Origin of the sequence: Pseudoalteromonas sp. PAR1 (assembly GCF_947311895.1) — a bacterium.
GTDB lineage: Bacteria > Pseudomonadota > Gammaproteobacteria > Enterobacterales > Alteromonadaceae > Pseudoalteromonas > Pseudoalteromonas lipolytica_C.
The window spans coordinates 115344-173014 of record NZ_CAMZMY010000006.1 but is presented as its reverse complement, the minus strand read 5'-3'; the positions used below and the strand labels follow the sequence as shown (position 1 = coordinate 173014).

Here is a 57671-nt window from a genome sequence, read left to right as displayed (position 1 = left end):
TTTTTGTTCTTGATCAGTCATCTTCAGTTAACCACGCTTTCACCACTTGAGAAGACAGTTCTGGTTCATTAGCAACCAATGCACGAACTGCTTTGAGTAAATCTTCATCGCCATGTAAATCTGGCAACTGTAGTGTACCATCACTTGAGAATCCTACAGCAGCAGAGTCAAAGTCTTTATTTAGCATATCTAGCGTGCTATCACCAATATCTACACCCGCACTTAACGCATCTTCATCATACTCTTCAAGTGTATCGTCTGGGTAGATTAAGCGTTTCAGCATTGGTTTAACAACAGCCAAGATAAGTACGATAATAACCAAGGCACCTAACGCTAAGCGAAGCATTTTCATGAACCAGTCTTGTTCCCACAGCGGCACTTCAATCGCCATTTCTGTGTTTTCACGAACAAACGGAACTGTGACCACTTCAAGTGCATCACCACGTTGCATATCAAAGCCTACACCACCTTGTAGTAAACGACGAATATTTGACAATGCTTCGACAGAACGAGGCACCATAGTCGTTTCACCGTTTTCACCAACTTCTGGTACGTAATCAACAGCGACTGATACGCTAATACGACGAATAACACCTGTTTGCTGACGCTTATGAGAAATCGTGGTATCTAACTCGTAGTTGCGTGTTGCTTCTTTGTGAGAACGGCTAGGGTTAGTCGCTGAGCCTGCACTGCCTTGACCTGCAATTTCAGGAATATTCGAGTTTGCAGGTGGCTGATTTGTAAGCGCACCAGGAATACCTACAGCAAGACCGCCGATGTTATTTTCTTCGAAAGTCGTTTCGCTTCGCACTGCTGGTAAATCAGGGTTATAGCGTTTTTGAGTTTCTTCTACTGCACTAAAGTCCATATTTAAATCAACTTGCGCAGTGTAGTTACCTAAACCAACCACTGGAATGAGAATGCTGTCGATTTTATTTAAGTACTCTTCTTCACGTTTGCGCTCTATTTCATACTCTTTACGAGAGCGTGCAGCGAGTGAATTTTGTGAGCCTGAGTTTAGTAAGCGACCATTTTGATCGGTAACAGTAACACGCTCTGGCGATAAACCTTGTACCGCTGAGGCAACAATATCAACAACTGAGTCAACTTCTTCACCATCAAGCGTACGGCCGCGTTTAAGTGTTAAAACCACTGTAGCTGAAGGTTGTTTTTCGCGACGAGCAAATACGTTTTCTTTTGGAATAGCTAAAAGTACTTTGGCGCGAGTAACATTTTTTAGCTCTTCGATAGTGCGAGCAAGTTGTTGCTCACGACCATGTTTTAAACGTTCACGTTCTAGGCGTTGGCTTACACCAAATCCCATATCTTGCATGATGATGTCAGTACCTGAGCTTGGCGCTTGCTCAAGGCCTTCACGAGCCATCAATAACTTAATGTTTTGGTACTCACCTTCTTCAACAGAGATGACATTACCATCGAGTTCGTAATCAATCTTTTGCGCGTCTAAAAAGTCTAGCGTTTGAATAAGCTCTTCCGTTGGCATTTTACCAAGCGGACGCATATCTGGCTGACGTGCCCAAATGATAATAAAAATTGCGATAGCCAAACAAATTGCCAAAGCAATCACTAAAGTAACCTGGCGTAAAACATCTACACCGTTTAAGGCACTTAAGTAGCCTGACTTTTGCTCTTGTTGATCATCAGTATCGGTAGAATCGATACCGCCGCCTGCTAGGGCTAGATCAGTTGATTGATTAGATTGCGCCACGATAATTCTCCACTACCTAGTTACACAGGCATGTTCATGATTTCTTTATATGCTTCAACAAGTTTATTACGAACCTGTACCGTTGCTTCGAATGCAACTGATGATTTTTGTGAAGCAATCATCACATCTGCAAGCGATACACTGCGATCACCCATTTCAAGAGCCGTCACTTTTTGCTTGGCTTCTTGTTGCAAGCCATTCACTGTATCTAATGCATTGGTAAGTAGATCACCAAATTGTGCCGTTGATGTAGGCTGTGTCTGAGTTGGTAAATTTGTAATTGAGTTACTACGGCTAGCTTCAAGGGCCATAGATTGCATTTCTTGAAATAATGCGCTGTTTTGAACTTTCATAATACTCTCTGACAATACAGTTTACTTATAAACTGATAAAGCATAAACCGTGCCACAAAATAAAACCAATATTTTCAATGGCTTACACCATTTATTTTGCTTGTCAGAGTTTTGACAGCAAACAAGCCCACATGCTGTGAGCTTGTTTGACACTGTTTTGGAAGGAGAATTAGGCTGGCAGTGCAATCCCAAGATCGCGCATCTGCGCTAGCTTATATCGCAAGGTGCGGGGGCTAATGCCTAAGGTCTCAGCCACCTCTTTTCGCTTACCATTACAGCGTGCGAGGGTTTCTAAAATAATACGATGCTCTTTGTCTTTAAGCTCGTCTTTGTAATTACCTTGCTCACTCACCTGTGGCACTGTATCTAAATTAACTTCAACGGGTTGCTCTTGATACACCGGTGCATTGTACGGTGGCGTAGCAACTGACTTTATCTCCACCGTTAGTAACTCTTCAATGAAGACATCATCTTCATGAATGCTGTTACCATCACATAATATCAGCGCACGTTGAATAACATTATCAAGCTCTCGCACATTACCCGGCCAAGCATGTGTTAGCAGCTTTTGCTTAGCTGACTCGGTCAACATAGCAATGGGTTCTTTACTTTTCAGGCAATGGCGCTCAATTAAATGCTCTGCCAATACAACAATGTCGCCCGGGCGTTCTGCTAATGGTTTCCACATCAGCGGGAACACATTTAAGCGATAATATAAATCTTCTCTAAATAGATTTTCACTAACCGCTTCTTTTAAATCACGGTTACTCGTAGCTAAGACACGAACATCAAGCTCAATCGTTTTACGGCCGCCTAAGCGCTCTACTTCACGCTCTTGTAGTACACGCAGTAATTTTGCTTGCAGACCTAAATCCATCTCGGTGATCTCATCAAGTAAGATGGTACCGCCTTGTGCTTGTTCAAATTTACCAGGGCAGGCCTGAATGGCACCGGTAAACGCGCCTTTTTCGTAACCAAATAAGGTTGCTTCAAGCATATTTTCAGGAATAGCGGCACAGTTAATGGCAACAAAGGGAGCATCTGCACGATTCGATTTATCATGAATATAGCGGGCTAACACTTCTTTACCTGAGCCACTTGGGCCAAGTACCATAACACTGGCATCTGAACGCGCTACTTTGCTCGCAAGTTCGAGTAACTTAATACTCGATGGATCAGCAACAATTGGCCCGTCTGTTTCTTTTTCCTTTTCGGGTAAATATCGACTGACCATATTAAGCAATACTTCTGGGGCAAATGGTTTTGCCATGTAATCAATCGCACCTAAACGCATCGCTTCAACTGCATCATCAATGGTGGCATAAGCTGTCATCATAAGTACAGGTAGTTCAGGGTAGTTGAGCTTAATACTGCGAAGTAAATCAAGGCCACTCATCGCGCCCATTTGTACATCGCTGACCACTAATGAATACGTGCCTTGTTTTAACAGCACCATTGCTTGCTCAGCACTATCTGCTGCGATGCAATCAATTCCTGACATTTCGAGTGTATCAATCAAAGCTTCTCGTAAGCCTGCGTCGTCTTCAACGACTAAAATTGCGTTCGTATTCATTTTGCCTCCGCTGACGTAAATTCTGCACTTATTGGCAGGATCAAGCTAAAACATGCCCCCCCATGGGCATTATTAGTCACTTCAACCCGTCCTTGGTGCGCATTAGCGACTGAACTCACAACAGCAAGTCCAAGCCCTGTGCCTTGGCTTTTTGTAGTAAAGAAAGGTTCAAATAATTTCTCGGCCTGACTCATATCTACGCCTGGACCGTTGTCACTTACACTGATGCGAACACTATTATCATTTGCGGTGTCGCGCTCAGCACTAAGCGATACTTCTGCATGTTTGCCAATTATTTGAATACTGTTATGAATTAAGTTTTGAATCGCACTGGCAAGTGCGGTTTTATTACCCACAATCTCAATGTCTGGTTCTGGCAAGTTAACGGCTAAGGTACTTTGGTTTTGTGCAACCATTGCATCCGCCCCCGCTTTTACTTCATTGAGTAACTGTTGCATTGAAACGCTTTCGACCACTTGTTGCTCACCACTTTTGGCAAATAACAGCATATCGTTCACTTGGGTTTCTAAATCTTTTAAACGCGACATTAATTTTGTATGAAAGTTACCACGCGAACTTTCTGGCAATCGCTTTGAGCCTAAATTTGCGGCATAAAGCATGGCAGCTGATAACGGTGTTCTGACCTGATGAGCAAGTGAAGCAACCATTTTGCCAAGCGCACTTAGGCGCTGCATATGTGCAACTCGCTTTTGTAAACGTCTGGTTTCAGTTAAATCTGTCATTAGAATTAACTGCCCTGGCTCTGGAGCAAGCGCAGTGATATCAAGCTTAATTAATCGGCCATCTTTAAGTGATACTTCATGTCCATCGTCTTGCTTTGGTCGAAATGAGCGTTGAATAACGCTAAACCACTTTTCACCTTCAAGGGGTTCACCTAGCATATCAATGGCAATTTGATTGGCTTTTGCGATCATGCCTCGGCCATCTAAAACCACCACACCCGCAGGCATGGTATCAACCAAGTGGCCTAACCAACTGGCTTGTTGGCGCAGCTCACTCAATTCACCCACATACTCTTCTTGCTGTAAGCATGGGTTATATTGTTTGGCTGTGATAAATTGTGGTTTTAGGACATTTGCTAAGGCCATAATCGATACTCAAAAAATCGTGTCTACCTAGCTAAATGCACAATCCGTACCAAATTTATTTTTGTTTTATTTCAATAAATTAAAGACAAAAACAACACTGACAAAAAAATGACAATCGCGAGGGAATAATGCAAAAAGAACACCATTGTCGTTGCCCATGGCTCGATACCAGCAAAGAAGATTATGTGGCCTATCATGACCAAGAATGGGGGGTGCCATTATATGATGATCACCGCTTATTTGAGTTTATAACCTTAGAGTCAGCACAAGCGGGACTGAGTTGGTATACCATACTTAAAAAGCGTGATGGCTATCGCAGTGCCTTCAAAAACTTTGTTGTTGAAGAAGTTGCCAAAATGACCGAAGACGACGTCGAACGGTTAATGCTGTTTGAAGGCATTATTCGTAATCGCGCTAAAATCGCTGCCACTATCAATAACGCGCAGCGTTTTATTGAAATTCAAAAAGAGTTTGGCAGTTTCTCAAACTATCAATGGCAGTTTGTTGGTGGCAAGCCTTTGGTAAACGACCTCGATAAATTAGCAGACTATCCGGCTATTACTGAAGCCTCAACAACATTTGCCAAAGATTTAAAAAAGCGTGGCTTTAAATTTTTAGGCCCAACGACTGTGTATGCGCATATGCAAGCCTGCGGTATGGTAAATGACCATAGCAATGATTGCTTTAGAAAAGCTGAGATAATCAGTGAATACGAATAGATAAAACCGAGCAAGACACCTAACGCGGCTAGTCGCGCGTTAGGTTGTATTTCTTCATTTTTTCGACCAGTGTGGTGCGTCTTACACCTAAAATTTCTGCAGCACGTGCAACAACATAATCGTAGCGCTCTAATGCTTGGCTTATTAAGCTGATTTCAAGCTCAGCAAGATACTCTTTCAGCTCAATTCCTTCATCAGGTAATAAACCTGAGTCTACCGTTGTTGCTGGGGTATCAAGTTCTTCCTCATCGTAATCACTAAAGCCAGTACTGAAAATATCGTTGAAAGCATCTCGCTCCATCAATTCTTCAGGGTACTCAGGCTCATAAGCCTCAACTTCAATATAACGATATTTAGCTGGTAGGTCTGGCACATCAACTACTTTATCAGGGAACATGATCACCATGCGCTCAACTAAGTTAGCAAGCTCACGAATATTCCCCGGCCATGCATGCTCTTTTAAGCTTTGAATTGCCCGTTCGGTGAATTTTGCTGTTGTGCCACTTTGCTCATTCACACGGCGCATTAACTCTTTTAAAAGTAGAGGAATGTCGTCAGCACGCTCACTTAGCGAAGGGTTTTCAATTGGAAACACGTTTAAGCGATAAAAAAGGTCTTCGCGGAAGTCGCCCTTTTCAATCATTTCTTCAAGATTACGATGGGTAGCAGCAATAATTCGTACATCAGCTTGAATAGGCTTTGTCCCACCTACTCGTTCATAACTGCGCTCTTGTAATACTCGTAAAAGCTTAACCTGCATTTGCAGTGGCATGTCACCAATTTCATCTAAAAACAGTGTACCGCCTTGTGCTAATTCAAAACGCCCTTTTCGCGCTGAAATTGCCCCAGTAAACGCCCCTTTTTCGTGACCAAATAACTCACTTTCAAGTAACTCACCAGGAATAGCACCGCAGTTTACTGGCACAAATGGCCCGCTATTTCGTTTAGATAGTAGGTGAACGTTTCGTGCTACCACCTCTTTACCTGTGCCAGACTCACCTAAAATAAGTACATTGGCATCGGTTTTAGCCACCTGCTCAATTAAAAAACGCACATCTTTTACAGCATCAGTTTCACCAACAAGTCCATCAAACGATTTTTGCGACTTAGACTGTTTATGAGCACCGGGCAGCATACGCTGATATTGCTGACAGTCATGCAATAACTGAGTGGTTACGTCATGATTGAAAGGCTCACATATCAAGCCTACAACATTAGCAATACTAAGAAGGGGTTTGAGGGTTTCACCTATTAACAAAAATGGAATAGCTGGAAACTGTTTGATCACAGCCTCGTGATTTAGCTGCTGTAAAGCACCAAGAATGACCATACATTCTTGCTGTTGATGTTTTTCACAAAAAGACTGTAACGAAGTCTCATCAACTAATTGTGCAGTTTCACCAATGAAGGTAAGTGCTGCATGTAAACCTATCGCACGATTATTATTATTGTCTAAAATTAAGATCATTATTGGCGAACCACAGTTACCACGAGGTTAGTTAATTTCTAAATTGTAAGCGAGTTTAGGAGGGATGCAAGCGCTAAGCGGCAATTTATTGACATCAACGCCAAAAAATAGTCACTTAGCACTAAAATTTAATACTAAAGAATTAACTTACAAATTTAGCCTGTTTGAATTTTAAAATATTCTATACTCGTTGCTATAATCTCTATAGAAATGCACAAAGAAAGATAATATCAATGGCATTAATATTGCTTATCTACTTTTATGAATCAGTGTTTTTAATATAGGATTTTCTCATGGCACACATATCGATAAAAAAGTACAGTCAAGTTAGCGTTAGCAACATTAATGAAATGTCTCCTTATGAGCAGATCAATTTGATTTTCAGTAACATTATCGGACGTTTAGCAGCAACTAAAGGCTTTATTGAGCGTAAAGAATTTGAAAAAAAAGGTGAAAACATTTCTACCTGCATTTTATTATTCGGTGCTCTACAAGATGCACTCAATTTTGAGCATGGAGGGGATATCTCTAGCAACCTACTATCGCTGTACGACTTTTGCCAACGCAGGTTAACTGAAGCAAATGTAAACAACGACATTGCAGCAGTAGATGATGTTATCCGTATCGTTAAAGAAATAAAAGAAGGGTGGGATTCTATTCCGCTCGAAGAGCGCATACCTAAAGCTGAGCAATAATGCCGAATTTTAACGCTCTGAATGCATTACTCATTGCATTGTCAGAGCACATAGATAAAACAGATATTGAGCTGGCAAGCCAAACGTTAATAGCTATTGACCAAGAGTTAAAGCATTGGTGTGAGAGTGAAACACCACCTCAAGAAAAAGAGTTATTAGCTATACAAGCCAAAATTTTAACTGCTACAGCTAAACTTAAAAACGCCAGAGACAAAACTCAGGCTGAGCTGATCAACCAGCGTAAATCACATAAAGCTATTTCAAAATATCAAGCAACTAAACGCTAATTAGCGTTTAGTTGCTTGATAAATTATTATTTCTACAAAAGGTAACACCCAAATACAGGCAAGAAAACATACTAATTCAACTATTTATTTTGCTTAACAACCCCTGGCATATTATCAAGCTGCGCTTGCACATAGCTACTGGTTGAGTTCATCTGGGCGACAAGTAAATCCATGCTATTGTACTGTGCGTATAAACGAGACTCTAACGACTCCATTTTTCTTGCAAAATCAATGCGCTCATCATCTAAACCATCTAACTGAGTCTGTTTACTGTCGATTCTGTTTTGAACAATACCATCTGAATCCGTATAAAAACTCATTAGCTCATCAAAAGATTGCGCAAAGCCGCCTTCATCGCCCTCACCCAAAAAGAACTCTTGAACTAAGTCTACATCGGCTTCTACTTGTTCGTTTAGGCGTTCGGTATCTAGGCTTAATTTGCCGTAACGGTCTGCTTCAACCCCAAGCTTAGATAACGACAAACTACTGCCATCACTCAAGCTAACTTCACTGGTTAATTGCTGACGAAGTTTTGACATTACGCCGCGAAGCATAGAGTCACCGGCCATCACACCTGCACCGCTTTCACCTGATTTACCTAAATTATTACTCAGTTCAAGTAATTCGTTATAGCTTTCTATAAAGCTATTTAAACCGGCTTTAATATTATTATTATTTTCTGTAATTTTAAGGGTACTATCGTCGTCATCAGTGCCATGGGCTTTTTTAGCGGTGATCGTTACACCATCAATAACATTTGCAAACTCGTTATCACTGCTTGTAACTGTTAAATTACCATCTATGGTAATTGAAGCGTCTGTTGCAGCAATCACCTCGTTAATGTTTGTAACCCCTGAACCGGTGTCATAGGCTAGAGCCGATAAACCTGCCGCGTCAGTATTATTGCCATCAGCATCAGTTGCTGTAACTTTTATTGCGTTTTCAACACCACTGTTTTTTGCTGATAAAACTAAATGCTGGCCATTATCGTCGGTGATAATCGTTGCTGTTACACTGTCGTTGTCTTTACTGTCGTTAATCGCATCACGAATTTCAGACAAAGTTGCAGTATCTGACACATCAATATCAAAACTATTCTCACCGGACGCTATAGTTAACGTACCTTCACCTACTGCTGCATCTTCTGCAAATGCACTTGACATCAATTTATGTTCAGTCGCAAGGTTGTTTACTTTTACATTGTAACCACCAGGCTCCGCATCTTTGTCAGAGCTTAGAGTTACAAAATCATCACTACCAGAAATACTGCGCTTTTGGTAGTTATCAACTTCGCCTAGTGCCTCCATCGAGGTTTGCAGTTTTTCAAGCGCTGACTTTAACGCGCCTGCAGCTGAGATATCTGTTGTAAGGGTTGCTTCTTTATTATTTAAACGCGATGTAAAAGGGGTGCGCTCAGCATTAACTAACGCATCAACAATATCTGATACTGCTAAACCTGAACCTAAACCATTAAATGAAATAGCCATAACACTTCCTCACATTACACATTTAACTTAACAAAAAACTTTAAACAGTTTGATCAATTAAAAAACCCGCAGTTTCAGAAAGCTTAGCCACTAAGCTCAACACTTCTTCAGATGGGTATTGCTTAATTAACTCACCACTGTTTTTATCAACCACTTTAATAACATCACGGCCCGATTCTTCATCTACTTGAAACTGCAAACTACGATTCATTTCGCCCATGAAGTCCTGCAATTGTTGCGCCATTTTCTCAAGCTGTTCGCGGCCTAGCTCGTCTTTTTCAGCACTTTCGTCCAATTTACGCTGCATTTGTTGATAATTTTGCTCTGTTTGCTGTTGTTGTGTATTTTCCGTTTTATTTGATTCATCAACCGCTGTTGCTGTCAGTTGCGGGCTCGCAGCTAGCTTATCATCCGCTTTTTGTGGAGCCACTGCAAAATCAGGGCTTTGGGTTATTGCACTCATAACGCCTCCTTAAACATTTTACCCTATAGCTAATGCAACAAAAGGAGATTAGCGTAAGCCAATCTCCTTTTTATTTTAGTTAACTAATGCTGACTTAACCATTAGTTGTTGTAACTAATCACACTATTAACCAATTAAGCTAAGCGCTGCTTGTGGTAACTGGTTCGCTTGCGACAAGATTGATGTACCCGCTTGTTGCAAGATTTGGTTTTTAGTCATTTGCGCAGTTTCTGTTGCAAAGTCAGTATCTTGAATACGACTACGTGAAGCAGATACGTTTTCAGAAATGTTTGCAAGGTTACTGATTGTGTGACCAAAACGGTTTTGTATCGCACCAAGGTCTGCACGCTGGCTATCTATTTGTGCTATGGCAGCATCAATAATCGCTAACGCATCTTGTGAGCCTGTTTGCGTTCTGATATCAACTTCATCCACACCAACTGATGTACTATTAATTGTATTATCAACATTCGCAGCTGCAACTAATGCATCATCATTACCTGTAACTGTAAATGATTTAGATGAATTTAGCTGTATAGCACCTAAAACACGAGTAGAGTCTGTTCCTGAACCATCATTTGCAGTATCAGCCGTTAATGTTACTGGCGCCGCAGCTTTTGTTCCATCAAAACCCATAGCAGTGATATCCGCTGTTAAAGCTGTACTTGGTGTACCATTGTCATCAACCGCATAGTCTTCAATTGTAATATCGTCACCATCTACATCCTCTAAAATAAGCTCATTATCTTCATTAAAAGATGCTGTAACACCTGTAGTAGCGCTTACCGCGTTAATACTGTCAGCAATACCAGTAAGACTTGCAGCAGCACTTATCGATGTTCCATTTAAGTCAAAAGTAACAGTGTCCTCTGTATCTGTGTAACCCGCACCTAATTCAAACTGAAGTTGGGTTTTAGCAAGTGCCTCCACACCCGTTTTATTAGAAATACCATTAATATCTGTAGCTGCTGTTTTTGCAGATGAGTTAGCTTGCATTGTAACAACTTCATCTTCACCATTTGCGCCCTTAATAGTGTAAGTCATAGTATTTGCAATTGGGTTTGCACCAGCTGTATCACCTGATGCAGTTAGTGCCTGACCAAAACCGTCAGCTGACTGAAGATTAATTTGCTTTGTGCCTATATCATCAGCTGCAACACTTGATAATGAAACACTAATTGTTTCGTTAGCATTAGCACCTACTTGAAAGGCTTTTGTCCCAAATGAACCATCTAGCAACTGCTGACCACCAAAGGATGTTGTCTCTGCAATACGCGTTAACTCAGTTTGCAGTGCTGTTACTTCTTTTTGTAGAGCAGTTCTGTCTTCGTATGAATTAGAACCATTCGCCGATTGCAATGCAAGCTCACGCATACGCTGTAAGATATTGGTAGACTCTTGCATCGCCCCTTCGGCGGTTTGCGCCATTGAAATACCATCGTTGGCATTACGCTGCGCTACGGCTAAGCCATTAACCTGTGAAGTTAAACGGTTTGAAATTTGTAGGCCTGCTGCATCGTCTTTTGCGCTGTTGATACGCATACCTGACGCAAGGCGCTCCATCGAGGTTGCTAGACCTTGACCTGAACGAGAAAGGTTACGCTGAGCGTTTAATGAAGATACATTTGTATTTACTGTTAAAGCCATGATAAAACTCCTGATTACTTTCGTAATATATCTGTTTTGATTTAACCAAGAACTTTCACAAATTGTATGTTCAAGCTCCGTACTGATTAAGTTAACGGCAGCTGAGAATTTTTCTTTAGGCTTTTTTTTAAAAAAATGGATTTTATTTGAGCTTTCCAGATTAACAAACTGATTTTACTCATTTTTTTATTTTAAAAAATTCTACTTTTTCCTCTTACGTCGTATCACCCCCTCATTTATTTCTCATTTTTTCTCTCTGTGTAAAAAGGTTTTAGGTGAATTAGTTACAAAGAGGTTAAGAGGCGCTATGCAATAAGAAAATAGCGATAAAAGAGCGCTGACCAAATTACCGCCCAGCTATTTTAATGTTACGCAACAAAAAAGCGCAACCTGTGCGCTTTTCGTATATAAGACTATAAATTTAATTAACCACCTAGCAAGCTGATAGCCGCTTGTGGTATTTGGTTTGCTTGCGACAAGATTGATGTACCCGCTTGTTGCAAGATTTGGTTTTTAGTCATATGTGCTGTTTCTGTTGCAAAGTCAGTATCTTGAATACGACTACGTGAAGCAGATACGTTTTCAGATATACTTGAAAGATTACTGATTGTGTGTCCAAACCTGTTTTGTACTGCCCCTAAGTCAGCTCGCTGGCTATCTATTTGTGCTATGGCAGCATCAATAATCGCTAACGCATCTTGTGAGCCGGTCTGAGTTTTGATATCAATTTCACTTACAGCAACCGTATTACTAATTAATTGATTATCAACATTCGCGGCTGCAACTAGTGCATCATCATTACCTGTAACTGTAAATGATTTAGATGAATTTAGCTGTATAGCACCTAAAACACGAGTAGAGTCTGTTCCTGAACCATCATTTGCAGTATCAGCCGTTAATGTTACTGGCGCCGCAGCTTTTGTTCCATCAAAACCCATAGCAGTGATATCCGCTGTTAAAGCTGTACTTGGTGTACCATTGTCATCAACCGCATAGTCTTCAATTGTAATATCGTCACCATCTACATCCTCTAAAATAAGCTCATTATCTTCATTAAAAGATGCTGTAACACCTGTAGTAGCGCTTACCGCGTTAATACTGTCAGCAATACCAGTAAGACTTGCAGCAGCACTTATCGATGTTCCATTTAAGTCAAAAGTAACAGTGTCCTCTGTATCTGTGTAACCCGCACCTAATTCAAACTGAAGTTGGGTTTTAGCAAGTGCCTCCACACCCGTTTTATTAGAAATACCATTAATATCTGTAGCTGCTGTTTTTGCAGATGAGTTAGCTTGCATTGTAACAACTTCATCTTCACCATTTGCGCCCTTAATAGTGTAAGTCATAGTATTTGCAATTGGGTTTGCACCAGCTGTATCACCTGATGCAGTTAGTGCCTGACCAAAACCGTCAGCTGACTGAAGATTAATTTGCTTTGTGCCTATATCATCAGCTGCAACACTTGATAATGAAACATTAATTATTTCATTAGCATTTGCACCCACTTGAAAAGCTTTTGTGCCATAAGAGCCGTCTAATAATTGCTGACCACCAAATGACGTTGTTTCTGCAATTCGTGTTAACTCAGTTTGCAGTGCTGTTACTTCTTTTTGTAGAGCAGTTCTGTCTTCGTATGAATTAGAACCATTCGCCGATTGCAATGCAAGCTCACGCATACGCTGTAAGATATTGGTAGACTCTTGCATCGCCCCTTCGGCGGTTTGCGCCATAGAAATACCATCATTCGCGTTACGCTGTGCCACCGCTAAACCATTTATTTGTGAGGTTAAACGGTTAGAAATTTGTAGGCCCGCTGCATCGTCTTTTGCGCTATTAATACGCATGCCTGATGCTAAACGCTCCATTGAGGTTGCAAGACCATCGCTCGATTTAGTTAAATTACGCTGTGCGTTAAGTGACGACACATTAGTATTGACTGTTAATGCCATTTTACCATCTCCTAGTTTTAATTAGGCTGTGGTCCAATGAACTAGTGAGGAACCACGCGCTTTGTGTAGAATTACTAGCAGGAAATATGCCAGCTCATCAAGGAATACCCAAAACACTGTTTTTAAAGGGTTTTTATATATCCCACTTTGTAAATGTAAAAAATAAAAAGGCCAGTGACAATTTTTTGCCACTGGCCTGATAGAAAGGCAAACCTTTACCGTATGAATTTAATTATAAATAATCAAAAAGCGTTAAATTTGCTAAACGACCAAAGGTTGCTTGCGAAGCCTGTAATGCGGTTTCATGTCTTGTTAAGTCACTAATTGCTTCAGCCATATCAACTTCAACCAAATTTGATTTACTCGATTTATTATTAATATCTATCGCGCTATTTGAATCTGTGACACTTTCAACCAAATTCATTCGAGCACCTAGGCTTGCTTGTGTAAATACCACTTGTTCGCTGGCGCTTTGTAATTGCTCTAAGCCGTCTGCCAGTGCATCATGAAGCTCATCACCTTCTAAACTGCTATTTAAACTGGTGATTAAGTTTTGCATAGTATTGAGTACATTTTCTTTGTGTGGAGCCTCTAATTCGAACTCGAATGTCCCTGGTGCTGTGCCTTCTAGCTTAAACTCCATGCCTGCATATTCAATAGGCTCCCCAGTAAATTCACCGGTGACAGCGGGTGTAATGGGATTACCATAACCATCATTAATAACATAGGTATCTGGATCACCCGGGTTAACGCCGGCGACAAGCTCAACTTGAAAAGAGTTATCTGCAGCAGTCGCTGTGGGATCTAAATCAAAATTTGCTTTGTGGAACTTATCAAAATCAGCTTGGTTTTTTACATACACAGTACTTTGTGCAGTAATACTTCCCGTCACAGTGCCTTCGTTGTCAACAACATTTAAACGCGCATTTACATTTTCAAAAGCACTAAAGCCATTATCGCTCGATTTAACATTCACCCCTTGTGCTATAGTGACTGAATGCTGGCCTTGGTCGCCTTGATAATCGTATTGACCTGTATTTGAGTTAAAGCTATAGGTTTGAGTTGTATCTTGATAGCCAGAAAATATATATTTACCGTCTTCTGACTGACTATTCATTAAGCTCACTAGGCTTTTTTGCAGCTCGCTTAATTCACCCGCAATAGATTTTAAATCATCATCACTCATGGCACCACTACCCGCTCTAATTGCCAGCTCTTGGGCTGCCTGAATGGTGGTGTTGATACTTTGTAAGATGCTTTCTTCTGTTTCTAGCCGTCCATTCAACTGATTAATATTTTTAGTATACTGCTCATTGGTTTGGATTTTATTGGTATATAAAGCCGCTTGTGAATAAGCCGACGGGCTTTCAGAGGTCGATAAATACTTTTTACCCGTTGTTACACGCTCTTGTGCATTAGCAACACCTTGCTGGCCTTCAAGAATTTTATTAACGCTATTTTGATACATTAAATTATTTGATAAACGCATAATTACCTCGCCGAATTAAGTAAGGTGTCGAATATTGAACGAGCAGTGGCAAGTACTTGCGCTGATGCTGCATACGACTGTTGAAAGCGCAGTAAGTTTGCCGCTTCTTCATCAAGGTTTACACCTGATAGTGACTCATACCAAGCCTCTGACTGCTCTGCTAATGCGGTGAATGCTTGTTGACTTGTTTGTGCCTGCGAAGTAACTACACCAATATCTGATACTAAACCTGTGTACGCTTGATTTAGAGTTTTATGATTATTCGTTGAATTACCTGAAACGTTTTGTCTTACAATATTATCATTTTGAATGTCAGCTAAAAACTGTCCGTTACGGTTATCATCAAAGCCTCCTTCGTTCGCTTCAATAGTGAACGTATCGCCAAGTGCTGGCGTTCCTTCAATGTTAAAGTCAAAACCATAATCTTGAAATCCACCGCCAGCAGCTTGAAGAACATTATTTAATGGTGGTGTGCCAGTAAAGCTTGAAGTATTAACCCCATCAGTAACTGTATATACATTAGGTTCGGCTGTTTTTTGAACGGTTATCTCACCATTTGGTAAATTGATAGGATCGGTTGAAAAGGCACCAACATCTAACACTGTTCCTGCTGAAATACTGGCAGTGCCAGTATTGTTAATATCGTTTGCAGTACGAATAGGTGAAGCGAGTGCGATATCTTCTGGACGATTTGTTGCAAGCTCTAAGCTTGTTGATGCTTGAGAGTTGAGTTTGACCATAAATTGATCATCAACACTTGGCGGGTTAGTCATATCGAGAGTTATTTCTAAGCCAAACAAATCTAAACCATCATTTGCAGGGCTATTATCGACTAAATTAACCTTACCTGTGGCTGGGTCAACGACAGCTGTAGTAAAAATATCATCGCCGTTGGCATCCTTAATCGTCTCACCTTTATTATCAACAGGGTAAATTTCAACTTCATTCGTATCACTGTATTTCACAATAAAATCACTGGCCGGCAAATTACTGCCTTGTCCAGGTTCAACCGTTGCCGTCATACTCGAATTACCAGTATTAGCTTGATAAGCAAATGCATCAACGGTTGGAATAGCAAAAATATCGCCACCAATTTCACCATTGGCGTCCATACCTAGGCGGTTTTGCTGATTGAATGCATCTGCCAGCGCTAAGCCCATTTGACCAAGTTGATTCTGGGCAGGGACTAAAATGTCATCACGAAAAGCAAGCAGCCCACCAATTTTGCCTTTTAATTTACTTACATCAACTTCAAGCGGCACGGCTTTGCCACCATTGACGTCGAGCTTTAACTCTTTAAAGTTTGGATCGGGGTCACCACTAAATGAAAACAGGTTAAATGTACCGCTTTGCATAACAAGTGCTTGACCTGAGCCTAAATACACTTGTTTTTCGCCGTTATTACCATCAAGTGTTTCAATATCTATCAACTCTGATAAATCACGAATTGCTTTATCACGCTCATTGTATAAACCACTAGAGACTGACTCACGATCAGTACCATGAACCGCCGCAATTTTAGTATTCAAATCACTAATATTTTGGATAAGGTTATTCGCCTCATCTGAGAAGATTTCTAATTGTTCATTCACAACCGCTTTTTGATCAACCACAATGCTCGATAACCTATCCATCTGATCAATCAAGTTCTGTGCGTCAGTCATTACTAGTGAACGAGCGACTCTTGACGAAGGCTGATTTAAGCTTTCTTGTACGTTGTTAAAAAACGAGTTGATACTGGTCGATAAACTGTTTGATTCTTCTGAAAACAGGCTATCTACTCGGCTTGCTTCAGTTACAAACTGATCAAAGAATGCCTTATTTGAGGTATCACGATTTAATTGCTTTTGGGCAAACTCATTTAACAAGCGATACGTTTCACCACGACCCACTTGGTTGTCGATCATGGTTGTGAACTCAGTGCGTTCACGCACATAGCCTTCAGTATTCACATTCGCTATGTTTTTACTGGTGGTTTGTAAAAGCTCAGAATTCGCTCTTACACCGGCATTAGCAATGTCATATAAGCTAAATGACATGGGGGTTTACTCCTTAACGTACCAATGAAGCAGCGACACTTTGAAGCTCAACACGCTTCAGCACCTGCTTTATTTTATCGGCATAATTTGGATCAGTTGCATAGCCTGCTTTTTGTAACGAATCTAAAAAGGCAGCAGGTTCTGCAGTGTTTTTTAGTGCTTCTTCGTAACGTGGGTTTTCATTTAAGAAGTCAACGAAGTCATTCACACTGTCTTTAATTGATTGATATGCGCGGAAACTTGCTTGTTTTTTAACAGGCACGCCTTGTTCAAACTCAAGGGTAAGCTTACTTGCTTTATCACCTTGCCAACGCTGATCTGATTTAATATTAAATAAGTTGTTACTGCTTGTACCATCCGCTTTGCTGATGATGTGTTTACCCCAACCCGTTTCAAGTGCGGCTTGAGCAACCATAACCGCCGGATTAAGGCCAATCTTTTGTGCAGCATTTTTGGCATGTTCCCAGATAGAACTAATAAACGATTCAGCATCGTCAAAACGATTATTAGCTTGCTCATTTAGCTCAGTATCTGTAACCGATTTAGTTTGAGCATTAGCATCATCTTGCCCTCTTGCTCGTTTATCACTATCAAACTCAGTCGTCGTTCTTAGTACTGAGCCTGGGGTAAACTGTTTACCGTCTGGTGATAACTGCTGAACGATTAAATCAGCTAAGCCTAGCGAGCCATTCGACGACAACTCGACTGAAAGCTGTTGGTCATGCATTTCTTCAAAGAACTTCACGCCACTTGAATTAAATGGGCTATCTTTATCTTCGAATGCCTCATTGGCTTTACGCATACTTTTAAGCAGCATTTGCGTAAAGATAGATTCGAATTGTGCCGCCGCTTTTTTCAGCGCCTCTTTTGACGCATCGCTAGAGGCATCACTTTTCAGGGCACTTTGACGTAGTGAGTCTAAATTACCTAAATCAAAAAAGTTTTGCTTGTCGAGATGATTAGTATCCATCAGCTTTTTGACACAATAGTTAATAATGCAAATTAAAATGCAAAAATTGCGCCAATAAAAATCTTTAGAAATGAATAGCTAATAAGTGATATTGGTTTTGACTAACTTTAAAACAATAGTTTTAGCTAATGCTTGAAGAGTGAAAGATATAAAAAGTGCTAAAAGATATGAAAACAAAAAACGCGCCCTAGAGCGCGTTTTAATTTAAATGATAACCAGTTGCCCGTTTATCGCCCCCGCTTCTTTTAAAGCTTCAAGTATTGCCATTAAGTCACCCGGTGCAGCCCCAACCTCATTGATTGCGCGTACGAGATCATCAAGATTAACACCTGGATTAAATACAAAAGCACGTGAGTCATCTTCATTCACATCAATAATGCTTTGATTGGTAACTGTGGTTTCACCCTCACTTAACACATTTGGCTGCGATACATTTTGCTGCTCAGCGATCGTCACCGTTAATCCACCATGCGTAATAGCCGCAGGCTGTAGCTTCACGTTTTTGCCAATCACAATGGTACCGGTACGAGAGTTAACAATAATTTTCGCTGCTGTGTCTGCAGGTTTAAACTCTAAGTTTTCAAGAGTAGACAAATAAGCAACACGTTGAGACGCATCTCGCGGTGCTAACACGCGTACTGAGGCTGCATCGATTGCCTGTGCACTATCAGGGCCCACTAAATCGTTAATGGTTTGCTCTAAGCGCTTTGCTGTTGTGAAATCTGGACGATTTAAATTAAAAGTAATGTAATCGCCTTGCATAAACGGGCTTTTAATAGCACGTTCTACAATTGCACCATTTGGAATACGACCTACTGTTGGTGTGTTAATAATAACTCGGCTACCATCAGCACCTTCAGCACCTAGACCGCCCACAACTAAGCTGCCTTGTGCAATCGCATAAGTATTGCCATCAACCCCTTTTAAGAAGGTTTGTAATAAAGTACCGCCACGTAAACTGCCCGCACTACCTATAGACGAAACCGTAACATCAATGGTTTGCCCAGGCTTTCTAAACGCTGGAAGCTCGGCGTGCACAGCCACCGCTGCGACATTCTTTATTTTGGGTTTTAAGCTATCAGGTAAAGTGATACCAAAGCCATTTAGCATGGCTTTAAAACTTTGTTGTGTGAACCGGCTTTGCTCACCTGTGCCTGGCAAACCAACAACAAGGCCATAGCCTACCAACTGGTTAGAGCGTACACCCTCAACCATAGACACATCTTTAACTCGCTCAGCTTGAGCAGAAAACTGCAGGCTGATTAAGCAAAGAGCAATAATGTATTTAAACCCATTCATGACTTTGTTCCTCTAAAATGGGAAAAGCGAACTGCTAAAGAATCGAGAAAGCCAGCCAGCACTTTGTGTTTCTTGCATTTGCCCTTTACCAGAATATTGTATACGTGCATTCGCTATACGGTTTGACGTGACTGTATTACTTGCTGAGACATCTTCTGGACGGACTAACCCTTCCAAACGAATAAACTCTTCACCGGTATTTAACGTGAGCCATTTTTCACCACGGATCACTAAGTTTCCATTAGGTAAAACGCGCATCACATTGACAGAGATATCACCAAATAGACTATTCGATTGATTCGACTTTGAGTCACCTTTAAATGATGACCCTGAACCAATGCCAAATTGAATGCTGTCACCACCAATGTTAACCGGATTTCCACCTAACCCAATTACAGGGTCTAAGTTAGCATCTGTTTCTTTATCGGTTTCGGTTTTTGCTGCTTTGGTTGCTTGCGTTGACTCTTGCAATTTAACAGTGATGATATCGCCAGCACGCAGTGCCTTTTTATCAGAGTACAAATCATTTGATGTATAGCTATCAAACAAAGACCCTGTTGGCACCATTTGTTCTGTTGTAGGCTCTGGGTACATAGGCGCATAGTAAGGGTCATCCTGAACCACATGATGATTTTGCGTTGTTATACAACCACCCAGCATAAAAGCTGCTGATGTGACTAAGATAAGATTACGCATGCTGCCTCCTACGACTTATAACTGTTGATTGATGTAACTAAGCATTTCATCCACTGCTGAAATCACTTTTGAATTCATTTCATAAATTCGTTGCGTTTCAATCAGATTAACCAGCTCTTCTGTTACATTTACATTTGACGTTTCAAGCGAACCTTGTACCACAGTACCTAAACCATCAATCCCCGGATTACCTTGCACTGGTGCGCCACTTACAGCTGTTTCTGTGTATAAGTTTTGCCCCATTGGCTCAAGACCCGATGGATTGATGAAGTCTGTTATAGTGAGCTGACCAATTACCACATTTTCTGCCTGACCTGCTACACGAACAGATACTTCGCCATCTTGTGACACCGTAATTGATTGCGCATCATTTGGCACATTCATTTCAGGTTGCAACGGGAAACCCGCACCTGAAGTTACGATACGACCGTCTTCATCTGTCGTAAATTGACCATTACGTGAGTAAGCAATATTGCCGTCAGGTAACTGTACTTCAAAAAAACCTGGGCCTGAAATCATCCAGTCCAGTGAGTTTTCGGTCGTTAACATATTACCTTGCGAAAAGTTCTTTTGGTTTGCTACAACCTTAGCACCGGCACCAAGCATTAGACCTGATGGCATTTCAGTATCTTGAGACGAACGACCACCTGGTTGATTAATGTTTTGATATAGTAAATCTTCAAATACGGCGCGGCTTTTTTTGTAACCGACCGTGCTGGCATTCGCGAGATTATTTGAGATCACCGAAATATCGGTTTGCTGGGCGTCAAGCCCGGTTTTACTGATCCACAATGCTGGATTCATAACTCTACCCTCTCAGTCATCTTAAACAATGCGTAACAGCTGATCTTGACGCTCATCAAGCTCTTCGGCTGTTTTCATCAATTTAACTTGTAATTCAAATTGGCGTTGGTTGCTGATCATGTCGACCATTTCATGGACTGGATTAACGTTCGACATTTCAAGCGTACCTGACAGTACTTTTACATTGGGTGAAATATCACAGAACCCACAAAGATCATTGACCAACATATCTTCTTTTGGTCTAAATAAACCGTCATTACCTTTTTCAAGCTGAGTGTTATCAGCTTCGATCACTTTTAAGCGGTCAACCACTTCTAAAAAGTTGGCAGGTGCACCTTGCGGGCGCACTTGGATCGCGCCATCTTCGCTAAACTCAACCTTCTCAATTGGCAAAGGTAAGATAATAGGCCCGCCCTCGCCAATAACTTGACGGCCATGGCTGGTGATCAATGCGCCGTCAGGTGTGATGTTTAGTGTGCCTGTTTTGGTATAAGCTTCGTTACCTGATGCATCTTGCACACTGAGCCAACCACGGTCGCTCATGGCAATATCAAGCTCTCGGCCTGTCTCAACGAATCCACCCGATTCCATATTTGAACCAGGACGCTCTTGCATCGCAAACACACGTGATGGCAAGCCTTCACCAAAAGCCTGCATGGAACGCGCTTGTGCAAAATCAGCTTTAAAGCCAGTGGTGTTAGCATTAGCAAGGTTGTTAGCCTTTAACTCAAGACCACGCAAGCTTTGCTTGGCACCAGACATGGCAATGTAGACCATTTTGTCCATAACATTGACTCACTAAAAATACGATAACTAAAGAAATGCAATAAAAGTGCCAAAGTAAAATTGACGCATAAATAGGATGGTAAAAATGAAAAAAGGCTGCCAATTGAGGGAGCAGCCTTCGTGTCGGATTAAGCTCAGAGCCGTTTAGATTAACGGATCTGTAGGATGTTTTGTTGTAGTGTTGAGTTAACTTCTAATGCACGTGAATTTGCTTGGAAATTACGTTGTGCACTGATCAAATCAACAAGTTCACTTGTTAAGTTAACGTTTGACTGCTCAAGGGCTGATGAGTTAATTGAACCTAATGTACCTGAACCTGGTTCACCGGCAATTGGCTCACCAGAGGTTAAGCTTTTCTTCCATGCCGTGTTACCCACTTGCTGTAAACCTTGTGAGTTAGAAAAGCGCACCATTGCCACTTGGCCTAAGAATGAAGTATCACCATTACTGTAAGAAGCAACGATTTTACCATCTGTACCAATATCAATACCTGATAGACGACCTACAGTCGCACCATCTTGCTCTAGCGCTTTCACTTCAAAGTTACTTGCATATTGAGTCGGTATTTTATTCGTTGTACCAGCTTCATCGCGCCAATTGATGTTTACATCATCAGGGAAACTCGCACCGTTAGATAATAAACCAGATATACCGCCTGAAGGTATTGTTAATGGATTAAACGTAGCATCTGTATTTGCAGTTCCATCAGTGCTTTGAGGTAAACCACTTGAGTCAAACTGAAAAGTTGAAATAGGCGTATATGGCGACGTAGTTTGCTCAGTACCATTAGCAGCAAACGGCTTTTCATCAAGTGTTGCAAACACTTGCCATTCATTGTCATTACCAGTCACTGCTGCGTCAGTTTTAACAAAGAAGAACTGTAAAATGTGTGGCTCACCTAAAGAATCATACACTGTTGTTGATGTTGAACTGTTATACGACGCACTTGTCTCAGGGTCAAATGGTGTAACTGCTGGCGTTAATGCACGCGAATCTAAGTTAAACGACGAATAAACATTGGTCGTAGCGCGTGGAGAACCTGATGCATCAGGAATTTGTAGCGCAGAAGATGTGCTTAAACTAACAGAAGTTGTATCACCCGTTGCTTCATCAACAGGGAAACCTTGTAAGTAGTTTCCGCTAGCATCCACAATAAAGTTGTCTTTATTAAGTTTGAACGCACCAGCACGAGTATATGTAAAATCTTGTGCACCTAGGTCATTTGCCATGGCAAAGTAGCCTTCACCAGTAATTGCTAAGTCCAGAGAGTTATTAGTGAAAGATAATGAACCTTGGTGAAATTGTTGTGCCACCATTGTAGTTCTTACGCCGTCACCATTTTTAGTTTTACCTGAGCTAAATACTGATGATGCGTACACATCAGCAAACTCAGCACGAGACTCTTTAAAGCCTGTGGTGTTAACGTTAGCAATATTGTTTGCTGTTACATCTAAGTCTTTTTGCGCGGCAGCAAGGCCGGTTAATGCAATATTGAAGCTCATAAGTCACCTCTAAAGTGTCAATCTGTAGCACTAGGCTAACTAGTTAATCTGTGTAATTAAGCGATTTCTGCAACATCAGTTAGCCTAACCGCGCCTTCTTTAGTATTAATAATAATGCCGCTAGATCCATTGATATTAACGCTTTCAATATTTTTGAAAGTCGCTAAAGGTAGACTGCTATAGTCACCATTTTGGAATCCTTCAGCTTTAACTTCGTATTCGCCTGGAGGCAAAAGCTCTCCATCGTCATTTTTACCATCCCACTCAAAACGAACTGCGCCAGCCGATTGAGCGCCCATGCTGATGGTACGTACAAGTTGACCTGACTCATCAGTAATGCGAAGCGTAAGATCTTCAACAGGCGTTTCTGCAATTGCCGATCCCTTAGCAACGTTACTACCATCAAAATCAATCGTATTTGATTCTAATAGTGCTTGTTTACCAACTAAGGTCGAAGCTTGTAATGCCGAGTTCGATGTCATTGACGCAGTAAGTGCATCAAATTTTGAGTTTAAATTCGAGATCCCTTCAGCCATGGTAAAGTTGGTCATCTGAGCAATCATTTGATCATTATCAGCCGGCTTGCTTGGGTCTTGAAACGACAACTGTTGTGTTAAAAGCGAGAAGAAGTCTTCTTGCGTTAAAGTGTCATCTTTCTCTTCTGGTTTGTTTTGATTGTCCTGCCAACGTAAATTATCTAAATACGTGGATGACGCACTGCTGATGTCGTTACTCATAACTTATCCTCGGTTACCGCTGCCCAAGCAACAGTGTTTTACTTAACATTTGCTTAGCTGCATCAGCAACTTGCACATTTGTTTGGTAAGAGCGAGAGGCAGAAATCATATTAGCCATTTCTTCTACGACATTAACGTTAGGTTTGTAGATATAACCGTTTTCATCCGCACTGGGGTGATTAGGGTTGTACTCTATTTGCAGAGGCTTATCGCTCTCAACAATACCCAACACTTTTACGCCAACAGAAGAGCCCTGAGGATTGCTTTGTGTTGCTGACGCTTTAGTCAACTCCGCAGCAAAAACAGGATGGCGCGCTCGGTATGTTTTGTCTTGACTAGAGCTAATCGTATTCGCATTCGAGATATTACTTGCTGTTGTATTAAGACGCACATTTTGCGCGCTCATACCAGTGCCTGAAATATCAAAAACATTATATAAACTCATGATTAAGCTCCTTGACTACCGAGGGCTTTTTTAAGGCCTTTAATTTTACTACTCATAAATTGCAGGCTTGCCTGATACTCTAATGAGTTCTGTACATACAAGTTTCGTTCCACTTGTATATCAACTGAGTTACCATCACCTGTATCTGCTTGATTTGGCGTACGAAACATTTCTGCGTTACCAACAAACCGACTGCCACCGGCAAGGTGTTTTGCGTCAGTTCGTACCATGTTATTGCCGCCTTGCTGGTTGCTTTTTGCCGCTTTTAGAGCCGCCGCAAAATCGATATCTTTTGCTTTGTAGCCCGGCGTATCAGCATTAGCGATGTTTGTCGCTAATAACTCAGCGCGTTGTGAACGGATCAACATTGCATGCGGGTGCACACCAAATGCTTTATCAAAACTGATAGCCATAACCATCTCCAAAAAATTGACTCTGCTAGTGCAGATGCAAAAGGCAAGCCAAAATTAACTAGATAGATAAAGCACGGTAAGCTTTTGAATAATAAATAATTTAGCAACCTAAGAGCTAGGTTGCTAAGAAGAGATTACTTTTTCTGGTAGATAATACCTGGGTTACAACGAACCATCTCGAAGCTATCACTTAAGCCAGCCATAGATTCAGATGCCCCTAAAAATAAATACCCTTTTGGATTAAGGGCCTGAGCAAATTGAGAAATAATCTTTGCTTTTACCTCTGGAGAGAAGTAGATCAGTACATTGCGGCAAAAAATGATATCAAACTTGCCCATTAAGGCGTAAGAATCTAATAAATTCAAATGCCTAAAGCTCACCATTTTTTTGATTGGATCAATCACCTGCGCCATACCATTGCCGCTGTCTTTAAAAAACTTTTGCCGTCTTTCAATTGATAAACCACGGGCCAGTGCCAACGAGTCATATTCAGCATTTTTACACATATCAAGCATGGTATTAGATATATCAGTGCCGATAATCTGCGCGCCCATTTTAAGTACGCCAGGGTTTTTCGCCTGAAACTCAGCAACCGACATAGCAATTGAATACGGCTCTTGGCCTGATGAACTTGCCGCTGACCAGATTTTTAGTGGCCTACGCACATCTTTCAACTCAGGAAACAGCTTTGTTTTAAGCAATTCAAATGGGTATTGATCACGAAACCATAAGGTTTCATTCGTCGTCATCGCATCCACAACAGCAGCACGAAGCTGTCTTTCATGTGGACTGAGCGTTTTACTAACTAATTGCGATAAAGACTCAACGTTAAAGCGCACCATTAATGGCGCAAGACGACTTTTCACTAGGTAAAGCTTATTGTCGCCTAACACAATGCCACACTGTTGCTCTAGAAAAGAGCGAAATTGATCGTATTCGCTTTGTTGTAAGTGCTTATTTTCCAAAGTAATACCACCTATAAATAATTAATCACAATGAACCCACTTTTTAACAGCCGTTGCTAATTCGTCAGGGTTAAATTTTGCAATAAAATCATCTGCACCTACTTTTTGGATCATTGCTTGGTTAAATACACCGCTTAAAGAAGTGTGTAAGATCACATGCAAAGGTGATAATTTTGGATCCGCTTTTATCTCTGCCGTAAGGGTATAACCATCCATTTCAGGCATTTCAACATCTGAAATTAATAACCCTACGCGTTCAGTAATATCGTTTTGGCAATCGAGTTTTGCAATCTCACGTAACCGTAATAAAGCCTCTTTACCATTTTTAGCGAGCTCAGTTTGTACACCTAATGGCTCAAGCGCTCGCTTAACTTGGTTTCGCGCAACAGCAGAGTCGTCTGCTATAAAGACAATACGTTCACCTAAGTCTCGCTGGATTTCACCATCACCCACTACTTCTGCACTTACTTCTGTATTTACAGGGCAAATTTCATTCAAGATTTTTTCTACGTCTAGAATTTCAACCAGCTCGTTTTCGATTTCGGTGACCGCAGTTAGGTAAGAATAACGACCCGCACCTGATGGTGGAGGCATTATTTTTTCCCAATTCATATTAACGATACGTTCAACACCGCCAACTAAAAACCCCTGCACAGAGCGGTTGTATTCAGCAATGATAATAAAGCTGTCTTTGATATTTTCGATAGCAGGACCGCCAACGGCCATTGATAAATCAATGACTGAAATAGTCTGACCGCGAATGTGAGCTACGCCTCGTATATAAGCATTAGATTTGGGCATGTTTGTGAGTGGTGGGCATTGCAAAACCTCTCTCACTTTAAACACATTGATACCAAAGCGTTGTCGCCCTCTGAGTTTGAATAATAGTAATTCAAGGCGGTTTTGCCCAACCAACTGCGTGCGCTGGTTCACTGAGTCTAAAATGCCTGCCATTTCAATCTCCTAAAGATAAACAATCAGAGCCGGAACAATAATTGCTTTCTTTGTGTTAAAGCTACATAAGGTTACAAAGCGTCTGTTTTTTGACGCAAAATATTTATACCTTGTTTTCAACCATAAGCATAGTCGAAACAATATGAGTTTGTTAAAAAAAAGCCGAAGATACAGTGTTTTTTATTTCCTTGCTAGCTTGTTGTCCATTACACAAGTGCATGCAGAAGTATATAAAAACGAGCAGCTTCAACAGATCGCTATCGATTTTGTTAGTGAGCAGCTTACTGATCTAGAAAGTACACCACAAGTGAGTGCATTGCCGCTTGATAGCCGCATACCCGACAGAGTGTGCGAATCACCTTTAAGTAAAGAAGTACCAACAACACCTCCTTTTAATCGGCAGGTAACTGTACAACTTAAGTGCGAAGATATAAATAGTTGGACCCAATACGTACACGTGCGCATCATTGAGCTTGAGCCTGTGGTTGTTGTGACAACTCATTTAAGTCGTGGTGAAGTGATCAGGGCTGAACATTTACGCCTTGAAATGAAACCAAAACAGTTTGTTAGAACGCAATATGTGCAAGATGAGTCTATACTTATTGGCAGTCGAATTAAGCGCAATTTGCGTGACGGTACACCAATTGTAATGAGTCAGGTTTGCATGGTTTGTAAAGGCGACAACGTGACTATTTACGCTTCACTACGAGGCCTTAGAATTAAAACGACAGGCATTGCCCTTGAAGATGGTACGTTAGACGAATTAGTGCGTGTAAAAAACAAAAAATCAGGTAAAGTATTAAATGCACGTGTGGATGGTGTCGAGTCTGTTCAGGTAAATATTTAATTTTTTATATTTATGCTAAAGTATCCGCTGTGCCTGCCGATATAAAGGCATATGTTGGGTAATGTATAGGTCAAATATTATGGTAAGCAATGTCAATAATGGTCAACAACAAACCTCTGTGTTGACAAATACCAAGCAAAAAAAGCTTGATTTACAAAAAGATAATGCTAACGCTGCTGAAGCTAAATCAGCTGCGCCAAAAGCAAGTGCAGATTCTGTAAGCTTAACACCTCAAGCTAAGCAGCTTAAATCTTTGCAAGAAAAAGCTGAGCAATCGTCTGGTTTTGACAGTAACAAAGTTGCCGAATTAAAAAAAGCAATTAGTGAAGGTAAATACCAAATTGATGCTGAAAAACTAGCGAAGAACATCGCCGCATTTGAGTTTGATGTCTATGGCTAATCATAATCATTTAATTGCCAGTAAACTAACACAACAAGTTTCTTGCTTGGAGTCTATTGCTGCGCTTTTAGATGATGAACTCAATGCAATCGCATCGAAACGTGGCGAAGGGTTAAAAAGTATTGCCCAACAGAAAATCTCTTTGCTGCAACAAATTCAAACTATCGACAAAGAAGTGCAGAAACTATCAGTCAATAATGATTCTAAAGATGACGACGTTACTGCTCTTATTAAGCAAGTGAACAGCCTACTTGCTGAATGTAAAAAGAAAAACGATGTTAACGCTCATGCTGCGCATCAAGCTCAACTAAGTGTTAAACAACTTAAAGATATCTTAATCGGTTCGCCTTCATCGATGACCTACGACCAAGGCGGCAGTGTGGTTCAAGGCGACAAAACAATTGTACATAACCTAAAAGCCTAGCAACTGATATTAAATTGAATACAAAAATAAAGCGCGATAATACCAAATTATCGCGCTTTATTTTTTAGAGCAGATTATACATTTCTGATGTTGTAACCTAGTAATAGGTTACTTTTTTAACTTCGCGTGGTTTTATTTCGCCAATATAAAGGTCATGTACGCGTTTCATATCAAGTTGTAATTCTGTTGCGTAGGTATCGCCTACTGCATAAGTTTTTATAACCTGCGCACCTTTTATGACACCTAATACCTGGCTTTGTAATTGATCGTTTTGAGCAATACTATTTTGCACTGTTGTGCCTGCGGAAATTTTTTGCCCATACACTTGCTCAGCAAGTTCACGGTAAGCTTCAAGCTTTGACGCTTTAATTGCAAGTAAGGTGCGTTGCGACTCATTGCTACTTGGTTGAGCGCTAATTGGCGCGTAACCTATTGCTTTTAGTACTGGATAATTATCAGGCTCTACATAGCGATACTCGACATGCTTGTCGAAAATACTACTGCAGCCTGTTAATGCTGTGCAGGCAACTAGCCCGCTTAATAAAAGTGCTCGCATAATTTGCTTCCGCTTAGAACTCATTTCTCGTAAATATGCACGTTTAATGCCACATCTGGTACAGTCCTTGCTCATTTACCTGTAATCTATGAGTATCAATGCTAGGTGTCAGCATGAAAGTTAAAATTATGGCAAATATAAAATGGCTTGGTTTAGTCAGTGCAATTGTTTTTTCAAACAATAGTTTAGCTCAATGGTTTGAGTCTACAGGGCATGCTACGGTCAAAAATGGTGATACTAGTCAAGCAAAATCAGCCGCAATAAAAGATGCGATAACGCAAGCTTTAGTATTCTCTGGCGCTCGAGTTTCCTCTGTACAAACCTTAGTTGACGGGGTTTTGACACAAGATCAACTAAAGATCAGTAGTCATGGTGAAATACAAAAAATTGAATTGATCAGCGAAAACCGCCATAACGACACCTATGCCATTACCCTGCGTTTAGATATTTTCCCACAAGCTGAAGAGTGCCCAGCAAATCAATACACTAAATTTATTGCAGTTACACAAAGCCAGTTGGCTAATCGTGAACAAGCTCGTATGGGCCAAATTTTTGACGTAAACAAAGCGATTAGTGAGCACCTGTATACCAGCTTAGAGAACACTCAAATGGCAGCTAAACCCACGGCTTATTATAATTTGCCGCTTAGAGTCGATCATTTCTTTACACAGCAATATGACTACAGTAATGCATTACTTGAAGAGATCACCAGCCGCAGCAATTCGCAATATGTATTGTTAAGTCGTATTCGCGACTTATCGGTCAACCATAAAATCAATAACGACTATGCTTTTTGGCAAGACGATAGTTTTAAGCGCGCATACAAAGTTGACTATGTGTTATTTGATGGCACGACATACGAAAAACTTTGGCAAAAAAGCTACCAAACAGAAGGGATTTGGCCATACAAAAAAACCGAAATTATCGATGTTTACAGCGACCGATTTTGGGCAACCGATTATGGCAAAGCCATTACCGACATAAACCAAACATTGACCTATGACTTGCAAGCAGTTATGGCTTGCTTGCCTACTCAAGGTAAAATTCTACATATTGAAAACGATAGGCTAATCATTAATCTTGGTAAAGCGCATGGTCTTGAACAAGGGCAAATACTAAATATTGCACATCATAATTACTTAACCGATGCGCAAGGTAACAAGTTGCCCCATAAGATAACCACGTTAAACCAGTTAAAAGTTACACAGCTTTATCAGCAGTCTGCGGTTGCAATAAGCATTGACCAACAGCCACTGCCAAATATTCAGATTAACGATATTGTTGAACTAGCTGGAAAAGAGCAAATGAGCTTTTAAACCTTCATGATGGCTTAGCCATTGCGCTAACAACTCTACTCCAGCAATATGTGGGTAATGCTTACGCGTTGCAATAACCACATGACGTTGCTGGTTTGGTTTCATCGTAAGGTAATTTATTCCTGCACGTGCTGTACATGCTAGTTTTGGTACAAAGGTAATGCCGTCATTCATCGCCACCAGCGCAAGTAAAGTTTCGATGCTATTACCTTTGTACTGATTAGACACTTCAACTCCTGCCGAAAAACAGAACTGTTCAGCTTGCTCTTTAAAGCAATGCCCCTCGTTTAGCATTAAAATATCGCATTCGTTTAACTCACGCAGTGCCACCTCTGTTCGGCTTGCAAGTGGGTGTTGTTCAGACACTGCCACTAAAAAATCTTCTTTATACAAAGACGAAATATGATAGCTCGCTAAATCTGGCACATCAGCGACAATCGCAATATCAATATCGCCGGCATCGAGTGCTGTCAGTATTTGTGCGGTTTGCATTTCAATGAATGAAAATTGTGTTTCGTTGAAGGCCTGCTTCATTGAAGTTAACAAGGTCGGCAATAAATAAGGCGCGATGGTAGGAATAATACCAACATTAACCTTCCCCTTGAGTGGATCGTGAGAGCTTGCCGCTAACTCTTTAAGCACCTTGGTTTGTTCAAGGATAAGAGAGATTTGACTAAGTAAACGCGTTCCTTGCGCTGTTAAAGTGACTTGTTTAGTAGAGCGATCAAATATTGTCACTCCAAGCTCTTGTTCAAGCTTTTTAATTTGTCCACTGAGAGTTGGCTGACTGACATAACAAGCATCTGCGGCTTTACGAAAGTGTTTAAACTGCGCCACCGCTTTTACATATTCAAAATCTTTTAAATTCATCGCAAACTCATCAATAGTTTTTAACTATCATAACTATAAAAATAAACGATTGGAACTATTAAGCTATGGGCGACATAATAGCACTCAACAAATCAAGAGGAATTAAAACAATGCTAAACAATATTGAAGGTCAAAAAGTACCAAACGTTACATTCGCAACCCGTGTAGACGAGCAATGGAAGTCAGTAACTACTGATGAAATTTTTAAAGGTAAAACGGTTGTGCTATTTGCATTACCCGGCGCATTTACACCAACTTGCTCATCAACTCACTTGCCACGTTACAATGAACTTGCAGGTGTGTTTAAGCAAAATGGTGTTGATGACATTGTGTGTATATCAGTAAATGATACCTTTGTAATGAATGCTTGGGCACAAAATCAAGAAGCGCAAAACATCACCCTATTACCAGATGGCAACGGCGAATTTACTGATGGCATGGGTATGCTAGTCGACAAAAACGACTTAGGATTTGGCAAACGTAGCTGGCGCTACTCGATGCTAGTGAAAGATGGCGTTATTGAAAAAATGTTCATTGAGCCACAAAAGCCAGGCGACCCATTTGAGGTATCTGACGCTGATACAATGCTTGAATATATTAACCCAGCTCAAGTAAAGCCTGAGCCAGTGAGCATTATTACTAAACCTAACTGCCCATTTTGCACAAAAGCTAAGGCATTGTTAGACAGCAAAGGTTATGTTTACGAAGAAATTATTTTAGGTAAACATGCTTCATTAACGATTTTAAAAGCCATTTCAGGCCGTGAAACAGTACCACAAGTATTTATAGGTGGCGAGCATATAGGTGGTTCTGACGATTTAGAGAAACACTTTGCATAATTTTCAAGTTAGGGCTGCACTATGCAGCCCTTTTCAATTCAAATCCCCTCAACTTATTGATTAATTTATAGATTAAGCAACTGGTCTGCTCTCGCCATCATCCATATTTATATTCAAAATACTAACTTCTTAGTTACCAATTTGTTACATAACCAAAAGAATGAATCTAAAATGTCTGCAGCTACATGCACACAACCCGTAACGAAATTAAAATGAATTAATTGGAACATACAATGAAAAAACTACTACAAGGATTGATCCTGTCCTTGCTAAGTTTCGCTGGCCAAGCTCATGCTGCGTCAACCGGTACTATCGATCTACTCACCCACCCTGTTGGTATTATCTGCCTTGTCATTTTTATCTTCGCTTATGTACTGGTTATCCTTGAAGAAAAAATCCATCTACGTAAGTCAAAACCCGTTCTTGTTGCTGCTGGTATCATTTGGACATTAATTGCTTGGCAATACAGTGCTTACAATATGTCAGACTTGAGCACAGATGCATTTCGCCATGCATTGCTTGAGTTCTCTGAACTGATGCTATTTCTATTGGTCGCCATGACCTATATTAATGCCTTAGAAGAGCGCAGACTGTTTGATGGCCTACGTTGTTGGCTGGTTGCCAGAGGCTTTAGTTATAAACAATTATTTTGGATCAGTGGCGTACTGGCTTTTTGTATTTCTCCCATCGCCGATAACCTCACAACAGCGCTACTATTGTGTGCAGTTGTAATGAAAGTTGCCGCAAATGATAACCGCTTTATCGCCATGTCATGCATTAATATTGTGATAGCAGCCAATGCCGGCGGTGCATTCAGCCCGTTTGGAGACATTACCACGCTAATGGTTTGGCAAGCTGACGTTGTTGAATTTACAGAGTTTTTTGTATTGTTTTTACCTGCACTTGTAAGCTATATCATTCCAGCGGCGGTAATGTCTTTATTCATCAATAATAAACACCCTGATACTGTCGACGAAGATATTGAATTAAAACGCGGTGCACTACGAATCTTATGCCTGTTTTTATTAACAATTTTAACTGCCGTAGTACTAAAAACAGCCTTTGGCTTACCTCCTGTTGTAGGCATGATGATGGGTTTAGGTTACTTACAATTTTTTGGTTACTTTTTACGAGTCACCCTGCCCGGCTCGCTTGCCAGAAAACGCGCGATGGCAGAGCGTGAAGGAGATAAAGAGCGCTTGTCTCGCCTAGGTAACGTTGTTCCTTTTGATGTATTTAGCCGGGTATCACGCGCTGAGTGGGATACATTATTGTTCTTCTACGGTATTGTTATTTGCGTCGGTGGTTTAGGGTTTATAGGCTATTTAGCACTGCTTTCTGATTTACTTTATACGAATTGGTCAGCAACTGGCGCAAATATTATATTAGGCTTGATGTCAGCGGTAGTAGATAACATTCCTGTGATGTTTGCTGTTCTTCAAATGATGCCAGAGATGTCTCATGGTCAATGGCTATTGATCACCCTAACAGCTGGGATTGGCGGTAGTTTACTATCGATTGGTTCAGCTGCGGGTGTTGCACTAATGGGCCAAGCACGAGGGATTTACACATTTAATAGCCACTTAAAATGGTCGCCTGTCATTTTACTGGGTTACTTTGCTGGTGTATTTACTCATTTATACCTCAATACTGCCTATTTCGGCTAAGCCTTAAAAATGTCAAAGTTAAAACCCTGATGGTTAGTTTAGGGTTTTAACTTCAATTCTATCGACAATTAAAGGCTTACTCGTTTTAAATTCGCACCAAGAAACCAATAAATACTCATGATCTTTTTGTTTTAAAAAATCATAAATGAAGAATTTATAAACAGCATTGTCGCAATTTGTTGTATTTTTGGCGTAAAAAGTCAAGATATCACCAGTCACTTTACTTTAGTCTAGAGATCGAAACGAAGAAACTTCTTCGTGATTGATCGAGGACACACAAATGACCCAAATGAACTCTGTTGCCATGCAAAATGGTAAACTGCATGTAAAACAAATTGATATTCCAACACCAGGACCAGGACAAGTACTCGTAAAAAGCCTTGCTTGCGGTATTTGCGGTTCAGATATTCATATCACCCGCCACACGAGTGATGTATTTGATATCTATAAAAACTTGGGCATCATGGCAAACGATGCAGGTGATGACCAAGAAGTATTACTAGGTCACGAGTATGCGGCAGAAATCGTCAGCTACGGCCCAAATACCAAAGGCGAACTTGCTAAAGGCACCCGTGTAACCTCAGTGCCAATCTTACTCTCTGCCGGCGGTGCTGGCGTGGGTGTAACCCCAGGGCTGTATGGTGCCTATTCTGAATACTTTATCGTTGATGAAGCTTTGTTATTACCTATTCCTGATGCAGTACCATCAGAAGCTGCAGCCATTACAGAACCCCTTGCTGTTGGCTTGCATGCGGTAAACCGCGCACTAATGAGTAATGACGACATAGCAATCGTGGTTGGTTGTGGCCCAATTGGCCTTGCCGCAATTGCAGCACTTAGATTGCAAGGTGTTAAACATATTATTGCCTCAGACCCACAAGAGAGTAAAAAACACGTCGCTCTTGAGTTTGGTGCGACTGAATATGTTAACCCGACCCTAGATGATGAAGTAGCCAAAGCAGCAGCCCTTGCAGACAATAATAAAGTGGTTATTTTTGAATGTGCTGGTGTAAGCCGCTTATTAAACGACTACATTTTACGTGCGCCAGCAAAAGCAAAAATCGTTGTAACAGGTGTACATACCGCGCCACTAAACGTTAACTTTGCCTATGCCACAGTGAAAGAGTTAGACCTTATTTTCTCTTATTACTATCAGCCAGAAGAGTTTGCACAATCACTTGAGAACATCGCGTCAGGCAAGATCGCATGGCAAAAAATGCGTACTGGTAAAGTCGGCATAGACGGCGTACAAGGTGCGTTTGACACCCTATTTAAACCAAATGACCATATCAAAATCATCATTGAACCATGGCGCACAGGTGAGCTTGAAAAAGTAACGGGTTAATTTAGTTTAAAAACGAGCAATAACCCTGCAATTTAGAAATTAACAATCAAACGTTAATTTCTAAGCTATAAACTATAGTTCGATATCAGGGATTACAGTTGCCTGTTCAAGAAAGTGCTCACAACGTGCATTAACTATATCAAAGTAATGCTTTAAATATGACACTTGTGATTTTGAAGGGCTATCAACAAACGATATTGCCTGTTGTAAATTATTTTTAATACTTGTCGCTATTTTAGTTAGATGGCTTTGTAGTAACTTTTTTGAAATTCCATTTTCATCTGCAAAGTCAACTAACTGATAGGCATTAATTGCATCTGGGTCAAACTCATCTCCTATACTCATAGCTAGATCCTGTTCAAACTCTGGATACATTTTAACGTTTACTAAATCATAAAATGGCGCAGGGGTTAGACCTGATTTTTGCACAAAAAAGCTAAAGTTTTTGCCATGTGCATCTGAATTGTAGATGCAAAGATTAAATAACGCCCACTTTAAAATTTCAATTTTTGCCGCTATAGGGTTTTCGCAAAGTTTAGATAGCGCAAACAATTTTTCAAAGCTTGCACCATCACGAATGTGACGAACATCTCGCTGCTTACCTAAATTTCTTTCGTACTTTTTATCAACCCCTAAATTACAAGCTTGGCATGCATCAATCATATGCCTGCGCTTTACATTTTCAGGGCTAAACAATTTTCTATCGAATCTTTCTACAAGTAATGCAGGGTGGTGATCAAAATATTTAAGTTCAACATCTGCAACACTTAGCCCAGCCAGTTTTGCAAGTTTCATTGTTACAAATTCATTTATAACAAGATGTTGCTGATTATTCTTTTCAAACTTAATAATATGGGTAGAACAAAGGTCTCCTTCACCAAAACCTAACTTGCCATCAACTGACAATACATTTAATTTTGATTGAACACCTGCTACTGACAATCTTGGCTTGCCGTCCCAGACTTCCAAATGCCAAAATTGAGGATCAGATAACTTTTTGATCAGTTCAGCATCACTAATAGCGATAAAGTTACTTTTTACTTTATCGTTTAAAGCACCTTCAGGTAAAAACATCATAGCCCCAGAGGTATCTTTACCAATTCCACCGATCTGAGCAAATACATTCGTCCGTGATACCCCTAAGTAATCTATTAAATAATCTAGACCCTTATTTTCGGGTAGTAAGTTTTGTAAAAAACGTCTGATATTGACAGAAGGTATGTCATGTCCAAAAGGTAAATGAGGAGATATTGGAAAGCCCTCATCCACCCACTCTTGTTGATAACTCAATGATAAATTATCGCTTTCTCTAGAAAGATGTAATTTACCAACCAGCTTTTGGCTATAAATTATATCGAGCGTATATCTATCAGACCCAGACGTCATTCTCATCCTCCAGCGGTGAGTTAGCTGTGCTATCACTTTGCCATGGCTCAATTGATATCTTTACGCCTAATGCCGAGACAACTTTCATTAACGAGGCTACTTTTACATCAGCACTACCTTGTTCAATATTTATGTATGTCTGCTTTGATATACCCGAAAGTAATGCAGCGTCAGTTTGCGTGATATTGCTTTGTGTTCTCTTCGCTTTAATAACGTCACCAAGCAAAGAAGGTGTGAACGCCTTACTTAAATCTGGGGATTTACTCGCTTTAACTTTCTTTGCCATCACAATCTCAATTTGAACAATGCTTCTATTAAAGTCTAATCTATCAGACTTTAATTTCAACCTACACCATAAAATCAAATAAAGTCTACTTAAAAAGACTTTTACAGTTATAAGACTTAAAAGCCACAATAAAGTCCAACACATTAGACTTTACATGTAAATAATTACAATACCTCTATTAAAGTCTGCTTTGATAGACTTTAAAAATTTTCAGTATTACTTTGGTCATTAATAATTACATTTATGGTGAAATTATTGGGGGTGATATTCAAAAAGTGAGATTTGGTAGCCCCTACAGGAATCGAACCTGTAACTGCCCCTTAGGAGGGGGCCGTTATATCCATTTAACTAAGAGGCCACTCAAAAGCTGAGGTAAAGCTTGTAGCTTGTAGCTTGTAGCTTGTAGCTTGTAGCTTGTAGCTAAAATTATAACGGGCTAAGGCTTTTTGAATCAAGCATTTGTACCAATCGGTAAGGTACTTTACCGATTGGTATTAATAAGCTGCTAATTTAGTTTGGCTGTTGCGAATTGAATCGACTCATTTTTGAGTACAAAGTACGGGATCACTTTTTGCGCGCTAGCAACAACGAGTTTGGAATTTAAATTCACTACTCGGGCATTTACTTCTACACCATTGGTTCGATAGATTAGTGTGCCTGCTAAAACATGGCTAGCGATACGGCGCTCAGCAAGCTCTTCTACGTCACGCGACATAACAAAATCACCGCGGGGGGTTACGTTAATCACATCCATCGCTTTAAAATCAACAACCCCATAACCAAACTTTTGTAGTTGATACATCATAGACTCGGCGATTTGATTGCCAAGTTGCGAGCTGCTTTTTAAGCTTGTATCAAGATCGACAAACGTCGTTATTGCAATACCTAACTCACTTTCTTGCTGCATGGTATCAACTAATTCAAGTGCCATTTGCTCAACATAATTAACCAGCGTTTTGTGATGCTGATAAGGCACAAATAAGCGGTGATTTTCGTTAGTTTGTTGCGACTCTTTTTGCTCGAGCTCTTGCAACATAGCAACGTAATCAGCTTGTGATGATGTGGTGTTAGCCGTGCTTTGATTTGCCCCACCTTGCTCAGCAAGTAATTGGCAACCTGACAGCGCTAATAATATGAATGCTAAGAAAATACCTTTCATACCTTACTCACTTGCTTGTTTTAGCATTATTCCGTCGCTACGATTGGTGCTATCTAAGGCATCGACCACAGATTGCGGAATAAACCCTTGTGCAGATCCCACCACGGCTTTACTTGCCAAACCAACGATACGAGCATTCACCAGTACCCCGCTTTGATGGTTAACTAGGGTGCCAGCTAGCACATAATTAAAGTTTTGGTCTTGGTTAAGCTCTAAATAATCTCGGCTAAATACATAATCACCACTGGGCGTTACACGCATGTAATCGGTCGTTTTGAAATCGACAACAGGTACACCAAAGGTATGCAGTTCGTGAATAAAACTTTCAGCGAGCTGGTTACCTAGTAAAGTGGTTGAGTTGTAGTCTGCATCTAGATACACAAAGCTTGAAACAGCAATGGGAGTTTTATCGTTCACATATTGCAAGTTTTCAACTAAGTCTTGCATGATGCCACGTACATAATGATTGATATTTTTACGAGTTGGCGCTGCGGTAAAACTACTGTTGTTTAACACGGCTTGATTAGTTTGAAATACGCTGTCGTTACTATGCGGTGCAGCCACTTCTCGTTGAGCCATTAGCTGCGGTTCATCGTGCTGTTCAGGTGTATCACTAGCAAGCATCGAAGAGCAACCAAATCCCATAGGCAAACACATACTTAAAATTAAACGTTTCATTAATTGAATTCCTCTTAATATTCGCTTCGATACAACTGACCATTACGCTGCTGTACTTTTTCAGCTCCCCACATAACATTTATCGGGATCTCTGTACTTGCCGCAGATACAACACGCTGATCTTTTGTATTGACGAGTCGAGCATTCACTATATAGGCATGTTGTTGCCGGGTAAGTGTGCCGGTAATAACAAAGTCAATATTCTGACGTTGGCGTAAGGTTTTTATATCGCGACTAAGTACACTATCGGCCGTTGGCTGCAAATTTAAAGTATTTTCTAGTCGATATTCGATAGTATGAAAGCCTAGCTGGGTAAATTGCGTAAGTAAGCTCTCTTGAATTTGCTGACTCAAGCCACTGCCTTGGTCTTGCGCCAACTTAGTCCCCAGGCCATCTGCCATGTAAAAGCTCGTAACAGCAATGCGCGCATTACCTTTGTAAGGGCCTTGAATACGACTTAACTGACTACTTAAATCAGTAACATATTGATGCACTGTATAAGGAGCCATCGGTGATTTTGGCGTTTCTCTAGGGGGCGTTTTTTGTTGCTCTTCGGTTAAGCTACAACCCACTAACACTAAAAAAACGAAATAAACTAACAGACGCATATTTGCCATCCTCTTTCAACTTGACAAATACAAAGCAATAATTATGCCTAACTATTATTATTGGCGAGATTTACTTTGATAGTCTAGAAACGAGAAACTCTGATACCAATTTGGTTATTTAGCTGTTCCTGGCAGTTGCTCCTGCATTGCCCTACCCTCTGCATCCATACAATCGTAGATAAGTAACTTTTAACGCAGCTAGCTTCAGGCTTATCCCCATGGGTGGTTTCTGTATTTAGAGTTGGTATTTATCTAAGCGAATAAGCCTTTTAATGATAAGTCTGCTTGCTGTTTATAATCGCTACTCAGGCCGAGTATGCAAGGCTGTTAATTATGAAGAGCAAAGTAGCTGCGATTATTATTTAATACAAAAAGCAATAGTTAAAGCATCTCCCCAACAAATGTTGCAGTTACACATGACTGACCCATTTTTTTAGCAATCTCACAAAAAGCGCTGGCCTGGCTGTAGTTTTTAAATGGTCCTGCACGCAGTGCATACAAAGTGACTCCCTTTTGCTCACGCTGTTTAAAGCGAAAACTAAGCCCTTGTAAAGCATTAGGATAATCATGTTTTAGCTTCAATACTTGATGACTCACTTTATTCACTGACAAATATAGCCCCAGCTGCACACCTGCAGCTTGATTATTGTCAGTAGTGAGCTCAGGTTGCACTTGCTGCTTAGTGTAAACAGGCTCATCTTGCTCTTGCGTCATCATACACGCTGCCAAAGTTAATAAACTTAAGATAATGAACAAATGCCTAAGAAGAGTAAAAAAAATCATGTAATCGTCAACTCTAAAAAATAGGCATAAATTCTAGCAAACAAAATGCCAACCCAGTTAAAAAGAATTACATTAAAAGTAAACGCGATTATCCGTGTACTTGCTTACGAAGCAATCGATCCCTTGACGTTTTATGGCTTCGCAGTCTGCTTGTGCGTTTTTAAAATACTTGTAACCACCATATTTAAGACGATAAAACGTGTGTTGCTCAACAGTAGCGGTTTCAATATTTAAAATAGGCTCACCTTGAAAAATATTGGGAGCACGCTTGGTCATTTTTTTAACAGAATAAGCGAGTAATGGCTTTGATTGAACCGATGCAAGCTGCACAGCAAAGGCATATTCATGTTTAAACGGTTGCTCAATTAACGTGCTATTCAATGAACCAGCAGAAACTGTTTCAAGCGCTGCGTGTTGGTTAACTAAAGAGGGAGAGCTATCTACTTTTATAATATTTTGACTCAACAATTGCACAAGGTGCAATAAAGGCCATTGTTTAGGGGAAAGAAAAGAGGTTGTCGTATTATTGCAACCTGACACAGTCAAACACGCCACTAGGCATATACTGTAACGTAAAGGCTTCACACAACATTTCATAATCAGAGTTCTTAAACATACCATAAAAAATTTCTTCTCATTCAAGAAGACTCGCTGTTAGCACTTACCTGTACACCAAGGCGAATAAGATCATTTTAGGTATCAAATAAAAATACTAACACATTGTTTTTTATTTAGCGTTTCAAAAAGCGGCCATGAAAAAACATCCACTTCAAGTCTACGTCCTAAAATGGCAAATAATGCAATGAGCTAGGTTTCAACACTTGAGTAGAATAAATTATCAACCAATATGCAATGAAACATTTTAATTACATTCAATCATAACAATGTGTTAGGACAAAGGTATATCAGAAAAGTCATTATTTGCATAATGAACAAAAAATTAGGAAGGTAAATAAACATAAAAAAAGTGCCGTATAGGCACTTTTTGTATTATTTTTAATTAGATAGCTTAACTATTTAACAAGCGATTTAATAAAGTCGCTTAATTCATCTTTAAATTCTTCTCTGCGAAGCGCAAATTCAACAATTGCTTTTAAGTAGCCAATCTTGCTACCACAATCATGGCTTTTGCCTTTCATTGAATAAGCATCAACAATTTCTTTTTCCATCAACATAGCAATAGCGTCAGTTAATTGAATTTCATCGCCGGCACCTGCTGGAGTTTTTGCAAGTAGTGGCCAAATATTTTTGCTTAATACGTAACGGCCAACAACCGCAAGGTTTGAAGGAGCCTGATCAACTGGCGGTTTCTCAACCATGTTTAAAATAGCTGCACTTTCGCCTTGCTGAATTTTTGCATCGCCTAGGTCAACAACACCAAATTTGTCTACTTCGTTTTTTGGCACAGGCTCGACCATAATTTGGCTCTCACCTGTTTTTTCAAAGCGTTGGATCATCTCTGCTAAGTTGTCTTTTTTAAGATCGCTTGCTACATCATCAATGATCACATCAGGTAAAATAACCACAAATGGTTCATTACCAATAATCGGAGCTGCACAGTTGATAGCATGACCTAGCCCTTTCGCTTCACCCTGACGAACATGAATGATGGTTACATCTTTAGGGCAAATTGATTGTACCTCAGCAAGTAATTGGCGTTTAACACGCTTCTCAAGAGTCGCTTCTAACTCGAAGCTCGTGTCAAAATGGTTTTCAATTGAGTTTTTACTTGAATGGGTAACTAAAACAATTTCTTTAATACCAGCCGAAATCGCTTCATTCACTACGTATTGGATCAAAGGACGGTCGACAATAGGCAACATTTCTTTTGGAATCGCTTTCGTTGCAGGTAACATTCGCGTGCCAAGGCCAGCAACTGGGATCACAGCTTTCATTGATTTCTCCTTAAATTTTATTGTTCTTACACTGAAAACGGATACTTAATTGCATCGTGACACTGATAACCTACTACTTCAAAATCGTCTTTTGTAACCCAGGTTTCAATGTCTTCTAGTGATTTAATATTTGGGTTTATTTTTAATTCTGGCGACGCGAAAGGCTCACGCTTAAGCTGCACATCACGCATCAACTCCAGTTGATTTTCGTAAATATGCGCATTAGCAATTTTATGGTATGCCTTGCCCGGTTTGTGCCCTGTGATTTGTGCAACTAAAGCAAGTAACACAAAACATTGTATTTGATTAAAGTTTAAGCCTAGCGGCACATCACAGCTGCGTTGATATGATGTTAAGTATAGAGTATCACCCAACAAAGAAAAGGTATGAGTGTGCATGCAAGGGCGTAAACAGCCCAGCTCAAACTCACCAGGGTTATAAAAAGTGATGATCTCACCGCGATCATCAATACCTTTTGATAAGTTATCAATAACCTTTTTTAGCTGATCAAGGTGGCTGCCATCAGGGCGTTGCCAACTACGGCCTTGCACACCATATACACGACCCATGTCGTCTTCGCCACGACGATGCGGGTTTTCGAGCCAAGCCTTATTCTCGTTAGCGTTTGCATTCCAAGTCATGCAGCCAATTTCACGAAACTGTGCAGCGCTATCGTAACCACGCAAGTAACCAAGTAACTCTGCGATTGCAGCCTTATAAAAGCTCTTGCGTGTAGTGATCAGTGGAAACTTATTGTTTGCCACATCATACTCAAGATCGGCATTAATAACGGTTAAACATTTGGTGCCAGTGCGCTTATTTTCAACCCACACACCTTCATCAACGATGCGTTGACATAAATCTAAATACTGTTTCATTGATTAGCTCTTGTTATGCTTTGCTTGCCACGCTGTGTTGCGGCTTTTTATAGGCCCATATTAACAAACCAAGGCCACCGATGACCATTGGCAATGATAAGATTTGTCCCATTGAAATAACGCCTGCGAATAAACCTAAATGAGCATCTGGCTCACGGAAGTATTCAACAATAAATCTAAACACACCATAACCAAGTAAGAACACCCCAGCAACACTGCCCGCTGGACGTGGCTTTTTAATAAACCATTGTAAGATTAAAAACAGCACTAAACCTTCTAAAAAGGCTTCGTATAATTGTGATGGATGACGAGGCTCTGGACCACCTGTAGGGAAGATAAACGCCCATGGCACATCAGTTACTCGGCCCCATAATTCACCATTGATAAAGTTACCTATACGCCCTGCAAGTAGGCCAAGCGGCACTAAAGGTACAACAAAGTCGCCTACTTCAAACAATGACTTTTTACGTGTCCACGCAAATATAGCTATTGCTGTAATAACACCTAGCGTACCACCATGGAAAGACATGCCGCCTTGGTCAATTCTGAATAAATAAAGTGGGTTTTCAATAAAATAACTAAACTGATAAAACAATACATAGCCAATACGACCACCGAGTATTACCCCGAGCATGCCGTAAAATAGCAGGTCACTTACTTGTTCTTTTGTCCAACCTGAGTTTGGTTTTTCTGCTTGGCGATTAGCAAGCCACATTGCCAAAGCAAAACCAATTAAATACATTAAACCGTACCAACGTACGCTGAGCGGGCCTACCGAAAAAATAACCGGATCGATATCTGGAAATTGAAGAGCCATATAAATAAAAACCTTTAACTGAACACCATTTTAAGCGCAATTATGACAAGTAAGAGCGCAAATACTTTTTTTATTGTTGCCACTGGCAAGTAATGCGTTGCTTTAGCACCTATTGGTGCAATCAGCGACGAGGTAACCACAATCCCCACTAAAGCAGGTAAATATACAAACCCAGCAAATCCATCACTGAATGATGTTAATTGCCATCCAGCAGAGACATAGCCCACTGAACCAAACAGCGCAATGACAATACCACATGCAGCAGCACAACCAATGGCTTTTTTTATATCAACAGAAAAATAATGCAGTAACGGCACAATTAAAGCACCACCACCAATACCAATAAGTCCTGATAAAGCCCCCATTATGGCACATAAAAAGCCTAAAATGGGGCCTGAAGGTAATGGTTTTTCACTAGCCGCTTTAGCCCGGGTTGATAACACCATTCTGAGCGCAATAAACACCACGCTGCCAGCAAATACAAAACGTAATAATTGTTCAGGAATAAAGCTTGCTGCAAAGCCACTGATCAATGCGCCAAGCCCAACTCCAGTCATCACCCAAGGGGCAATTTGCCAAGGCACATTAGCATTGCGATGATGAGCAAGGGCTGAAGAAGTTGAAGTAAAAATAATGGAAGCTAACGATGTTGCAATGGCAATGACTAAAACATGACTTGGATCAGCAACGTTAAATGACACCAGCAGCGCACTAAGAACAGGAACAATAATTAGTCCACCGCCAATCCCAAGCAACCCGGCTAAAAACCCCACTACGCTTCCTAAAATTGCGCAGTACACCATTAAAAGTATTACGTCATGCATAGCACACTCAAATATTCAGTTTGTTATATACATATACTAAACTAATATATATACCCAAACCACCTCAAGATGCGAGTTTCAGTTGGAATTAAAAGCGATTTAGGCAAGGCATTGATTGCAAGTAATAGTGGTTCTATTGTTAAAATCAATAACGCAGTATAAATCGCTTTTAAACCAACCCTTTGGGCGTTTCACAGGCACTTACTCTCATCGTTGTTACTTCTTAAAAGGGACTGCCATTGTTGCAAAGTAACGCCTTGATATTAAGCACCTGTGAAACGCTGAATTCTACATCTTGAGGTGGCTTGGGTATAGGAGCTTCACAGCACAATTTGACCTCATGATTGCCCTTGGCTTGGGGTGTAAAATAATTCACCCAGTTGATGCTCTATCATGAAGTTGCGCGTTAATCTAAGTACGTGTTTTGCCGTTGGCTGCATTAAACACTCTGCAAGTAACTTTTCCATATCACTGACATTTAAACGTCTGAGCACAAACTTAATTTTACTAATTGATGAATAGTTCATACTCAAGCTACGATAACCCATAGCAATGAGCAATAATGCGCCTTCTGGGTCGCCGCCTAACTCACCACATAAACTAAATGGCAGTTCATGTTGATGGCACTCTTGGGCAATTTTTAACAACACCCGCAGCACACTAGGATGGTATGGATTAAACAACTCGGCAACGCGAGCATTAGAACGGTCAACTGCGAGCATATATTGGGTTAAATCATTACTACCCACTGAGCAAAAATCGACTTTTTGTGACCACTCTTCGAGCATAAATACACTTGAAGGAACCTCAAGCATCACCCCGACTTCTGGGCGTTCAATAGCTTGCTCTGGATATTGCTCACTTAATTCAAAGTATGCTTGTTCAAGCAACTTTAATGATTCATCAACTTCTTCTGAACCGCTGATCATCGGCAGCATTATTTTTAAATTACCTAAACCAATATTCGCTTTTAACATGGCTCTAAGTTGATCTAAAAAAAGTTCAGGGTGATCAAGAGTAACGCGTATACCGCGCCAACCTAAAAACGGGTTTTCTTCTGTTATGTTGAAGTAGTCTAATACTTTATCGCCACCAATATCTAAAGTACGCATCACCACAGGGTTCGGGTGATAGCTGGTTAGTACTTCGCGGTACCAAGTTTCTTGATCAGACTGGGAAGGAAACTGGCCTTTTTGCATAAACCAAGCTTCAGTACGATAAAGCCCGACACCGTCGCAGAAAGGTTTATTATCATGCTCAGTGTTTAACTCAAGGCCAGCATTTAGTAGTAAGCTAATGTGCTCACCATCACGCGTTACAGCTTCTAAACTTTGCTCTGCAAAAAAGCGATCATTTAATAGCGTTTCTTGGTATTTAAGTTGGCTATATTCTTCGTGTAACACTTGCGAAGGAGAAATATATAAACGCCCCGCATAGGCGTCTAAAATCATTGGTTTGCCTTCAAACTGCAATAACGGCACATCTTCAATACCCCAAATAGCTGGGATCCCCATCGCGCGGGTTAAAATTGAAGCATGGCTGTTCGCAGCCCCGTTCACACTCACCACCCCTGCTAAATGCCCTTTTGGCACTTCTGCAAGCATTGCTGGTGTCAGCGTACTAGCAATTAAAATAGTATCTTTAGGGTAAGGCTTTGCTGCATGTTCGGTATTCACTAAGTGATGTAAAACCCGCAAGCCGATATCCTTAACATCAACGGCACGTTCTTTGATGTATGGGTCTTGCATTGCATTAAACTGTGAAACAAGCTTTTCGATAACAATTTTAAGTGCACTTTTAGCACTCCACCCCTGTTGAAGCTGGGCTTCAACATTTTGTCCTAGACTTTTGGCATCAAGTAATTGTTGGTACACATCAAATACAGCAAGCGCTTCTTGAGGTATTGAATCGCTAAGTGTCATCGATAAAGTATTAAACTCGTTACGCGTCGCAGCAACAGCTTGAGTGAATAACTTACGCTGAGCGCTGATGTCATCATCTTTTTGTAATTCAATAGACGTAAAATCTAGCTTTGGGATCACCACGAAGGCTTCGCCTATCGCTATGCCTGGTGCACTCGATACTCCTTTAAGTACCGAAGTCTGATGGGCAAAATCATCTAGCCTTAGTAACTCTTTTATTTCTGCATGGGCTAGCTGAGAAGCAAGTTGTGCCGAAAGCGTAATTAAAAATGACTCTTCGTCAGGGCTAAAAACCCGCGCTAATTTTTGTTGCACAACAATAACGCCTAAAACCTTTTTTTGGTGCACGACTGGCACTGATAAAAACGCGTTATAGCCTTCTTCATTAACTTCTGGCGAGAGTTTAAAGCGAGGGTGTGACTTTGCAAAAGCAATATTGATGGGCTCTTCACGCTGCGCAACAAGCCCAACGAGACCTTCAGTAAAGCCTATACGAAACTTTCCAACCGCATCTGGGTTGAGGCCTTGGGTGGCCATCAATACAAAGTTGTCTTGACTGTAATCTGCAAAATAAATCGAGCAGCACTGTGTTTGCATGGCATCTTTTACCATTTGCACAAAACACGCTAGCGCACTGTTTAAGTCCGCCTGTTGCGACACTGCCTCAGCAATTGATCTGAGCGTGGCTAACATGATGCTGCTCCTATAATTTAGATAAGGCAGGCCTTATCGTTTTTGTCGCCAATGATCTTTTTGTTGCTCTCGTTTATTAAACGGCATTGCAAACGGAGCAAACTCTTTCATTACTCGACGATATACATCGCGCTTAAACGAAACAACTTGCCTAACCGGATACCAATAACTCACCCATCGCCAATCATCAAACTCGGGGTGATGAGTTTTAAGTAAATCTACATCTTCATCTTTACAACGAAGTTTCAGTAAAAACCATTTTTGTTTTTGCCCAATACACACAGGACTTGAGTCTCTGCGAATTAAACGTTTGGGTAGTTTATAGCGTAACCAATGTTTTGAACTTGCGACGATCTCGACGTCTTCAGGAAGCAAGCCCACTTCTTCGTGTAATTCTCTGTACATGGTTTGCTCTGCTGTTTCACCATCGTCCACACCACCTTGGGGAAATTGCCAAGAGTGTTGACCATAACGACGAGCCCAAAATACTTGTCCCTGATTATTGCAAATTACAATTCCGACATTGGCACGAAAACCTTCGGCATCAATCACCTTAGTGCCTCATTTGTAAGTCGATTTTTATTGATTGTTCCACATAACCCGCGATACAGCAAACACTTTACACCCAAGCATAAAGGAGATTTAAAATAACTCATTTAACACGCCCATTTAATCAAGGTGTTACAAAGCTATTTTGATAAAAATACGCTGTTTGAATAAAATAACTATTTACAACCTCTTTTTTACCATCTTACCCACAGCTTGTGCATAACTTTTATAAAACATGCCTAATTTGCAAACAAATCCACAATACACAGTTAAAATATCCACTTTCTCCACAGAAACTGTGGATAAACATGTTTATATATCTGTATTTATACAAACAACTAATCACTTAATATCGAAGCACAACGCAACAAAACAACTAAAACATATAAATTTCAACTGGTTATACAATCAAGCCCACATATTCCACTGGTTATTTTTAGCTCACACTTAACATGCGCAAAAAACACCCAAACACAAAGATATCCACTAAGGCGCGCATTTGCTATCATGAACCGGTTAATTAGACAATCAAATAAACGCCTTATGCGACCAATAAAACCAGCCTCAGTAAACGAATTAATGCAACGTGTTGATGCTATTGCCGGCCTTACCCTTGGGCAATTAGCTGAGCAATACCAATTTAAAACACCTGACGATTTACTGCGTGAAAAAGGCTGGACAGGGCAACTTATCGAATATGTGCTTGGCGCAACAGCAGGCTCAAAACCAACACCTGATTTTGAAGAGTTAGGAATTGAATTAAAAACACTGCCTATTTCGTTTAAAGGCAAACCACTCGAAACAACATTTGTGTCAGTCACGCCGCTTTTAAATGTAACAGGAATGACTTGGCAGCAAAGTACGGTTCGTAAAAAATTAAATCATGTTTTATGGTTACCGATTTTAGGCGAACGCGAAATACTGCCTTTTCACCGTACCATAGGCAGCGGCTTTTTATGGCAGCCAAGCGCAGAGCAAGATGCCCTTTTACAGCGTGATTGGGAAGAACAAATGGAGCTAATCGCCCTTGGTCGCGTAGATGAAATTTCGGGGCACTTAGGTGATGTAATGCAAATAAGGCCAAAAGCTGCCAATAGCAAAGCGCTAACTGATGCAATTGGCCCGAATGGCCAGATAGTACAAACCTTACCTCGCGGCTTTTATCTAAAAACAAGCTTCACCGGCGAGATCCTAAAACAACAATTTCAGCTATAAAAAAACCTCCCGAAGGAGGTTTTTTAGAGTCTTGATAGCTAAGCCAGATTACTGACCTTTAACCTCTTTAAGACCGTTGTAAGGTGCTTTTTCACCTAGTACTTCTTCAATGCGAAGTAATTGGTTGTACTTAGCAATACGGTCAGAACGGCTTAATGAACCCGTTTTGATTTGACCTGCCGCAGTACCTACTGCTAAATCAGCAATTGTTGCATCTTCTGTTTCACCTGAACGGTGTGAGATAACAGCTGTGAAGCCAGCATCTTTAGCCATTTTGATTGCAGCAAGCGTTTCAGTTAATGAACCGATTTGGTTGAACTTGATAAGGATTGAGTTAGCAATACCGTTATCAATACCACGCTTTAAGATCTTCGTGTTAGTTACGAAAAGGTCATCACCTACTAATTGTACTTTGTCGCCAATAAGTTTTGTTTGGTGAGCAAAACCATCCCAATCAGACTCGTCTAAGCCATCTTCAATTGAAACAATTGGGTATTGCTCTGTCAGATCTTTAAGGAAGTGGTTAAACTCTTCAGAAGTGAATTTTTTACCTTCGCCTTTAAGGTCATAGATATTAGCTTCTTTGTCGTAGAACTCAGATGCCGCACAGTCTAATGCTAGCGTGATGTCTTTACCAAGCTCGTAACCTGCATTTGCAACAGCGACTTTAATTGCTGCAAGTGCCGCTTCGTTTGACTCAAGGTTAGGAGCAAAACCACCTTCGTCACCAACTGATGTAGAGTGACCTTCAGCTTTAAGTACTTTTGCTAGGCTGTGGAATACTTCAGCGCCCATACGTAACGCTTCACGGAAGTTTTTAGCGCCAACTGGCTGGATCATGAATTCTTGAATATCAACAGAGTTATCAGCGTGCTCACCACCATTGATGATGTTCATCATAGGTAATGGCATTGAGTAAACACCTGGTGTGCCGTTAAGGTCTGCAATGTGCTCATAAAGCTCAACGCCTTTTGAGTTTGCAGCCGCTTTAGCTGTTGCTAAAGACACAGCTAAGATAGCGTTAGCACCTAGTTTTTCTTTGTTTTCAGTACCATCTAAGTCAAGCATTACTTGGTCAACCGCTTTTTGATCAACTGCGTTTTGACCTTTAAGCGCTTCAGCGATTTCGTTGTTGATATAGCCTACTGCTTTTAAAACACCTTTACCTAGGTAACGTGCTTTATCACCATCACGTAATTCAAGCGCTTCGCGAGTACCTGTTGATGCACCAGATGGTGCTGCAGCACGGCCCCATGAACCATCAGCTAAATGTACATCAGCTTCAACAGTTGGGTTACCACGCGAGTCCATGATTTCGCGACCAATCACTTTTACGATTTCTGACATCTTGATTCCTCTTTTCCCGAAAATGGTGAGTTAGTGCCAATTTTATTAATTATCCTTAATGCCATTGGCTTATTAAAACAAATAAGCCGTGCATAAAGCACGGCCTATTAAAATTACGATGACGCTTTTTGGTGAGTGTGTGCAGCTGCGACAAACCCTTCAAATAGCGGGTGACCATCACGTGGTGTTGACGTGAATTCCGGGTGGAATTGCGCGGCAATAAACCAAGGGTGATCTTTATTCTCGATAATTTCGACTAATTTCTTATCTTCAGATAAACCAGTGAAACTTAAGCCTGCTTTTTCAAGCTGCTCTACGTAGTGATTATTCACTTCGTAACGGTGACGGTGACGCTCTACAATCTCGTCGCTACCGTACACTTCGCTTACTTTAGAGCCTGGTGTTAAATGACACTTCTGTGCGCCTAAACGCATAGTACCACCTAAGTCAGATTGCTCATCACGGATTTCAACGTTACCGTCAGCATCTTGCCATTCAGTGATTAAACCAACAACTGGGTGTGCTGATTTAGCGTTAAACTCTGTTGAGTTTGCATCTTCAAGGCCTGCAACGTTACGCGCATATTCAATAAGCGCTACTTGCATACCTAAACAAATGCCTAAGTAAGGAACTTTGTTTTCACGTGCATATTTAGCCGCTAAGATCTTACCTTCAACACCACGGCCGCCGAAGCCACCTGGTACTAAGATAGCGTCAAGGTGAGAAAGTAACTCAGTACCTTTGCTTTCTAAGTCTTGTGAATCAACGTATTCGATGTTCACGGTTAAACGGTTTTTCAGACCTGCATGCTTTAATGCTTCGTTTACTGATTTATACGCATCTGGTAGTTCGATGTATTTACCAACCATACCAATTGTCACTTCACCTGTTGGGTTAGACTCTTGATATAACACTTGTTCCCACTCAGATAAATCTGCTTCTGGGCACTCAAGATAGAAACGACGACATACGAAGTTATCTAATTCTTGTGACTTAAGTAACGCAGGGATCTTATAGATGCTTTCTACGTCTGGTAATGAAATAACAGCTTTCTCTTCAACGTTAGTGAAAAGTGCGATTTTCGCGCGCTCGTTATTTGGTAGTTTACGATCAGAACGACAGATTAAGATATCTGGTTGGATACCAATCGAACGTAATTCTTTTACAGAATGTTGTGTTGGCTTAGTTTTAACTTCACCTGCAGGGCCTAAGAATGGCACAAGCGTTAGGTGGATAAACAATGCGCGCTCACGGCCAATTTCAGTGCCAAGTTGACGAATTGCTTCTAAGAATGGTTGTGACTCGATGTCACCAACTGTACCGCCAATTTCAACGATTGCTACATCGCGACCTTCAGCACCGTCGTATACACGTTGCTTAATGTCGTTTGTGATGTGTGGAATAACCTGAATTGTTGCACCAAGGTACTCACCACGACGCTCACGTCGTAATACATCTTCATAAACACGACCTTGTGTGAAGTTGTTGCGGCTAGTCATCTTGGTACGGATGAAACGCTCATAGTGACCTAAGTCAAGGTCAGTCTCTGCACCGTCTTCAGTTACAAATACTTCACCGTGCTGAATTGGGCTCATAGTGCCTGGGTCAACGTTAATGTAAGGATCCAGCTTTAAAATAGTCACGTTAAGACCACGTGCTTCTAAAATAGCGGCTAATGACGCTGCTGCAATACCCTTACCCAACGAAGAAACAACCCCGCCAGTTACGAAGATAAATTTTGTACTCATGCGAACCCTAGAATATCAGGAATTAAAAGGAATAATATAGAATCAAGACGGGGCGATATTGTAGCAAAGGCACTGCTATCAATCCAGATAAAATTAGCAAATAAGTGCACAAAAAACGAGCTTAACCATACTGTACCCAACCTGTTCTACAACACACTCATTTTAACTGCTTTTTAATGGCTTCCCATGCGTTGTCCATTTCTTCAAGACTAGCCGTTTCTAAACTTTGCCCACGCTCCTGTAAATAAGCGGCTACTTTTTCAAAGCGTGACGCGAACTTAGCATTGGCACTTCGTAATAATTGCTCTGGATCGCGCTTGATATGACGCGCTACATTGACCGTAGCAAACAGTAAATCACCAATTTCTTCGGCGCTGTGCTCAGAATGTGGATCATGAGCCAGCGCTTCTTTTACTTCGTCGACTTCTTCTGCAACTTTATCAAGTGCCCCATGATAGCTTGGCCAATCAAACCCTAGGCTTGCCACACGCTGTTGAATTTTCTTCGCTTTTGACAGTCCCGGCATCGCATCAGGTATATCTTGCCAAAGGCTCATTTGTGGTGAGGCTGATTTTTCTGCTCGCTCTTGTGCTTTTATAGCCTGCCACTGCGCAGAAAGTTCAGCATCCGATAGATCACTTTGCTCTGCAAATACATGGGGATGACGACGCACTAATTTATCATTAAGCGTATTAGCCACATCGGCAAAATCAAATAACCCTTGTTCTTTAGCAAGCTGAGCATAAAAAATAACTTGAAACAGTAAATCGCCAAGCTCACTTTTAAGCTCAGTAAGCTCACCTTTTTCAATGCAGTCTGCTACTTCGTAAGCTTCTTCAAGGGTGTGCGGCACAATCGATTTAAAATCTTGTTTTAAATCCCACGGGCACCCAGATTCTGGGTCCCGTAGTTTGGCCATAATCGCTAACGACTGCTCAATGGCATGTTTATCACTCATTACGAATGACCACGCTTTGCTTCATGGACACCTTCAATTTGGTGTAACTTCGACAATAAGCGGTTGGTGCTTGATAAGTCATGAACTTCAACCTGCATTGAAAACAGTGCAAGTTGCTTATCTTCAACCGTGTTAACATTCATGTTCAGCACATTTACTTTTTCGTTTGCAAGTACTGAGCTGATATCTCGAATTAGCCCAGAACGATCGGTGGCTTCAACTTTAATAGTTAATGAGTACGAGCCATTTACATCGTCTGACCAGCTTACTGATATCACTCGCTCTGGGTGTTTATCACGTAGTTTTTCGAACGAATCACAATCTTCACGGTGAACCGCAATTCCTCGGCCTTGAGTGATATAACCAATAATTTCATCGCCTGGTACAGGTCTGCAGCATTTTGCTACGTGGCTCATTAAACTACCTACACCATCAACAACGATACCGTTTTTATCGCCGGTGACACTTTTCGGCTTTTTAAACTTAATTTGTGGCTCGTCATCATCACGGTCACTAATAAAGTTTAATAACTGATTTAAACGAACATCCCCAGCACCAACAGCTACCATTAAATCTTCAAGGCCACGCAAATTAAAGCGCTCGATTGCTGGCGCCAGATCTTTAGTTGTTAGGTCTAACTTTTGTAGCTCAGTCTCTAAAATTTCTTTACCCGCGCTTAAATTTTTATCTCGGTCTAGTTGCTTAAACCAATGATGTATTTTAGAGCGTGCACGCGACGACTTGATATAACCTAGTGATGGGTTTAACCAATCACGACTTGGGTTGGCCTGCTTTTGAGTTAAAATTTCAACCTGATCCCCGGTACTTAACTGGTAAGTGAAAGGCACAATCTTGCCAAACACTTTTGCACCAATACAGCGGTGACCTACATTTGAGTGAATGTAATAGGCAAAATCAAGCGGTGTCGCACCCAGTGGTAAATCATAAATATCGCCTTTTGGTGTGAACACATAAACGCGGTCTTCTACTACTTGGTTTTTAAGCTCTTCGGCTAAGTCACTGCCATCAACAACTTCTTCTTGCCATTGCAGTAGTTTGCGCAACCAGCTAATTTTTTGTTCATAGCCCGAACCTCGCCCAGGTAGCGCTCCCTCTTTGTACATCCAGTGCGCAGCTACACCTAACTCTGCATCTTGATGCATTTCGCTAGTACGAATTTGAATTTCGACGGTTTTACCTTCAGGGCCAAAAACCACGGTATGGATTGACTGATAGCCGTTTTGCTTCGGTGTTGCGATGTAATCATCAAATTCTTTATTCAAATGACGCCAGTTGGTATGCACAATACCTAATGCGGCGTAACAATCTTGCAAGCGTTCCACCACAATGCGCATAGCACGAATATCAAAAAGCTGATCAAACTCGTAGTTTTTCTGCGCCATTTTTTTATAAATGCTGTAAATATGCTTTGGTCGCCCATACACTTCACCTTCAATGCCTGCTTCAGCAAGTTTTGACTTTACTAAAGCAACCATATTTTCCATGTAAGCTTCACGAGCAAGGCGCTTATCATCAAGCTGTTTTGCAATGTTTTTATAGGTATCTGGGTGCAAATAACGGAACGATAAGTCTTCAAGCTCCCACTTAAGTTGACCAATCCCTAAACGGTTAGCCAGCGGAGCAAAAATATCACGTGTTTCTTTGGCGGCAATAACGCGCTCTTCTTCACTTGCGTCTTTAACATCACGCAAATGACATACTTGTTCTGCGAGTTTAATCACCACGGCGCGCACATCTTCAACCATGGCTAACAGCATACGGCGGATATTATCGATTTGTACTGTACCTTTACCTTGATGGGCTAAGGTACTAATAGTGGCCATTTGGCTGACGCCAGTTAGTAATAACGCAACGTGATTACCTAACTTTTCGGTGACTGTCTCAATTGAGATTTTTTCGGCTAAAAAGTAAGGGGTCAAAAATGCGGTTGCCAGCGAATCAGCGTCTAAGTTCAGCTCGGCTAAAATTTCCACCATTTCGATTGCGGTATTTTCACGTTTTGCATCGTCACAATGCTGGCACAAATCATGAGCCTGCTTTAATAGGATTTGTTTATCTTCTGTTAGCGCTAACAGCTCGATACGGCTGGCAAAATCACTCGGCTTTGTAAGCTGATGTGACTGTCTAGTGGCTACCATAGTGCGCTTTACCTCCTGTGAAATAACGCCATCGTTTCAATATGCCCAGTATGAGGGAACATATTCATTAGCCCTATTTTCTTAATGCTAAAGCCTGCTTGTAAAATAATCGCACTGTCACGGGCTAAAGTAACAGGATCACAAGAGACGTATAAAATCGTTTTAAACTGGGTTAGTGGTAACTGCTCTAAAATGGCCATCGCCCCAGTGCGTGACGGGTCAAGGACTAACACATCAAAATCATCACTAAACCAAGCTGCTGATTTCATTAGCTGTGTTAAATCAAAACAGTAAAAATCGGTATTCGACAAAGAGTTAGTTTGCGCATTTTGTTTGGCTAATGCAACCGCAGAATCAACACCTTCAACACCAATAACATATTTAGCATACTTTGCCATTAATAGTGAAAAGTTACCAATGCCGCAAAATAAATCCAACACTTGTTCACTACCTTGAAGTTCTAACCACTCTTTTGCTTGATGCAGCATCGCTTGGTTCACTTGCGGGTTAACTTGAATAAAGTTTTCAAGACCAAACTCAAAGCGTAAATCATAAGCTGGTATCTGGTAGTACGGCATAGGGAAATCACTGTGATTAATTTCACCACTTTGTGATTGCCATACCACGCACCAGTTATATTCATTACACGCTGATTCTACGATTGTTTTTAACTCGTTATTAATCGCCTTAGTATGCCTAACAACCACAAAAGCCGCGTTATCAGCTTCGCATAATTGTAAGTGGCTAATACTATCTAGACCTGAATGACTGTTGATAAGAACATCAAACACAGCAAATACTTCTTTGAAAGTGCTTGTAAGCACATCGCAGTTTTCAATACTCACCAATTGCTTAGAGCCTTGAGCTCGATACCCTACTCGCATTTTTTTGGCGGATTTGTCGTGCATTACTGCAATACGCGCAGAGCGACGATAATGATGCTCATCACTCAATAAAGGCGCTTGCCAGTTTAAGTTATCAGCTTTGGCAAATTTACTAAACAACTGACTCACCGCTGCTTGCTTTTCTACGAGCTGTTGTTTTGCATCGAGGTGTTGTAACTGACAACCACCGCATACCTGATAATGTTGGCAAAAAGGAGTAACCCTATGCTCTGAGGCTGATAGCACTTTTTTACAATCAGCACTGGCAAAACGTGCCTTATCTTCTATCAACAGTGCTTTTACTTCTTCGCCCGGCAAAGCACCATTAACAAAACAAACTTTACTCCCTTGTTTAGCAACGCCTCGACCTTGATGATCCATAGCGGTGACAGACAGGGTTAGCATTTTTTGTGAAACGGATTTCTTTTTGGCTTTGAAAATCTGTGCCATTGGGCAACACCTTAATTATTGATAAAGCGGAAGTAAGTATATACTCTTAAACAACGATAATAATGATAACAACATTCTTTATGACTAAATTTGGCTTACGTGACTCAGTCTTAACTCTCACTTTAATACCGACTGTGATCATAGGCTTGTTGCTGGGCGGTTATTTTACAATAAATCGTTACATTGAGCTCGATGAAATTTTATATCAACAAGGTGTGACAATAATTGAGCCGCTGGCTATAGCGGTTGAACAACCCTTGCTCAAACGTGATAAACCGCTATTAACACGCCTAGTTAGTCATACCCATAACAAGCACTCCCCTGCTATTCAATCAATTGCTATTTTTGATGAGAACAATGAGCTTGTCATTTCTAGTAAATATCAAAGTGAGTTCAAAGAGTTTATAACCGATAACTCAGCGTCACTAGACGGTATTATTGTCAAAAATTCAGAGCACTACTTAACGTTTAAAACTGCCATTGTTAATCATAGTCGCCAAGATTCGATTTGGAACCACCATAGTTACCAAGCTTCATTGGGAACTGTGGTTATCATGCTCAACAAACAACAGGCTATCATTGGTCAGCAACGCGCACTGCTTATAAGTGGCATTGTCATTATTTTAGCCTTAGTACTGGCGACTATTTTGGCATTTAGACTTACCCGTATGTTTGTTCAACCACTGAATAAGTTAGTACTTGCTACCGACAGGTTAATAGAAGGTAAAGTAGATACCGGTCTTGATAAAAAAATGTTTGGAGAGTTTGAGTTACTCAGAGAAGGCCTTAATACGATTTCGCAAACCATGGTCATGCAACGTGACGAAATGCAAAAACACATTGACCAAGCAACCTCTGATTACCGCGAAACACTCGAACAGTACGAAACCCAAAATATCCAGTTAAGTATTGCCAAAAAAGACGCGCAAGATGCTAACCGAGTAAAGTCAGACTTCTTAGCCAAGATGAGTCATGAATTACGTACGCCTTTAAATGGTGTAATTGGTTTTACACGCCAGCTTTATAAAACCCCGCTAAATAAGCATCAAAAAGATTATCTTGATACCATTGAGCTGTCGGCCAACAGTTTATTGACCATTATTAGTGATATTTTGGACTTTTCTAAATTAGAAGCCGGTGCCATGGAGCTAGAATCAATGCAATTCCAGCTGCGTGACAATATCAATGAAGTTTTAACTTTATTGGCACCGAGCGCTCATGAAAAGCAACTTGAGCTATCAATTTTTATTCATCCACAAGTGCCTGATAACCTGACCGGTGACCCGACTCGCTTTAAACAAATCTTAATTAACCTGTTGAGTAACGCGATTAAATTCACTGAAAAAGGGTCGATTAAAGTAGATGTTGGCTACCGCTTGCTCGATGAAGAGCGCGCCTCAATTTTGGTCTCAGTGACTGATACAGGTGTAGGTATTCCTATGGATAAACAAGATGCGTTATTCACACCATTTGGCCAAGCAGACTCAAGTATTACTCGTAAATTTGGTGGTACTGGGCTTGGTTTAATCATCACTAAACATATTGTTGAAGCGATGAACGGTCGCATAACGCTTAACTCAGCTCCTGGCA

55 protein-coding genes and 1 tRNA gene (2 of these 56 cut by a window edge) are annotated in these 57671 nt (G+C 40.8%); 12 read left to right on the top strand and 44 right to left on the bottom strand.

Annotated features, from left to right (window positions below; genetic code table 11):
• The 5 genes from fliG to QL229_RS07105 form a co-directional block, all read right to left on the bottom strand.
• On the bottom strand, window positions 1-21 hold the beginning of the coding sequence (fliG, locus tag QL229_RS07125; RefSeq protein WP_036970138.1) for a flagellar motor switch protein FliG. 1020 nt of this gene lie to the left of the window's left edge; 21 of the gene's 1041 nt are visible here — the first part of the coding sequence; it begins with the start codon at window positions 19-21; its stop codon lies off the left edge, out of view.
• A complete protein-coding gene (fliF, locus tag QL229_RS07120; RefSeq protein WP_135923859.1) occupies window positions 14-1729 on the bottom strand; it encodes a flagellar basal-body MS-ring/collar protein FliF in 1716 nt (571 codons plus the stop codon). The genes fliG and fliF overlap by 8 nt, the downstream gene beginning before the upstream one ends.
• Before the next feature lie 20 nt (window positions 1730-1749).
• Window positions 1750-2082, bottom strand: coding sequence for a flagellar hook-basal body complex protein FliE (gene fliE, locus QL229_RS07115; protein ID WP_135923858.1), 333 nt, complete (start codon window positions 2080-2082; stop codon window positions 1750-1752).
• 169 nt (window positions 2083-2251) lie between these two features.
• Window positions 2252-3655, bottom strand: coding sequence for a sigma-54 dependent transcriptional regulator (locus QL229_RS07110; RefSeq protein ID WP_281546649.1), 1404 nt, complete (start codon window positions 3653-3655; stop codon window positions 2252-2254).
• A complete protein-coding gene (locus QL229_RS07105) occupies window positions 3652-4764 on the bottom strand; it encodes an ATP-binding protein (RefSeq protein WP_281546648.1) in 1113 nt (370 codons plus the stop codon). Before QL229_RS07105 ends, QL229_RS07110 begins: the two co-directional genes overlap by 4 nt.
• Window positions 4765-4892: 128 nt before the next feature.
• Between QL229_RS07105 and QL229_RS07100 the strand changes: the two genes are divergently transcribed.
• Window positions 4893-5483, top strand: coding sequence for a DNA-3-methyladenine glycosylase I (locus QL229_RS07100; RefSeq protein WP_281546647.1), 591 nt, complete (start codon window positions 4893-4895; stop codon window positions 5481-5483).
• A 28-nt stretch (window positions 5484-5511) separates the two neighbouring features.
• Here the strand turns inward: QL229_RS07100 and QL229_RS07095 are convergent, their stop codons facing one another.
• Window positions 5512-6951 carry a sigma-54 dependent transcriptional regulator gene (locus QL229_RS07095; RefSeq protein WP_281546646.1) on the bottom strand — a complete coding sequence of 480 codons (1440 nt, stop codon included), beginning with the start codon at window positions 6949-6951 and terminating at the stop codon, window positions 5512-5514.
• 293 nt (window positions 6952-7244) lie between these two features.
• On the opposite strand from QL229_RS07095, the gene fliS reads away from it, so the two are divergent.
• Complete coding sequence (gene fliS / locus QL229_RS07090; RefSeq protein WP_138599045.1) at window positions 7245-7646, top strand: flagellar export chaperone FliS; 402 nt, start codon at window positions 7245-7247, stop codon at window positions 7644-7646.
• A complete protein-coding gene (locus QL229_RS07085; RefSeq protein ID WP_235382076.1) occupies window positions 7646-7933 on the top strand; it encodes a hypothetical protein in 288 nt (95 codons plus the stop codon). Before fliS ends, QL229_RS07085 begins: the two co-directional genes overlap by 1 nt.
• 80 nt (window positions 7934-8013) lie before the next feature.
• Here the strand turns inward: QL229_RS07085 and fliD are convergent, their stop codons facing one another.
• The 17 genes from fliD to QL229_RS07000 form a co-directional block, all read right to left on the bottom strand.
• Complete coding sequence (fliD, locus tag QL229_RS07080) at window positions 8014-9420, bottom strand: flagellar filament capping protein FliD (RefSeq protein WP_235382077.1); 1407 nt, start codon at window positions 9418-9420, stop codon at window positions 8014-8016.
• A 40-nt stretch (window positions 9421-9460) separates the two neighbouring features.
• Window positions 9461-9883 carry a flagellar protein FlaG gene (locus tag QL229_RS07075; RefSeq protein ID WP_235382078.1) on the bottom strand — a complete coding sequence of 141 codons (423 nt, stop codon included), beginning with the start codon at window positions 9881-9883 and terminating at the stop codon, window positions 9461-9463.
• A gap of 126 nt (window positions 9884-10009) precedes the next feature.
• Window positions 10010-11530 carry a flagellin gene (locus QL229_RS07070; protein WP_281546645.1) on the bottom strand — a complete coding sequence of 507 codons (1521 nt, stop codon included), beginning with the start codon at window positions 11528-11530 and terminating at the stop codon, window positions 10010-10012.
• Between the two features lie 425 nt (window positions 11531-11955).
• Window positions 11956-13479: a flagellin gene (locus tag QL229_RS07065; RefSeq protein WP_281546644.1), complete on the bottom strand. Its 1524-nt coding sequence runs from the start codon at window positions 13477-13479 to the stop codon at window positions 11956-11958.
• A gap of 232 nt (window positions 13480-13711) precedes the next feature.
• Complete coding sequence (gene flgL, locus QL229_RS07060; protein ID WP_235382558.1) at window positions 13712-14968, bottom strand: flagellar hook-associated protein FlgL; 1257 nt, start codon at window positions 14966-14968, stop codon at window positions 13712-13714.
• A gap of 2 nt (window positions 14969-14970) precedes the next feature.
• A complete protein-coding gene (flgK, locus tag QL229_RS07055; RefSeq protein ID WP_235382557.1) occupies window positions 14971-17007 on the bottom strand; it encodes a flagellar hook-associated protein FlgK in 2037 nt (678 codons plus the stop codon).
• 13 nt (window positions 17008-17020) lie between these two features.
• Window positions 17021-17977 (bottom strand): flagellar assembly peptidoglycan hydrolase FlgJ, encoded by a 957-nt coding sequence (gene flgJ / locus QL229_RS07050; RefSeq protein WP_135923826.1) that lies wholly within the window; start codon window positions 17975-17977, stop codon window positions 17021-17023.
• Between the two features lie 204 nt (window positions 17978-18181).
• On the bottom strand, window positions 18182-19276 hold the full coding sequence (locus QL229_RS07045) for a flagellar basal body P-ring protein FlgI (RefSeq protein ID WP_235382556.1): 1095 nt from the start codon (window positions 19274-19276) through the stop codon (window positions 18182-18184).
• Between the two features lie 12 nt (window positions 19277-19288).
• Complete coding sequence (gene flgH, locus QL229_RS07040) at window positions 19289-19972, bottom strand: flagellar basal body L-ring protein FlgH (RefSeq protein ID WP_135923824.1); 684 nt, start codon at window positions 19970-19972, stop codon at window positions 19289-19291.
• A 15-nt stretch (window positions 19973-19987) separates the two neighbouring features.
• On the bottom strand, window positions 19988-20776 hold the full coding sequence (gene flgG / locus QL229_RS07035) for a flagellar basal-body rod protein FlgG (RefSeq protein WP_135923823.1): 789 nt from the start codon (window positions 20774-20776) through the stop codon (window positions 19988-19990).
• Between the two features lie 21 nt (window positions 20777-20797).
• On the bottom strand, window positions 20798-21562 hold the full coding sequence (locus QL229_RS07030) for a flagellar basal body rod protein FlgF (RefSeq protein ID WP_054553307.1): 765 nt from the start codon (window positions 21560-21562) through the stop codon (window positions 20798-20800).
• Window positions 21563-21711: 149 nt separating this feature from the next.
• Entirely contained in the window at window positions 21712-23064 is a 1353-nt protein-coding gene (gene flgE / locus QL229_RS07025; RefSeq protein WP_135923822.1) for a flagellar hook protein FlgE, read from the bottom strand.
• A gap of 56 nt (window positions 23065-23120) precedes the next feature.
• Window positions 23121-23801: a flagellar hook assembly protein FlgD gene (locus QL229_RS07020; RefSeq protein ID WP_135923821.1), complete on the bottom strand. Its 681-nt coding sequence runs from the start codon at window positions 23799-23801 to the stop codon at window positions 23121-23123.
• A 13-nt stretch (window positions 23802-23814) separates the two neighbouring features.
• Window positions 23815-24246: a flagellar basal body rod protein FlgC gene (gene flgC, locus QL229_RS07015; protein ID WP_135923820.1), complete on the bottom strand. Its 432-nt coding sequence runs from the start codon at window positions 24244-24246 to the stop codon at window positions 23815-23817.
• Between the two features lie 2 nt (window positions 24247-24248).
• Window positions 24249-24659, bottom strand: a complete 411-nt coding sequence (gene flgB / locus QL229_RS07010; protein WP_135923819.1) for a flagellar basal body rod protein FlgB — start codon at window positions 24657-24659, stop codon at window positions 24249-24251.
• A gap of 134 nt (window positions 24660-24793) precedes the next feature.
• On the bottom strand, window positions 24794-25624 hold the full coding sequence (locus tag QL229_RS07005) for a protein-glutamate O-methyltransferase CheR (RefSeq protein WP_135923818.1): 831 nt from the start codon (window positions 25622-25624) through the stop codon (window positions 24794-24796).
• A 21-nt stretch (window positions 25625-25645) separates the two neighbouring features.
• Window positions 25646-26578, bottom strand: a complete 933-nt coding sequence (locus QL229_RS07000; protein WP_135923817.1) for a chemotaxis protein — start codon at window positions 26576-26578, stop codon at window positions 25646-25648.
• A 142-nt stretch (window positions 26579-26720) separates the two neighbouring features.
• Between QL229_RS07000 and flgA the strand changes: the two genes are divergently transcribed.
• From flgA to QL229_RS06985, 3 genes are all read left to right on the top strand, one after another.
• Complete coding sequence (flgA, locus tag QL229_RS06995) at window positions 26721-27425, top strand: flagellar basal body P-ring formation chaperone FlgA (protein WP_135923816.1); 705 nt, start codon at window positions 26721-26723, stop codon at window positions 27423-27425.
• 79 nt (window positions 27426-27504) lie between these two features.
• Window positions 27505-27825 (top strand): flagellar biosynthesis anti-sigma factor FlgM, encoded by a 321-nt coding sequence (gene flgM / locus QL229_RS06990; protein WP_135926250.1) that lies wholly within the window; start codon window positions 27505-27507, stop codon window positions 27823-27825.
• Window positions 27818-28249 carry a flagellar protein FlgN gene (locus tag QL229_RS06985; protein ID WP_135923815.1) on the top strand — a complete coding sequence of 144 codons (432 nt, stop codon included), beginning with the start codon at window positions 27818-27820 and terminating at the stop codon, window positions 28247-28249. The genes flgM and QL229_RS06985 overlap by 8 nt, the downstream gene beginning before the upstream one ends.
• Window positions 28250-28346: 97 nt before the next feature.
• Here the strand turns inward: QL229_RS06985 and QL229_RS06980 are convergent, their stop codons facing one another.
• Window positions 28347-28805, bottom strand: coding sequence for an LPP20 family lipoprotein (locus QL229_RS06980; protein ID WP_135923814.1), 459 nt, complete (start codon window positions 28803-28805; stop codon window positions 28347-28349).
• A 128-nt stretch (window positions 28806-28933) separates the two neighbouring features.
• Here QL229_RS06980 and QL229_RS06975 point away from each other — a divergent pair, with 128 nt between their 5' ends.
• Entirely contained in the window at window positions 28934-30121 is a 1188-nt protein-coding gene (locus QL229_RS06975; protein WP_168246754.1) for a flagellar assembly protein FlgT, read from the top strand.
• On the opposite strand, the gene QL229_RS06970 is transcribed toward QL229_RS06975, so the two are convergent.
• Window positions 30092-30991 (bottom strand): LysR substrate-binding domain-containing protein, encoded by a 900-nt coding sequence (locus tag QL229_RS06970; protein ID WP_235382555.1) that lies wholly within the window; start codon window positions 30989-30991, stop codon window positions 30092-30094. The two genes, QL229_RS06975 and QL229_RS06970, sit on opposite strands and share 30 nt — an antisense overlap.
• A 110-nt stretch (window positions 30992-31101) precedes the next feature.
• Here QL229_RS06970 and QL229_RS06965 point away from each other — a divergent pair, with 110 nt between their 5' ends.
• The 3 genes from QL229_RS06965 (at window position 31102) to QL229_RS06955 (ending at window position 34842) form a co-directional block, all read left to right on the top strand.
• The gene (locus QL229_RS06965) at window positions 31102-31830 is read left to right on the top strand and encodes a glutathione peroxidase (protein ID WP_281546643.1); all 729 of its coding nucleotides are present in this window, start codon (window positions 31102-31104) and stop codon (window positions 31828-31830) included.
• A gap of 233 nt (window positions 31831-32063) precedes the next feature.
• The gene (nhaD, locus tag QL229_RS06960; protein ID WP_135923810.1) at window positions 32064-33497 is read left to right on the top strand and encodes a sodium:proton antiporter NhaD; all 1434 of its coding nucleotides are present in this window, start codon (window positions 32064-32066) and stop codon (window positions 33495-33497) included.
• A 280-nt stretch (window positions 33498-33777) separates the two neighbouring features.
• A complete protein-coding gene (locus QL229_RS06955; protein ID WP_235382554.1) occupies window positions 33778-34842 on the top strand; it encodes a zinc-binding dehydrogenase in 1065 nt (354 codons plus the stop codon).
• Between the two features lie 72 nt (window positions 34843-34914).
• Here QL229_RS06955 and QL229_RS06950 read toward each other — a convergent pair whose 3' ends face one another.
• From QL229_RS06950 to rppH, 14 genes are all read right to left on the bottom strand, one after another.
• Entirely contained in the window at window positions 34915-36279 is a 1365-nt protein-coding gene (locus tag QL229_RS06950; RefSeq protein ID WP_281546642.1) for a HipA domain-containing protein, read from the bottom strand.
• The gene (locus QL229_RS06945) at window positions 36212-36514 is read right to left on the bottom strand and encodes a helix-turn-helix transcriptional regulator (RefSeq protein ID WP_281546641.1); all 303 of its coding nucleotides are present in this window, start codon (window positions 36512-36514) and stop codon (window positions 36212-36214) included. The genes QL229_RS06950 and QL229_RS06945 overlap by 68 nt, the downstream gene beginning before the upstream one ends.
• A 283-nt stretch (window positions 36515-36797) precedes the next feature.
• Window positions 36798-36872, bottom strand: a tRNA-Arg gene (locus QL229_RS06940).
• Window positions 36873-37019: 147 nt separating this feature from the next.
• A complete protein-coding gene (locus QL229_RS06935; protein WP_281546640.1) occupies window positions 37020-37673 on the bottom strand; it encodes a FlgO family outer membrane protein in 654 nt (217 codons plus the stop codon).
• A 3-nt stretch (window positions 37674-37676) separates the two neighbouring features.
• Window positions 37677-38351, bottom strand: a complete 675-nt coding sequence (locus QL229_RS06930) for a FlgO family outer membrane protein (protein ID WP_135923806.1) — start codon at window positions 38349-38351, stop codon at window positions 37677-37679.
• A gap of 14 nt (window positions 38352-38365) precedes the next feature.
• Complete coding sequence (locus tag QL229_RS06925; protein WP_138558642.1) at window positions 38366-38959, bottom strand: FlgO family outer membrane protein; 594 nt, start codon at window positions 38957-38959, stop codon at window positions 38366-38368.
• A 381-nt stretch (window positions 38960-39340) separates the two neighbouring features.
• On the bottom strand, window positions 39341-39676 hold the full coding sequence (locus QL229_RS06920; RefSeq protein ID WP_281546639.1) for an SPOR domain-containing protein: 336 nt from the start codon (window positions 39674-39676) through the stop codon (window positions 39341-39343).
• A 138-nt stretch (window positions 39677-39814) separates the two neighbouring features.
• Entirely contained in the window at window positions 39815-40207 is a 393-nt protein-coding gene (locus QL229_RS06915; RefSeq protein WP_199527926.1) for an SPOR domain-containing protein, read from the bottom strand.
• A 548-nt stretch (window positions 40208-40755) separates the two neighbouring features.
• The gene (galU, locus tag QL229_RS06910) at window positions 40756-41637 is read right to left on the bottom strand and encodes a UTP--glucose-1-phosphate uridylyltransferase GalU (protein WP_135923802.1); all 882 of its coding nucleotides are present in this window, start codon (window positions 41635-41637) and stop codon (window positions 40756-40758) included.
• A gap of 26 nt (window positions 41638-41663) precedes the next feature.
• A complete protein-coding gene (locus tag QL229_RS06905) occupies window positions 41664-42515 on the bottom strand; it encodes a thymidylate synthase (RefSeq protein ID WP_135923801.1) in 852 nt (283 codons plus the stop codon).
• 13 nt (window positions 42516-42528) lie between these two features.
• A complete protein-coding gene (gene lgt, locus QL229_RS06900; protein ID WP_130052128.1) occupies window positions 42529-43332 on the bottom strand; it encodes a prolipoprotein diacylglyceryl transferase in 804 nt (267 codons plus the stop codon).
• 14 nt (window positions 43333-43346) lie between these two features.
• On the bottom strand, window positions 43347-44156 hold the full coding sequence (locus tag QL229_RS06895; protein ID WP_135923800.1) for a sulfite exporter TauE/SafE family protein: 810 nt from the start codon (window positions 44154-44156) through the stop codon (window positions 43347-43349).
• Between the two features lie 338 nt (window positions 44157-44494).
• On the bottom strand, window positions 44495-46771 hold the full coding sequence (gene ptsP, locus QL229_RS06890) for a phosphoenolpyruvate--protein phosphotransferase (RefSeq protein WP_138557319.1): 2277 nt from the start codon (window positions 46769-46771) through the stop codon (window positions 44495-44497).
• 33 nt (window positions 46772-46804) lie between these two features.
• Window positions 46805-47323, bottom strand: coding sequence for an RNA pyrophosphohydrolase (gene rppH / locus QL229_RS06885; protein ID WP_138557318.1), 519 nt, complete (start codon window positions 47321-47323; stop codon window positions 46805-46807).
• Between the two features lie 540 nt (window positions 47324-47863).
• On the opposite strand from rppH, the gene mutH reads away from it, so the two are divergent.
• Window positions 47864-48535, top strand: coding sequence for a DNA mismatch repair endonuclease MutH (gene mutH, locus QL229_RS06880; protein ID WP_063707194.1), 672 nt, complete (start codon window positions 47864-47866; stop codon window positions 48533-48535).
• Window positions 48536-48583: 48 nt separating this feature from the next.
• Here mutH and eno read toward each other — a convergent pair whose 3' ends face one another.
• The 5 genes from eno to rlmD all read right to left on the bottom strand — a co-directional run bounded on the left by eno (window position 48584) and on the right by rlmD (window position 56081).
• Window positions 48584-49882 (bottom strand): phosphopyruvate hydratase, encoded by a 1299-nt coding sequence (eno, locus tag QL229_RS06875; RefSeq protein WP_138557317.1) that lies wholly within the window; start codon window positions 49880-49882, stop codon window positions 48584-48586.
• A gap of 113 nt (window positions 49883-49995) precedes the next feature.
• Window positions 49996-51630, bottom strand: coding sequence for a CTP synthase (locus QL229_RS06870; protein ID WP_062566759.1), 1635 nt, complete (start codon window positions 51628-51630; stop codon window positions 49996-49998).
• Window positions 51631-51787: 157 nt separating this feature from the next.
• A complete protein-coding gene (mazG, locus tag QL229_RS06865; RefSeq protein WP_199527237.1) occupies window positions 51788-52588 on the bottom strand; it encodes a nucleoside triphosphate pyrophosphohydrolase in 801 nt (266 codons plus the stop codon).
• Window positions 52588-54747, bottom strand: coding sequence for a GTP diphosphokinase (gene relA / locus QL229_RS06860; RefSeq protein WP_135923796.1), 2160 nt, complete (start codon window positions 54745-54747; stop codon window positions 52588-52590). Before relA ends, mazG begins: the two co-directional genes overlap by 1 nt.
• An 8-nt stretch (window positions 54748-54755) precedes the next feature.
• The gene (gene rlmD, locus QL229_RS06855) at window positions 54756-56081 is read right to left on the bottom strand and encodes a 23S rRNA (uracil(1939)-C(5))-methyltransferase RlmD (protein ID WP_281546638.1); all 1326 of its coding nucleotides are present in this window, start codon (window positions 56079-56081) and stop codon (window positions 54756-54758) included.
• 80 nt (window positions 56082-56161) lie between these two features.
• On the opposite strand from rlmD, the gene barA reads away from it, so the two are divergent.
• Window positions 56162-57671 carry the 5' portion of a two-component sensor histidine kinase BarA gene (gene barA / locus QL229_RS06850; protein ID WP_281546665.1) on the top strand. It continues 1253 nt past the right edge of the window, so the window shows 1510 of its 2763 coding nt (coding positions 1-1510); it begins with the start codon at window positions 56162-56164; its stop codon lies off the right edge, out of view.

What these genes read in the sequence shown, in the direction of transcription:
- fliE (WP_135923858.1), bottom strand. Translation starts at nt 2,082, where the DNA reads ATGAAAGTTCAAAACAGCGCATTATTTCAAGAAATGCAATCTATGGCC.
- QL229_RS07110 (WP_281546649.1), bottom strand. Translation starts at nt 3,655, where the DNA reads ATGAATACGAACGCAATTTTAGTCGTTGAAGACGACGCAGGCTTACGA.
- QL229_RS07105 (WP_281546648.1), bottom strand. Translation starts at nt 4,764, where the DNA reads ATGGCCTTAGCAAATGTCCTAAAACCACAATTTATCACAGCCAAACAA.
- QL229_RS07100 (WP_281546647.1), top strand. Translation starts at nt 4,893, where the DNA reads ATGCAAAAAGAACACCATTGTCGTTGCCCATGGCTCGATACCAGCAAA.
- QL229_RS07095 (WP_281546646.1), bottom strand. Translation starts at nt 6,951, where the DNA reads ATGATCTTAATTTTAGACAATAATAATAATCGTGCGATAGGTTTACAT.
- fliS (WP_138599045.1), top strand. Translation starts at nt 7,245, where the DNA reads ATGGCACACATATCGATAAAAAAGTACAGTCAAGTTAGCGTTAGCAAC.
- QL229_RS07085 (WP_235382076.1), top strand. Translation starts at nt 7,646, where the DNA reads ATGCCGAATTTTAACGCTCTGAATGCATTACTCATTGCATTGTCAGAG.
- fliD (WP_235382077.1), bottom strand. Translation starts at nt 9,420, where the DNA reads ATGGCTATTTCATTTAATGGTTTAGGTTCAGGTTTAGCAGTATCAGAT.
- QL229_RS07075 (WP_235382078.1), bottom strand. Translation starts at nt 9,883, where the DNA reads ATGAGTGCAATAACCCAAAGCCCTGATTTTGCAGTGGCTCCACAAAAA.
- QL229_RS07070 (WP_281546645.1), bottom strand. Translation starts at nt 11,530, where the DNA reads ATGGCTTTAACAGTAAATACAAATGTATCTTCATTAAACGCTCAGCGT.
- QL229_RS07065 (WP_281546644.1), bottom strand. Translation starts at nt 13,479, where the DNA reads ATGGCATTAACAGTCAATACTAATGTGTCGTCACTTAACGCACAGCGT.
- flgL (WP_235382558.1), bottom strand. Translation starts at nt 14,968, where the DNA reads ATGCGTTTATCAAATAATTTAATGTATCAAAATAGCGTTAATAAAATT.
- flgK (WP_235382557.1), bottom strand. Translation starts at nt 17,007, where the DNA reads ATGTCATTTAGCTTATATGACATTGCTAATGCCGGTGTAAGAGCGAAT.
- flgJ (WP_135923826.1), bottom strand. Translation starts at nt 17,977, where the DNA reads ATGGATACTAATCATCTCGACAAGCAAAACTTTTTTGATTTAGGTAAT.
- QL229_RS07045 (WP_235382556.1), bottom strand. Translation starts at nt 19,276, where the DNA reads ATGAATGGGTTTAAATACATTATTGCTCTTTGCTTAATCAGCCTGCAG.
- flgH (WP_135923824.1), bottom strand. Translation starts at nt 19,972, where the DNA reads ATGCGTAATCTTATCTTAGTCACATCAGCAGCTTTTATGCTGGGTGGT.
- flgG (WP_135923823.1), bottom strand. Translation starts at nt 20,776, where the DNA reads ATGAATCCAGCATTGTGGATCAGTAAAACCGGGCTTGACGCCCAGCAA.
- QL229_RS07030 (WP_054553307.1), bottom strand. Translation starts at nt 21,562, where the DNA reads ATGGACAAAATGGTCTACATTGCCATGTCTGGTGCCAAGCAAAGCTTG.
- flgE (WP_135923822.1), bottom strand. Translation starts at nt 23,064, where the DNA reads ATGAGCTTCAATATTGCATTAACCGGCCTTGCTGCCGCGCAAAAAGAC.
- QL229_RS07020 (WP_135923821.1), bottom strand. Translation starts at nt 23,801, where the DNA reads ATGAGTAACGACATCAGCAGTGCGTCATCCACGTATTTAGATAATTTA.
- flgC (WP_135923820.1), bottom strand. Translation starts at nt 24,246, where the DNA reads ATGAGTTTATATAATGTTTTTGATATTTCAGGCACTGGTATGAGCGCG.
- flgB (WP_135923819.1), bottom strand. Translation starts at nt 24,659, where the DNA reads ATGGCTATCAGTTTTGATAAAGCATTTGGTGTGCACCCGCATGCAATG.
- QL229_RS07000 (WP_135923817.1), bottom strand. Translation starts at nt 26,578, where the DNA reads ATGGCAGGCATTTTAGACTCAGTGAACCAGCGCACGCAGTTGGTTGGG.
- flgA (WP_135923816.1), top strand. Translation starts at nt 26,721, where the DNA reads ATGAGTTTGTTAAAAAAAAGCCGAAGATACAGTGTTTTTTATTTCCTT.
- flgM (WP_135926250.1), top strand. Translation starts at nt 27,505, where the DNA reads ATGGTAAGCAATGTCAATAATGGTCAACAACAAACCTCTGTGTTGACA.
- QL229_RS06985 (WP_135923815.1), top strand. Translation starts at nt 27,818, where the DNA reads ATGGCTAATCATAATCATTTAATTGCCAGTAAACTAACACAACAAGTT.
- QL229_RS06980 (WP_135923814.1), bottom strand. Translation starts at nt 28,805, where the DNA reads ATGCGAGCACTTTTATTAAGCGGGCTAGTTGCCTGCACAGCATTAACA.
- QL229_RS06975 (WP_168246754.1), top strand. Translation starts at nt 28,934, where the DNA reads ATGGCAAATATAAAATGGCTTGGTTTAGTCAGTGCAATTGTTTTTTCA.
- QL229_RS06970 (WP_235382555.1), bottom strand. Translation starts at nt 30,991, where the DNA reads ATGAATTTAAAAGATTTTGAATATGTAAAAGCGGTGGCGCAGTTTAAA.
- QL229_RS06965 (WP_281546643.1), top strand. Translation starts at nt 31,102, where the DNA reads ATGCTAAACAATATTGAAGGTCAAAAAGTACCAAACGTTACATTCGCA.
- nhaD (WP_135923810.1), top strand. Translation starts at nt 32,064, where the DNA reads ATGAAAAAACTACTACAAGGATTGATCCTGTCCTTGCTAAGTTTCGCT.
- QL229_RS06955 (WP_235382554.1), top strand. Translation starts at nt 33,778, where the DNA reads ATGACCCAAATGAACTCTGTTGCCATGCAAAATGGTAAACTGCATGTA.
- QL229_RS06945 (WP_281546641.1), bottom strand. Translation starts at nt 36,514, where the DNA reads ATGGCAAAGAAAGTTAAAGCGAGTAAATCCCCAGATTTAAGTAAGGCG.
- QL229_RS06935 (WP_281546640.1), bottom strand. Translation starts at nt 37,673, where the DNA reads ATGAAAGGTATTTTCTTAGCATTCATATTATTAGCGCTGTCAGGTTGC.
- QL229_RS06930 (WP_135923806.1), bottom strand. Translation starts at nt 38,351, where the DNA reads ATGAAACGTTTAATTTTAAGTATGTGTTTGCCTATGGGATTTGGTTGC.
- QL229_RS06925 (WP_138558642.1), bottom strand. Translation starts at nt 38,959, where the DNA reads ATGCGTCTGTTAGTTTATTTCGTTTTTTTAGTGTTAGTGGGTTGTAGC.
- QL229_RS06920 (WP_281546639.1), bottom strand. Translation starts at nt 39,676, where the DNA reads ATGATGACGCAAGAGCAAGATGAGCCTGTTTACACTAAGCAGCAAGTG.
- galU (WP_135923802.1), bottom strand. Translation starts at nt 41,637, where the DNA reads ATGAAAGCTGTGATCCCAGTTGCTGGCCTTGGCACGCGAATGTTACCT.
- QL229_RS06905 (WP_135923801.1), bottom strand. Translation starts at nt 42,515, where the DNA reads ATGAAACAGTATTTAGATTTATGTCAACGCATCGTTGATGAAGGTGTG.
- lgt (WP_130052128.1), bottom strand. Translation starts at nt 43,332, where the DNA reads ATGGCTCTTCAATTTCCAGATATCGATCCGGTTATTTTTTCGGTAGGC.
- QL229_RS06895 (WP_135923800.1), bottom strand. Translation starts at nt 44,156, where the DNA reads ATGCATGACGTAATACTTTTAATGGTGTACTGCGCAATTTTAGGAAGC.
- ptsP (WP_138557319.1), bottom strand. Translation starts at nt 46,771, where the DNA reads ATGTTAGCCACGCTCAGATCAATTGCTGAGGCAGTGTCGCAACAGGCG.
- mutH (WP_063707194.1), top strand. Translation starts at nt 47,864, where the DNA reads ATGCGACCAATAAAACCAGCCTCAGTAAACGAATTAATGCAACGTGTT.
- eno (WP_138557317.1), bottom strand. Translation starts at nt 49,882, where the DNA reads ATGTCAGAAATCGTAAAAGTGATTGGTCGCGAAATCATGGACTCGCGT.
- QL229_RS06870 (WP_062566759.1), bottom strand. Translation starts at nt 51,630, where the DNA reads ATGAGTACAAAATTTATCTTCGTAACTGGCGGGGTTGTTTCTTCGTTG.
- mazG (WP_199527237.1), bottom strand. Translation starts at nt 52,588, where the DNA reads ATGAGTGATAAACATGCCATTGAGCAGTCGTTAGCGATTATGGCCAAA.
- relA (WP_135923796.1), bottom strand. Translation starts at nt 54,747, where the DNA reads ATGGTAGCCACTAGACAGTCACATCAGCTTACAAAGCCGAGTGATTTT.
- rlmD (WP_281546638.1), bottom strand. Translation starts at nt 56,081, where the DNA reads ATGGCACAGATTTTCAAAGCCAAAAAGAAATCCGTTTCACAAAAAATG.